Origin of the sequence: Meiothermus sp. Pnk-1, from assembly GCF_003226535.1 — a bacterium.
GTDB lineage: Bacteria > Deinococcota > Deinococci > Deinococcales > Thermaceae > Allomeiothermus.
In genome coordinates this window covers 1-44,179 of sequence record NZ_QKOB01000016.1, presented here as the reverse complement: position 1 = coordinate 44,179, position 44,179 = coordinate 1, and the positions used below count along the sequence as shown (strand labels likewise).

The following is a 44,179-nucleotide window of genomic DNA, read 5'->3' as shown; positions in this document are numbered from 1 at the left end:
TCATCAGCCGCTGGATCTGTTTGCCAAACTCAATCACCAGCAACTCCTGCTCGGCTATATTCTTCCCCTCTCCCAGCCGCTCGTACTCATCCACCAACTGATGCATCCGTTCCCGTATTTCGCTCATTCCAACAGTTTAGGCTGTTTGCCTATTTTCAGGACACACCCGACCGAAGACGAGCGCTGAAGATGCTCGGCGGCCTCGCCCTGGGCCTGGCCGGCGGAGCCCTGGCGCAGCAGGGGAGTGCCCTGAAGGGCCTCGAGGCCACCCTCTACAAGTCGCCCACCTGCGGCTGTTGCGGGGAGTACGTGAAGTTCCTCCAGGCACAGGGCGCCCTGGTGAAGGTGGTGCTGCAGGACGACCTCAGCCCCCTCAAGCGCCGCTACGGGATCCCGCCCGAGGCCCAGAGCTGCCACACCATGCGCCTCGCGGGCTACACGGTGGAGGGGCACGTTCCGCTGGCCGCCCTCCAGAAGCTGCTGCGCGAGCGGCCCAGGATCGACGGGATCGCCCTGCCGGGCATGCCCTCGGGCACGCCGGGGATGCCCGGCCCCAAGACCCAGCCCTACCGGGTGCTGGCCCTCGTCAAAGAGCGGCTCGAGCCCTTCATGACGCTTTAGGGCGCCCCTTCCCACCGGATCAGGCGCAGCGCGAGGAAGAGCGCGACAGGGCTCAGGACCGGGCTGGCGGCAGCGTGAACCAGAAGGTGCTGCCGTGCCCGACCTCGCTCTCGAGGCCCATGTTGCCCCCCATGGCCTCGACCAGGCCCCGTGCAACCGTCAGGCCCACCCCGCTCCCGCCCTCCTGGCGGCTGCGGGCCGGGTCCACGCGGTAGAAGCGCTCGAAGACCCGCGCCTGGTGCTCGGGGGGTATGCCGGGGCCAGTGTCGCGCACGCTGAAGCGCACCCCGCCCCGCGCTGGCTCGGCCTTCAGCCCCACCTCCCCGCCGGGCGGGGTGTGGCGCAGGGCGTTGGAGAGCAGGTTGGATAGCACCTGCTGGAGGCGTTCGGGGTCGGCTCGGACGGCGGGCAGTTGCGCGGGTAGCTCCAGCTCCAGGGCCACCCCCTGCTCGCGGAAGGCCAGGGCGAAGCGCTCGGCGGCCTGCCTGAGGGCCTCGGCGGGATCGAGCGCCTGGGGGCGAATCTCTACCGCGCCGGCTTCGACCCTCGAGACCAGCGACAAATCCTCGACCAAGCGGCGCATGGCCCGCACCTCGTGGCGGATGCGGTCGGCGGCTTGCTCGGGTGGCAGCACCCCGTCGGCCAAGGCTTCGGCATAGCCCTGCAAACCGGCCAGGGGCGTGCGCAGCTCGTGGGCGACGGAGCCGATGAGCTCGATGCGGCTCTGCTCGACCCGCTCCAGCGCCTCGGCCATGCGGTTGAAGTCCTGGGCCAGCGAGGCCAGCTCGTCATGCCCCTGAACCTTCAGGCGGTTGCGGTAATGCCCCTGGGCGATCTCCCGGCTGCCGCGGGCCAGTAGGCGCACGCTGTGGCTGACCCGCCTCGAGACCACCCAGGCCGTGCCCGCCGCCAGCAGCCCGGCCAGCGGCAGCGAGGCCAGCCAGGCGGCGGTGAGGGTCGAGCGCAGGCCGCGCTCGAGGTCGGCGTGCAGGTCGGGGCCTTGCGGTCCCATGGCCGCCGCCATCTGCTCGATGTGCTTTTGGTAGAAGCGCGGGGCCAGCCACTCGGCGAAGCCCAGCAGCGCCACCACCGCCACCAAGGCCGCCAGCAGGTGGGTCAGGAACAGCCGCGTGAACATCATTCCTCCCGGAAGCGGTAGCCCACCCCGCGCACGGTCTCGATGTAGCGGGGCTTTTCGCCGTCCTCCCCCAGCTTTTTGCGCAGCCCGGCGATGTGCACATCCACTACCCGGTCCACCCCGGGAAAGTCGCTCCCCCAAACCCGCTCCAACAGGCGCTCGCGGCTCCACACCAGGCCGGGGTGCTGGGCCAGGGTCAGGAGCAGGTCGAACTCCAGCCGCGACAGCGGTAGGGGAGCCCCGTTCAGCAGGGCTACGCGCTCGGCGGGTCTCAGGACCAGGTCGCCAAACACCAACTCGTCCTTCAGCCCGCTGCGCCGCAGCAACGCCCGCACCCGCGCCACCACCTCGCGCGGGCTGAAGGGCTTGACCACATAGTCGTCGGCCCCTAAGTCGAGCCCTCGGATGCGCTCTTCCTCCTCGCCTTTGGCGGTGAGCATCAAAACGGGCAGCTCGGGGTAGTCGCGCCGGAGTTCGCGGGCCAGCTCCCAGCCCGAGAGCCGGGGCAGCATCAGGTCGAGCACCACCAGGTTGGCCTGGGGGATCTTTCCCAGCGCCTCTAGCCCGTCTACGGCCTCTACCACCTCGTAGCCTTCCTGGCGCAGGTAAGCCCCTAGTACCTCGCGGATCGCCGGGTCGTCGTCCACCAAAAGCACTCGAGCCATACGTACCCCCAGCTTATCCGAGGGAGCTTCAGGATGAGTTCAGCATGAGGGACTCGTTCCCTTCAGGTATCGGCATCAAGCTAGGCCCCGGAGGTGCACATGAACCCCGATCTCCGTATAAAGCTCCTCACCTTTGGGCTGGTGGCTCTCCTGGCCGCCTGCGGTAGCCAGACTGCAGAGCGCCCCGAGACCTCCCAGGATGCACAAACGCTCTCGGAAACGGCCTTGGGCGACCTTAGCCTAACTGGCGCCATGCTGGGCGATGCCAGCGCCGCCAGCCTTAGCCGGCAAAGCGTGGGGGTGGATAGCTTGGAAGCCAACGCCCAAAGCTGGGGCCTGCCCCGCCGGGTGACCCTGATCCTCAAGGCTTTGGGGCACTATATCCCGAATGCCGCCAGCGGCGCTTGCACCATCCGCAAGGATGGCGACCTGACCGACGCCGATGACGACGGGGTGCCGGTGAATGCCACGATCACCTTCAGCTGTAGCGCCACCGGCCCGCAGGGCGCGACCTACGACACCGAGGGCTCCCTCACCCTCAAAGACACCAACGATGCCCAGGCGGAGAGCGGCTACAGCGTGGAGTTCCAGGGCTTCAAGGCCCGCGTGAGCAGCGACGCCAACCACTCGGTAACCCGGACCCTGGAGGGCACTTACACCCTGGGCCGCCAGACCAGCACCTACCAGATTCTCAAAAAATACACCTACACCATCGAACGGAAAAACTTCTCCAACACCACTACCAGCAGCTTGGTCTTTGACGTCAGCAAGACCTACACCCCCGATCCATCCGCCCTGGATGCCGGCCAGCCTTTCTCGGCGGGGACCATCGTGGTGGACAAGGCCAGCCCAGGGAGCGCAGTCTGGAACCATGACAACAACTCCCGCACCTTGCAGTGGTACACCGACCCCAACCTGCACTGGAACCGCGCAGCCTGCCAGGTTCCGGAGCGCATCCTCAACTTCGACTCGGGCGCGAAGGTGTACACCTACACCAACCCGGCCGGCCAGCAGTCCACCTTGCGGATCGCCTTTAGCGGCTGCGGCGATTTCCAGGTGACCTTCAACGGTCAGCCGATGGCTGAGTAGATTCGCTCGATATAGAAAGGGCCGGATATTTCGGCCCTTTCTTTGTTTCCCGGAGCTGCTCGAGCACGGCTACCAGTTCGTTGTCCTCCTGAGCGTAGCGATAGCGGAGTACAGGCCCACTCACGATGACGACAAGCCGCACCGAAAGGGTCGGGCAGTTCTCCCCCCTCGAGCGGGATATCCTAACCCAAGTTGCCACCTATCCTCAGTTCAGAAAAAAATGATGGCCGCTATGCTCATGAGCACTATAGCGGCCTTCTGCATTATAGACGACTTCCTGCCCCTCATGGGCCACAAGGACGACCCCCAGACCAAAGTCCCCTCCAGCGTCATCCTCACCCTGGCCATCCTCGCCGCCCTCCATTTCAAAGGCAACCACAGCGAGGCCCTGGCCTTCGCCCGCGATTTCCACCTCTTCTCCCGCCTCCTCTTCGGAGGCTCCACCCCTTGGCCCCCTATCTCCTCGCCCTCTTGCCTCTCCTGGCCAGGGTCTGGAAGGAGCTCCGCCAGGCCCAGGGCTACGCCCTAGACACCTTCCCTATCCCCACCTGTGAGAACATCCGGGCGCCTCGGTCCAGACTGACCCCAGGCCGGGTCTACCGGGGCTTTGTGCTCAGCCGACGGGTCTACTTCCACGGCTTCAAGCTTCACCTCCTGGTGGACGATGGCCTGTTTGTCCACGAGGTGGCCTTGACCCCGGGCAGTTTCCACGACCTGTCCTCTCTCCAGGTGGAGGCGGGGAAGCCGCTTTACCTGGACCGGGGCTACGAGAGCTACGTATGGGAAGACGTTTTACGGGAGGCCACGGGGGTGGAGGTCATGCCCATTCGCAAGCGGAGATGCTCCTTTCGGCGTAAGCCGTGGAGCAAGCGGTATGTGCCCTGGTTGCAGTACCTGGCCATCGTGGGGCGGCGGGAGGTGGAGACGGTGGGAGGCATGCTTAACAACCTTTTCCCTCGGCGGATTCACGCAGTGACCCAGGAGGGTTTTGTCCTGAAGTTCCTCTCCTTTGTTCTGGCACATAACATCCGCCTAATCACAGAAAAAGTCGTCTAGGTAGCAACTTGGGTTATCCTAGCCCCAAAAGGCATTGGTTTCGTCACCGGGCGGAGAGATGCTGCAAAAGGGAGGCGCTTATGTACTCTAGAGTGCACGTCGAACAACACTTCACCGGCTCCGACACCGTGCGGGACATCGTGATCGGGATGTCGGACGGGCTTACCGTACCCTTTGCCCTGGCCGCGGGGCTCTCGGGAGCGGTGGACTCGAGCTTCGTGGTGCTGATCGCGGGGATTGCCGAGGTGGTGGCGGGCTCGATCGCGATGGGGCTAGGTGGTTACCTGGCAGCCCGCAGCGAGGCCGACCACTACCAGGCCGAACTCGAGCGCGAGTGGCGCGAGGTCAAGGAACTGCCCCAGGCTGAGACCGAAGAGGTGCGCCAGGTGTTCCGAGGTTATGGGCTCGAGGGTGAACCACTGGAGCAGGCCACCCAAGCGGTCATCGCCCGGCCTCAGACCTGGGTGGACTTCATGATGAAAGAGGAGCTGGGGCTGGAAGAACCCGACCCCCGAAGGGCCCTGTGCAGCGCCCTGACCATTGGGGGCTCGTACGTGGCCGGTGGGGCGATCCCGCTACTGCCCTACGCGCTGCGCTTGCCGCTGGCCTCGGCCCTGGTCTGGAGTGTAGTGGTAACGCTGGTGGCCCTCTTGATTTTCGGCACGGTGAAGGCTCGCTTCACCGGGATCTCCCTTTTCCGCGGAGCCTGGCAGACCGCACTCGTGGGCGGGTTGGCCGCGGGGGCGGCTTACGGATTGGCCCGACTGATCAGCGGCCTCGAGCACTAGTTCTCGAGCGCCAGTAATACTGCAAGCTATCAATCAGCGTGGCCGAGACCACCAGGGCGGCCCCCACCAGGCCTTGCACCCCCAGGCGTTCGCCTAGCAGCAAGAAGGCGAACACCGAGGCCCATACCGGCTCGAGCACATAGATGACCGCGGCCTCCGGCGCCGAGACCCGGCCCTGCCCCAAAGTCTGTAGCAGCGTGGTAAGGGCGGTGGCGAAGACTCCCAGATAGAAAATGGCCAGCCAGGGAAAGTCACCCCAGTCCACTCGAGGACGCTCCACGAGCACCCAACCTAGAGCGAACAGCGCGGTGCCATAGACCTGGACGGTGGTGAGGCCAAGGGCCGGGAGGCGTTTGGCATAGCCCTCGAGGCGGATGATGTAGGCAGCGTAGGTGAAAGCGCAGCCTAGCGTCCAGAGATCACCCAGGTTGGGCGGGGAGCCGTCGTAGGAGAGCAGCCCCACCCCCGCCACTGCCAGCACTGCCGCCACCCACACCGCAAGGCCGATCCGCCGCCCGAACAACCCCAGGATGATCGGCACCAGGATCACGTTCAGCGCGGTGATGAAAGCGCTTCGGCTAGCCGAGGTGTACTGGAGCCCCACGGCCTGGGTGGCGTACCCGGCCCATAGCCAAAACCCTAGCTCAAAGGCCGCCAGCCAAAGCACCCTCTGGCTATGCTCGTCGTCGCGGAGGGTGCGAGTAAAGGGCAAAAAGCACAGGCTCGCCACCAGGAACCTTCCCAGGATGATCAGGCTGGGGCTAAGCACATCTACCGCGCCCTTGACGATTACGAAGGTGGTGCCCCATAAAATCGTGACCAGGTTTAGGTAGAACAGACCCCACAGATGACCGCGCACTGCGCTAGTCTAACCTAAAGCTTCCCCACGCCGACTCAGCGCCATCGGCGCAGGTACTCCTGATACCACGCTTCCAGCTTGGGGATCGAGACCCCAGTGAGGGCGATGGGTTCGCCGTTTACCTCGAGCACCACCCCGGCGGTAAGGGTTCCTACCCTCTCCAGGACTTTTTGCCGGGCCTCGGGGTGTTCCTGCACGTCCACGAACTCGAAAGGCAGGTTTTTCTGCTTGAGGAATAGCTTGACGACCTCGCAAGGGCCACAGCCGCTTAGGCCATAGACACGGATCATGGTTCCAGGGTAGCAGCCTAACGGGCCGCCAGTCAGAGGGGATACGGGTGGCGTAGGGGTGGGAGCGAATCCCCAATACACCCCGAAGGGTTTAACATGGAGCGGTGCGCCTGAGCCAACGCTCTCCCGAGGTCAACCTGCACACCTTGCTGGCGCAGTTCTCCCCGCCCCCGCGCTTCCGCGCCGCGACCTTTGAAAGCTATCGGCCCGACCCCCGCTACCCCTCGCAGGAGCTGGTTAAGGAACGATTACGCCGCTGGGTACACGACAAACCCCAGGGATTGTTCAAGCGCAAGCGGCCCAACCCTGCAGGCATCTACTTGGACGGGGGCTTCGGGGTAGGGAAGACCCATCTGCTGGTCTCGGCTTTTTGGGAGGCCCCTGAACCCAAGGGTTACCTCTCCTTCGAGGAACTCACCTACGCGGTGGGGCTGATGGGGCTCTCGCGGGCAGTGGAGCGCTTCTCTCGGCTCGAGTACCTCTTTGTGGACGAGTTCGAGCTCGACGACCCCGGCAACGCCCAGATGGTCACCCACCTCTTGGGCCAGTGCATGGAGAGAGGGTTGCGGGTCGCGACCACCTCCAACACCCCGCCGGGGGCCTTGGGGCAGGGGCGCTTCAACGCCGAGCAGTTCAAGATCCAAATCCAAAGCCTGAGCCGGCGCTTTGCCGTAGAGACCCTGGACGGCGAAGATTACCGTCACCGCGACCCCGCGCGCCCTCCCGCGCCCCTGGACCGCCAACAGCTGGGGGTGCTCTACCAGCAAGAGACCCGGCCTGCTACCTACGACGCCTTCGTGGACCTGCTGGGCCACCTGCGCTCCCTTCATCCCATCCGCTACCGTTACCTGTTCGAGGGGCTGGAGGTGGTCTACCTCGAGGGCCTGGCCCCCATCCCCGACCAGAACGATGCGCTGCGCTTCGTGCACTTCGTGGACAAGCTCTATGACCGAGGGGTGGGCTTGCGGGCTTCCGGGGTAGGGCTCGAGCGAATCTTTCCCGAGACCTACCGCTACGGGGCCTTCGCCAAGAAGTACGGGCGCTGCTTATCGCGCCTGGCGGAACTGCTGGCCGAGGGGGTGGGTTAAAGGGCCCCGCGGTGGACCTCGAGCCGCTCCAAGCGAAGATCTCCCCACAGCCACCCTGCCTTCTTGCTGCCAGCGCCCGGCCTGGTCCTGGCGGCGGTATCCACCCCCGGTATAGATCGCACCAAAGCAGGATAATAAACCCATGAAGATCACCACCATCGTCCTTGATTCGGTGGGCTTGGGTTACCTTCCCGATGCGGCGGCCTTCGGCGACGAGGGGGCCGACACCCTTGACCACACCGTGCTCAAAACCGGCCTCGAGCTGCCCAACTTGGCGGCCTTGGGCCTGGGCAACATACCGGGCGTCCATACCCTGCCCCCCTCCGAAAACCCCGGCGGGGCCTTTGGCCGGATGCGCGAGGTCAACCCCGGAAAAGACACCTCCACGGGGCATTGGGAGTTCGTGGGAATTCACCTAAAAGATGCCTTCCGGGTTTTTCCCCAAGGCTTTCCCCAAGAGTTTCTCCGGCGCTACGCCGAGCGCATCGGGGTGGGGGGGTGGCTTTTGAACCGCCCCTACTCCGGCACCGAGGCCATTCGCGACTACGGCGAGGAACACCTGAAGACCGGATGGCCCATCGTCTACACCTCGGCGGACTCGGTGTTCCAGGTGGCGGCTCACATCGGCAGGATCCCGCTTGAGACCCTCTACGCCTGGTGCCGCGTGGCCCGCGAAATGCTCGTGGGGCCGCTGGCCTGCGCCCGGGTGATCGCCCGGCCCTTCGAGGGGGAGCCGGGGGGCTTCTACCGCCGCGAGGACCTGCGCAAGGACTTTGCGCTCGAGCCTCCCCGCAACGTCCTGGACCTGATCAAAGCGGGCGGATGGGAGGTGGTGGGGATTGGCAAGATCCCCGATATCTACGCCCACCGGGGCTTCACCCGCGAGGTCAAATCCAAGGACAACGCCGATGGGATCGAGCAGACCCTGGAGCAGATGCGCCAGCCCTACCGCGGCCTGGTCTTTACCAACCTGGTGGACTTCGACGCCAAGTTCGGCCACCGCCGCAACCCGGCAGGATACGCCCAGGCCCTGGCCGAGTTCGACGCCCGATTGCCCGAGCTGCTCGCCACTCTTGGCCCCGAGGACTATCTTTTTATCGTCTCCGACCACGGCAACGACCCCACCTACCGCGGCACCGACCACACCCGCGAGTACGGGATGCTCCTGGTGGCCGGGCCGGGGATGGCCGGGCGGGATTTGGGGACGCGGGCCACCTTCTCCGACTTGGCCGCGACTTGGGCTAAGCTCTTAGGGCTCACCTGGGACGGGCCAGGAACGGCGATCTAACCTCGAGCCAGCATCACCTTGAGCGCTTTTTCTCGCTCCAAGGCGGTATTGAAAGCCGCATTTACCTCCTGTAAGGAAAAGCGGTGGGTGATGAGCGGCTTCCCCTGCACCTGGCCCGCGGCGAATAAGCGGATGGCCTCCCGATAGTCCTTGTAGGTGTACATCAGGCTGCCCTTGAGCAGGATCTCCCAGTCTTGGATGAGCCCGGCAGAGATGGTAGCGGGCTTGCCATGCACCCCCACCACGAGGATGCTGCCGCCCTTGTGGATGCCCTGGATGGCGGCCTCGAGCGCCTTTTCGTTCCCCACGCACTCGAAGATCACCTCGTACTTGGCCGTGTCGGGGAGCTTGGCGCTCAACCCCAGGGTCTCGGCCACCCTGCGGCGGGGCTCGAGCGGGTCCACGATTTCCACGCTTGCTGCCCCATAGGCCTTGGCCACTTGGGCTACCAAGAGGCCAATGGTTCCCGCGCCCAGCACCGCGACGCTCTTCCCCTGTACCGAGGTCAGCGCCACCGCGTGTACCGCCACCGCCAGCGGCTCGATCATCGCCCCGAGTTCGGCGTCGAAGCTCTCGGGGAGGCGGTGCAGGTTCTGGGTGGGGCTCACGAAGCGCTCGGCCATCGCGCCGGGGGCCTGAAAGCCCATCACCCGGAGGTTCTCGCAGATGTTGTAGTGCCCGCTGCGGCAGGCTTCGCAGCGCCCGCAGGTGAGGGAGGGCTCGAGGGCTACCAAGGCCCCCGCCCAGGCAGGGTCAACGCCGGGACCCAGCTCCACCACCCGCGCGGCGACCTCGTGGCCGGGGAAGACCGGGTAACGCACGAAGGGGTGTAGCCCCTCGAAGACGTGAATATCCGAGCCGCAGACCCCTACCGCCAGCGGCTCGAGCAGCACTTCCCCCGCCTCTGGCCGGGCTTCGGGCGCTTCTGCCCACGCGATGCGGTGGGGTTCGCTAATCACTGCCCGCATGTCTCCTCCTGGAGTTTCGGCGCGCTACCAGACCGTGTACCCTCCGTCTACCACCAGCTCGCTGCCGGTGAGGTAGCTGCTGGCCGGGGAGGCCAAGAAGAGGGCGCAGGTGGCTACCTCGGAGGGCTCGCCCAGGCGGCCCAGCGGGGTGAGCTCGAGCCAGCTGCTGCGCCACTCGGGGTTCTCGAGCCCTCGCCGGGTCATCTCGGTGCCGATGTAGCCAGGGGAGATGGCGTTCACCCGCACCCCGGCGCCGGCCCACTCCGCCGCCAGCGAGCGGGTGAGGTGGGCGACGGCGGCCTTAGAGGCGTTATAGGCCGCCTGGGGCTGGGGTTTGTTGACGATGATCCCCGACATCGAGGCGATGTTGATGATGCTGCCCCGCCCCTGTCGGACCATCACCCGTCCAAAGGCCCGGCTGCACCAGAACACCCCGTGTACGTTGACGTCGAAAATCCGTAGCCACTCTTCGTCGGGGGTCTCGAGGGCGGGCGTGTTGCGGCAGATCCCGGCGTTGTTGACCAGGGTGTCTACCTGGCCGTACTGCTCTACCAGGCTCCCGGCCAGAGCATCGGCCTGGGCCGACTGGGTGACGTCGAGCGGGCGGAACTCGGCCCGTAGGCCCCGCTCCCTCAATTCGTGGGCGCTCTGTTCGCCCTGTGCGGCCTCGAGGTCGGCGATGACTACGGTGGCCCCTGCTTCGGCAAAGGCGGTGGCGATGGCCAGCCCAATCCCCCGCGCTCCACCGGTGACGACGGCGACTTGGTTATCCAACCTGAATTGCTCCAGTACCATATCCCACCTACTCGGGAACGATCAGCACCTTGAGGGCCCCTTCCATCCCAGGGTGTTCCTTGTACTCCAGGGCCAGGCCCAGCTGTTCGAGGGATAGCTGGTGGCTGATGAGGGGCTTGACTTGCACGCGGCCTGTCTCGAGCCAGGCCAGGGCCTGGGGCACGGTGCCGTTGAGCGAGAAGCTGCCCAGCACGCTCAGGTCGCGCTGGAAGAGGTCATAAGGGCTGATCCGCACCGTGGCTTCCTCGGGGGCTACGCCAAAGATCAGGATCTTCCCACCCACCGCCGCGTACTGCGGCATGGCCTCCACCACGCTGGGCACTCCGGTGGCCTCCGCCACCACGTCGAAGCCGTGGGGTTCCAGATCGCGGAGCTCTTCGCTCAGCTTTGGGCCGCTTTGCACGGTGCGCCAAGCCCCCAAGCTTCTCGCCAGGGCCAGCCGCTCGGGCACCGGGTCTACCACCGTCACCGCGGCCACTCCCGCGGCCAGTAAAGCCTGCATCAACAGCAGCCCGATCGGCCCAGCCCCGAACACCAGCGCGTTGCTGCCCGGCTCGGGACGCAGCCGCAAGAGGCCCCAGACCACACAGCCCAAGGGCTCGGCAAAGGCAGCCTCGGCAGCGCTGAGGTTTTTCACCGCATAGGCATTTCCTGCTGGGGCCACCACGTACTGGGCAAAACCCCCGGCCCGCGTGACCCCCAGGGCCTGGAAGTGCAGGCAGTGCTGGCGTTGCCCGCGGCGGCAGGCCCAGCACTGGCCGCAGGCGATCACCGGGTCGAGGGCCACCAACTGGCCTTCCTCTAGGTCGCGCACCCCTGGCCCCACCTGGTCGATCACCCCGGCGATCTCGTGGCCGGGCACCAGCGGCAGTTGGGCGTGAAAATGTCCATCGAAGAGGTGCAGGTCGGTGCCGCACACCCCGGTGGCCCCCACCCGAATGCGCACCTGGCCTGCTCCGGCTTTGGGCGGGGGGAGGTCTTGAAGCTCGAGCGTTCTTGGACGGGTAATCACTGCTGCTTTCATGGTGTATCTCCCGTGGCCTCACTTGATCGCGCCAAAGGTCAGGCCCCGCACCAGCTGCCGCTGGGCCAGCCAGCCCATGACCATCACCGGAAAAATCGCGATCATGGAGGCCGCCGACATCTTGGCCCAGAAAAGCCCCTCAGCGGTCTTGAACGAGGCCACATATACCGAGAGCGGCGAGGCCTGGGCTGAGGTCAGGTTCAGGCTCCAGAAGGCTTCGTTCCAGGCCAGGATGATGCTCAAGAGGGCCGCGGAGGCGACGGCCGGGCCGGAGACCGGCAGCAGCACGCGCATGAGTTCTTGGGAGGTGCCGGCCCCGTCCACCCGGGCTGCTTCCATGATCTCGTGGGGGATTTCGCGGAAGTAGGCGTAGAGCGTCCAGACCACCACCGGCAGGTTCATCACGGCGTACATCAGGGTCAGGGCCCAGATGTTGTCCAGCCACCGCAGGTCGCGAAAGATCAGGTATACCGGGATGATCACCCCCACCGGGGGCATCATCTTGGTGCTGATCATCCACAAGAGGGTGCCGTTGGTGCGCTTGGTGGGGTAAAACGCCATGGAGTAGGCGGCGGGAATCGCCAGCAGCAAGGCCAAAGCCGTAGAACCCAACGCCGAGATGATCGAGTTGAGGAAGTGCCGGGCGTAGTCGCTGCGGGTGAGGGCTTCCCGGATGCTTTCGAGGGTAGGTGTAAACAGCAGCTTGGGCGGGATGGCGATGGCGTCGCCCTCGCTTTTAAAGCCGGTGAGGAACATCCAGAAGATGGGGAAGAACATCACCCCCGCCGCCAGGTAAGCCAGCAGGGTCAGTTCCCAGCGGACGCGCTTGCCCTCGCTCACGCCATGCCTCCTTTGGCGGTTTGCAGGTTGCGCCCGATCAAGCGCAGTACGAAAACGGCCACGATGTTCGCCAGAATTACCGCAAACACCGCTCCGGCTGCGGCCACCCCGATGCGGTACTCGGCAAAGGCTTTGAGGTAGATCAGGTAGGGCAGGGTGGTGGTGGCCAAGCCCGGCCCGCCCGAGGTCGAGGCGTAGATCTCGGCGAAGATGGTGAGCAAAAAGATGGTCTCGAGCATCACCACCACGCTCAGGGTCTGGGCCAAGTGCGGCACGATGATGTAGCGGAACTCCTGCCAGGGGCTTGCCCCGTCCATTTTTGCCGCCTCGAGCTGTTCTTTAGACAGGGATTGTAAGCCGGTCAGAATCAGCAGCAAAGCAAAGGGAGTCCACTGCCACGAGACCATCGCCACGATGGACTGCATGGGGTAAGTCGCCAGCCAGTCCACCGGCTTTTGTCCAAGGCTTTGGGCGATCCAGGCAAAAAGGCCATACACCGGGTGCATCAGCATGTTTTTCCAGATCAGCGCCGAGACCACCGGCATGACGAAAAACGGCGAGATGACCAAGGTTCGGGCCAGCGCCCTGCCGGGAAAGTCCTGATAAAAAAGGAGCGCCAGGAATAGGCCGAGGACAATCGTCACCACCAGCACCGCCCCTACCAACACCAGGGTGTTCCCAATCGAGGTCCAGAAAATTGTGTCGGTGAGGAGCGAGACAAAGTTCCCAATCCCTACGTAGCCCTGGCGCTCGGGGTTGAGGAGGTCGAAACGGCGAAAAGAGTGATAGATCGTCAGGAGAAAGGGGATTTGGGTCCAGACGATGAGCACCAGCATTGCCGGGCCGAGCAGCCAGAGGGTACTGGGCTGGTTCGGCCTGGATCGCGGTTTGGCGAGAGCGCGGGTCATACGGCGGCTTGGGAGGGCCGGGTGGCCGGAGGGCCACCCGGCCCGGCAGTTCATTTGAGGTAACCCGCTTCCTTCATCAGCTTCTCCACGGCGGCTTGGGCTTGGTTCAGCCCATCATCCAAGCTGGCCTTGCCCGCCACGATCCCTGCGATGAACTGCCCCACTTGGGTACCGATGGCCTGGAACTCGGGAATGCCCACGAACTGTATCCCGGTGTAGGGCACCGGCTTGAGGGTGGGTTTGGTGGGGTCGGCGGTGTTGATGGAATCCAACACTACTTTGGCGAAGGGAGCTGCCTTTTGGTAATTGGGGTTGTTGTAGGTGGAGTAGCGGGTGCCAGGAGGTGCGGAGACCCAGCCTTGGGTGTTGCCCACCAGCTCGATGTATTCCTTGGAGGTCGCCCAGGTGATGAAGGTCTTTGCAGCATCCACCTTCTTGCTGGACTTGGGGATGGCCAGCGCCCAGCTCCACAGCCAGTGCGAGCCATTGGGGGTGACGGCTACCGGGGCCTTGGCGAAACCGATTTTGTCGGCGACCTTGGAGGTCTTGGGGTTGGCCAGGTAGCCCGCCGCTACGGTGGCGTCAATCCACATGGCGCACTTGCCCTCCGACATCAGGGTCAGGTTCTCGGTAAAGCCGTTGCCGGTCACCCCGGGAGGGCCATACTTGGTGACCAGCTCGACGTACTGCCCGATGGCCCGCTTCCACTCTGGGCTGTTGATCTGCGGCTTCCAGTTCTCGTCGAACCAGCGCCCGCCGTAGGTGTTGACCAAGGTGGTGATAAAGGCCATGTTCTCGCCCCAGCCGGGCAGGCCGCGCAGGCAGATGCCGTAAACGCCGCCGCTGGGGTTGTGCAGTTGCTTGGCCCAACTAATGGCCTGGGTCCAGGTGGGTTGGGCCGGTACGGTGAGCTTCTTGGCGGCGAAGAGGTCTTTACGGTAGTACAGCATCGAGCTTTCGGCGTAGAAGGGCAGGGCGTAGAGCTTACCCTGATAGGAAAGCCCGGCCCGCACCGGCTTGAGCACGTCTTCCAAGTCATATGAGGCCGGCAACCCACTCAGCTCCACCAGCCAGCCGTTCTTGCCCCAAATCGGCGTCTCATAGGTGCCGATGGTCAGCACGTCGTAGGAACCGGCGTTGGTAGCGATATCGGTGGTGACCTTCTGGCGCAGCTCGTTCTCCGGCAGCACCACCCAGTTGAGCTTGATGTCGGGGTATTTCTTTTCAAATTCGCCGCTGAGTTTTTGCATCGTCACCATGTCGGGGTTGTTGACGGTGGCGATGGTGATGGTGGTCTGGGCCAGGGCTGCCGAGAGCGATAAACCCGTGCCGATGAACAGAGCTTTCCACAGACGCATACCTTTCCTCCTGGGGTGGAACGCCGCACTGCCCAACCAGCTTGGTTGAGAAGGCAATGGACACGTGACCATTTAGCCGAAAGCTAATGGCGGGGCACGCACGACGTCGCAGGGCGCTTAGGACTTGCTCAATGGTCTCGTGTCCATAAGGATAGCCATATCACCCTTTGGTTGTCAAGCCCTGTTCGGTTAATATGGTCACGTGGCCAATATTCTCGATGTCGCCAAACGGGCGGGGGTTGCCCCTACCACGGCCAAACGGGCTATTCACCAGCCCCACCTCCTCAAACCCGAGACCCTGGAGCGGGTGCGCAAGGCCATCCAGGAGTTGGGGTACGAGCCCGATCAGGTCGCCGGAGGGCTCCGGCGCGGACGTACCCAGACCATCGGGTTGATGGTGGGCAACATCGTGGAGCCTTTTTTTGCCAGCCTGACCCGCAGCATCGCTCGAGCGGTACGGGCGCGGGGCTACGCTTTGATGATCGCCGACAGCGAGTACGACTCTGGCCTCGAGCTGCAAAACCTCAAGCTCTTCCGCGGCCAGCGGGTAAGCGGCCTGATCATCCGCTCGGCCTTCGGCTCGCCCAACCTCGACTACCTCAAGCAGATGCACGAGCGGGGTACCTATATCGTGGAGATAGACCATTTCTATCCCAATAGCCCCTTTAGCTACGTCATGCTGGATGGCCGGCAGTGCGTGTTCGAAGGGGTGCGCTACCTCTACGGGTTGGGCCATCGGCGGATCGCCGCCCTGGGCGATTATCACCCGGTCCTCACCCCTGACGAGCGCTCGCGGGTTTTTCCCGAGGCTATGCAGGCGGTGGGACTTTCCCCCGACCCTCGTTACCGGCGCACCATCGAGCGCAGCGAAGAGGCCGCCTACCAGCTCACCTTGGAGCTGATGCGCCTGCCTGAGCCTCCCACCGCGCTTTTCTCCCTCACCGGCAGCGAAGCTGCGGGGGCCTTTAGGGCCTTGAGGGAGCTGGGCTTGGCGATCCCTCAGGACGTCTCCTTGCTCACCTTCGACAACTACTCCTGGACCAGCCTGGTCACGCCTCCCCTGGACGTCATCGAGCAGCCGGTGGAGGAGATGGGCCGCGCTGCGGTAGAGATCGTTTTGGAGGCCGTGGAGAGTCGCAGCCTGGACAAGGTGGTGCGGCGGCGCTTCCCGGGGAAGCTCATCCGCCGGGGTAGCTGCGGACCGCCCAACCGCTAAGCCGGCTTCCCCCGAAGCATCCCGTGCCGGCCAGAGCCCGTCGGTTACGCTCGAGGAGCGCTATACGTTCCACGTCCTCGCAGGGTCGTTGCAAGTTAAGACCGCGCCGGGGTCACCCGGTAGCTGCTTAGCGAAAAGGCCAGGTAGCTCACCATCCAAGCCAGCAGGGCCGCCACCGCGAAACTGGCCCGCACCGTGCCCACCTCGGCTACCGCACCCAAGAGCACCGGCCCCACCAACCCGCCCAGGGTGCTCATGGTGGAGGCGCTGGCCATGCTGTGGGCGGGGGGCAGCCCCGGGGTACGCGCGGAGGCCGCGAACATCAAGGGAAAGACCGTGGCCATGCCCCAGCCCATACAGGCGATACCTACGAAGATGCCCCACACGGTGTGGGTGAGCACCGCGAAGGCCAGCCCGAACCCGCCCAGCAAGGCCCCCAGGCGCACCAAGCGCACCGCGCCGAAGCGGGCTACCAGGTAATCCCCGCTGAAGCGCCCCAAAAACATCATGCTCTGGTAGAGCGCGAAGCCCAGCGCCGCCACCGATTCGGGTGCCCCCAGGCTGCGCAGGTAGACCCCGCTCCAACTTGCGATGGCGCCATCGCTGATGGCTGCGCAAAAGCCCAGCAGGCCCAAGGCCAGCAGGCCTCCGCGGGGCAGTACAAACGCCCGGCGGCTTCGCGACAGCGAAGCCGCCAGCAGGTAATTTCCGGCATAGGCAGCCACCGTGATCCCCCAGGCGCCGACCAGGGCGAAGTGCAGCGAAGGGCTAAGTCCCAGCCCGGCCAGGCTTGCCCCCAAGAGGGCACCGCTCAGGGCCCCGGCGCTCCACAGGGCGTGGAACGAGGAGAAGATGGGACGTTCGTAACGGGCCTCGAGGGCGGCAGCTTGGGTGTTCATGGCGATGTTGAGAGTACCTTGGAGCAAACCGAACAACACCAGCCCTAAAAACAGGCCGACGGCGTGGCCCGAAAGACCCAGCAGGGCTAGGGTCAGAAGGCTGCCCATAGCCGCGAAACGGGTGACGTGTCGGCTGCCGAAGCGGCTCACCGTACCTCCGCTGGTGAGCCCAGCCAAAAGCGCCCCGGCGGTGTTGCCTAGCAGCACCATCCCCAGCACTGCTGCGCCCAGGGCCAAGCACTCCTGTTCGGCGGGGATGCGTGAGATCCAGCTTCCGGTAGCCAATCCGTGCAGCACGAAATAGGCCGAGATGGCGATCCGCGAGTGAACAAGGCTGCGCTCCGCCGGCATGAGGTGAGTATAGCGCTGCTCCTTGGAGATCCCGTTTCGCGGGAGCCGAGACTCACTTGGGGGCCGCTCTAATAACTGCCGGGCCTCACCCTGTAACCTGTAGAAGGATGCTCTCTTGGCGCGACTTGCTGGATATTTTGGCGGTAGCTACTTTGTTTTATTACGTCTATCGCCTGATCGCTGAAACCCGGGCGATCAACCTGGCGCGGGGGGTATTGGTGTATCTGCTGGTGTGGTTCGCGGCGAGCCAGCTGGGATTGAACAGCCTGGCGTGGATCTTGGGCAATGCCGCCACCTTAGGGGCCTTCGGGTTGATCGTAGTGTTTCAGCCCGAGTTGCGGGGGGCGCTGGAGCGTATTGGGCGCGGGCGATTTCAACGGGTGGCCTTGGGTGAGTCTACTCTGGGCGAGCTGGTGCGGGCCCTCGAGCGTATGAGCGCCCGCCGCCACGGAGCCCTCATCGCGCTCGAGCGACGCACCCCCTTGGGCGATTATGCCAGCAGCGGCGAGATCGTCAACGCCCGGCTCTCGGCTCGTTTTCTGGAGAGCATCTTTGCCCCGACTAGCCCCCTGCACGATGGGGGGGTGATCGTACGGGGGGATCAGGTGGTGGCAGCGGGGTGCATCTTCCCCTTGAGCGACCGGGTGGAAAAGTACATCGGAACCCGTCACCGGGCAGCCCTGGGCCTTTCCGAGCAGACCGATGCCCTGGTGATCGTGGTGAGCGAGGAGCGGGGTACGATCCGGGTAGCCGAGCGGGGGCAGCTCTCGCCACCGCTGCAGCCCAGAGATGTGCGCGAACGCATTCTTGAGGAGATTCGGGCATGATTCGCCGCTTATTGGACCACCTTCCAGAAAAACTGCTGGCCTTGCTGGCGGCGGGGCTGGTGTGGTACCAACTGCGGGCCTCTGAGCCCATCGCCGAGCGCACCTTGACCCGCCCGCTCCAGGTATTGGGGGTACGGCAGGGGCAGAGCGTCTCGGGGTTGCCCCAGACGGTGGAGCTACGGCTGCGGGGGCCGGCCCGGCTGATCGAGGGCAACAACCTAAGCACCGTCAATGCCTATGTAGACCTTTCTGGGGTGGGCGAGGGGGCCTTTGTCCGGAACGTGCAAGTTGGCCTGCCGGCGGGGGTGCGTCTGGTCGCGGTGGAGCCGGGGCGGGTGGAAGGTAGGCTGGAGGCCGTGGTGAGCCGGCGCCTCCCGGTAGAGGTCCACAGCCCCGGACACTGGCTCCACTTTGAACCGGCCAGCGTGCAGGCCATCGGTCCGCGGGGGTTGGTGGACCAGGCGGTGCGGGCCGTGGGGGTAGACATAGGTGGGGCTCAGGTGCGGCTTTTCCCGGTAGATGCCACGGGGGAGCCCTTGGAGAGCCTCGCCCTCAACCCAGATCAAGTACGGGTTGTGCAGCGAGAGGTCATGCAGGCCCAGAAGGCCGTGCCCCTGGTGCTGGCCGAGCCGCCAACAAGCCTGCGGGTGCTCGAGGCCCGTGTCCCCAGCAGCGTGACCCTGGTGGGGCCGGTGGCGGTGCTCGCGAGCATCACCCAGGTGCGCGCTGTCCCCGAATGGCGCCCTGGGAGCTATACCTCGCCCCTGCAACTGCAACTTCCCCAGGGGGTGCAGGCGACGGCCCCGGTACAGGGGAACTTCCGGGTAGCGGCGAGATAAGGGCGACACCCCGCGGCCCAGGATCGGCGGGGAAAAGTCGAGCCCGCCTCGGGCTGCAACCCCTCCTTGCTGCTTTCTGCCACCTTTGCAGTCCGGGGCCTGGCTAGAATATTCACGATGATTTACCCGATCCGACTCTACGGCGACCCGGTGCTACGCAAGCGGGCTAGCTCGGTCAAGGATTTTTCGGAGATTCCCCGGCTGGCCGAAAACATGTTCGAGACGATGTTCGAGGCCAGAGGGGTAGGTTTGGCGGCTCCCCAGGTGGGCCGCTTGGAGCGCCTGTTTGTCTTCGCTGAGTATGTAGATGCCGAAGACGAGGAAGAAGGCGAAGAAGCCGACCTCAAGACCCGGGTCAAGAATCAGTGGGTGATGGTCAACCCCGTCATCACTTACCGTGCAGGTCAGCAGATCTCCACCGAGGGTTGCCTATCGATCCCCGGCCTCTACTCCGAAGAGGTGCCCCGCGACCTGCAGGTCCGGGTAGAGTACCAAGACGAGCGGGGCGAGAAGAAAACCCAGGAGTTCGAGGGATATTTGGCGGTGGTGGTCCAGCACGAACTCGACCATCTCGATGGTACCCTTTTCTTCGAGCGCTTGCCTAAAGCGCTGAAAGCGGCTTTCCTGGAAGAACACCGCCAGGAGTTGGCCGAGATGCAGCGCCGCGCCAAGGCGTTCCTAAAAGAGCTGAAGGCCGAGCGCCTGGCATAATCCACCATGTCTTTGTCTACATCCCGTCGTTTAGCCTTTTTCGGTTCCCCGGCTTGGGCGGTGCCGGTGCTGGAGGCCCTACACGACCACCACCAGGTGGTCTTGGTCGTGGCCCAGCCGGACAAACCGGCGGGGCGGGGCCTCTCGCTCACCCCTCCACCCGTGGCCCAGCGGGCCCGGCAATTGGGACTGCCGGTCGCGCAGCCCCATAGGCTACGGAACAACGCCGAGTTTGCGCAGCAGATAAGGGCCCTAGACCTGGACGTGGCGGTGACTGCGGCCTACGGCAAGATTCTGCCCGCCGAGCTACTCGAGCTTCCCCGCCATGGCTTCCTTAACTTGCACCCCTCTGACCTGCCCAAGTACCGCGGCCCGGCTCCGGTGCAGTGGACGCTGATCAATGGGGACCCGGAGACCGCGGTGTGCATTGTGCAGACCGACCCTGGCATGGACACCGGCCCGGTAGTGGCCCGCTGGCGCACCACGGTGGAGCCGGATGAAGACGCGGTGCGGCTCGCCAACCGCCTGCGCGACCGGGGGATCCAGCTCCTGCTGGAAGCCTTGCGCGATCTCGAGCACCTCACCCCAGAGCCCCAGCCGCTCGAGGGAACCCATGCCCCGATGCTCAAAAAGGAGGATGGCCGGGTGCGCTGGACAGAGGCCGCCCGGGCCATCTATGACCGCCACCGGGGGGTACAGCCTTGGCCGGGCTCGTGGTTCGAGCACGAGGGGAAGCGGGTCAAGGCGATTTCCCTGCGGCCGCGGGAGGGCCGGGCTTCGGGGGTGGCGGGAACCGTGCTCGAGGTTACCCCGAATTCGCTCATCGTGACGGCGGGTGAGGGCGCCGTCGAGTTGCTCGAGGTCCAGCCCGAGGGCAAGCGACCGATGCGAGCCGCCGACTGGGCGCGGGGGTATGGGGTCAAAATGGGAACGCATTTAGCCTGAGCGGTAATAAGGCCTGCCCCCGCCCAACGCTCGGGGGCAGGTTCGATCAGATCACACCGGTTGGCACCAAGTACCAGTACGCTTTGTTGAAGGCCATTTTCTCATAGTGATAGAGCCAACTCGGCGCGGGCGGCTTGGGTGGGTGATCGTAGTCGAAGGCCAGGATGCTGGCCTTACCGTAGCCCGTTTCCAGGAAGCAAGTCACCTTGCCGTTGTAGCTGGCGTGTTGGAGGTCAACGGCCCGCCCTTGGATCTCGGCGGCGATATGTTCGGCGATCACCGGGGCCTCAAAGTGGGCAGTGGAGCCCGCCTTAGAGATGGGTAGGTTGGTGGTGTCACCTAGGGCGTAAATGTTAGGGTAATCTTTGACCTGGAGCGTGGTGCGGTCGGTATAGACCCAGCCCTGCGCGTCGGCGATGGGCGAGCCCTCGAGGAACTGGGCTCCCCGGTGGGGTGGGATCATCACCAGCAAGTCGTAGGGGAGCGAACTGCCTTCCAGGCTGATGGCGAGCTTTTTTTCGGGGTCCACCGACTCGAGGTTGAAGAAGGTCTCGATCTTGACCCCGCGCTCCTTGAGTAGCGGCTCGGCAACTTCAGCCACGCTCTCGATGGAGAAAACGCGGTTGATAGGGTAGGTGTAGGTGATCTCAGTTTTATCGCGCAGTCCGCGCCGGGTCAGGTACTCGTCGAGGAGGAACGTGAACTCGAGGGGGGCTACCGGGCACTTGTGCGGCAGCCCGCCTACTCCCACCACGATCCTGCCCCCCTGCCACTCTTCCAGTACTGCGTGGAGCTTCCAGGCGGCTTCCTCGGTGTAGAAATGGTGGGCGCCCTCAGCCAGCCCTGGCACGTCCTCGGGGGTTACCCGCGATCCGGTGGCGACTACCAGATAGTCGTAGTACAGGGTGTTGCCCTCCTCGAGCACCACCGCTTGGGCCGGCAGATCGAGGCGATCCACCTTGCCGATCTCAAGCTGGACGCGCTTATTCAGCAGTGACTTGAGGCTCCTAGAGAGGGCCCGCGGGTCTTGCCAGCCGAAGGGTACGTACAGCCAACCGGGTTGGTACAGGTGGCGGCTCGAGGCGCTTACCAGCGTGATTTGGGCCTCGTTTTTGAGCTTCTTCGCCAGCAGGTTGGCGATGAGCGTGCCGCCCGTGCCACCTCCCAACACCAAGATTCGTTTCATGCTACCTCTCTTTGCAGCGGTCCCGTGCGTGTCGATGTACCCCTACTTGGCCTAGGCTAGCGGGCTTTGCGGACGATGAAGCGCTTGACTTCTCCCCCGGCGTCTTCCATCCCCAAAAACTTGTGGCCCGCCTTAGTGACCCAGGCTGGGATGTCTTTGACCGAGCCGGGGTCGCCGGAGAGCACCGCGATCACCTCACCTACATTTGCGGCCTTGACCGCGCGGATAAGCTCCATCAAGGGGCCGGGGCAGAAGCTGCCGCGGGCGTCGATTTCTTTGCTGATCTGGACGGGGTTACTCATAGATTCCTCCTGGATTTCTCCTCACGAACTAGATGAAGAGGGTTTGCGCACCTTCGGTTTCCTTCATGAAGTAGGCCACGCCCACCACGTCTTCGACGATGGGCTCGAGGTCGTCTTTCTTGAGGTCGAACAGGTCCATGGTCGCGCTACAGGCGTAGAAGTGGACGTTACCGATTTCCTTGGCGTCTTGGAAGTTTTTCATCCAGTGGGGGATTTTCTTGGCCTGCATGGTTTGGGAAAGTATCTCTTCCATGCCCTTGAACTCGTTGGGCAGTACCATCGGAGCCTGCTCGTAGCCCTTTTTGAAGGCCATGAGCCCTCCAAAGGTGAGGAACACTGTCACGTTCTTGCCCATTGCTGCTGCACCCGCAGTGAGGATGGAGGCTGCCATCAGCTTGTCGGTAGTGCCGCTCTCGACGATCATTGCCAGTTTTTCGGACATGATCTTGCTCCTTTCGTTACCCTTTTTGTACTTCTATACCCCCGGTACGTATGTCCTAGATTGCCTGGGCTAAGACTAGTTGGGCTCGAGAACAGCCGGGGCGACGACCTAAAAAATAGGAGAGTATAGGGGGTGATCGAGAACGCGGACTAGGGTAGAAAGCCAAGGCTTCAAGGGGTAGGACAAACGCACCTTCAATGTAGGGAAGTATTAGCCCTAACCTAAAACCCACAGGGGTTGAGGGGGTGGGGTATGACCGATAAACCAATTCTGATCGCCTATGCGACCCGCACCGGCACCACCCGGGAGATCGCCGAAGCCCTGGGCGCGGGGATGGCTCGTCGGGGAGCTCAGGTCGAGGTCAAACGCATGGAGGACGTGGATGACCTTGGCCGGTATGTGGCAGCGATTCTAGGGAGCGCGGTGCGTGAGGAGATGTGGCTGCCCGAGGCCATAGAATTCGTGCGGCGCCACCAGGAGGAGTTGCGAAAGATCCCAGTGTTTTACTACCTGGTGTCCATGACCCTGGCCAACGACACCCCCCAGCGTGCCCAAGAAGGGTTGGGATATCTGCGCCCGGTGCGGGCTCTGGTCGAGCCGGTAGATATCGGCTTGTTCGCCGGGGCCTTGGACAAGGGCAAGCTCTCCCCGGTGATTCGGCTGATGCTGACCAAGAAGGGTTTCCCCGAGGGTGACTGGCGCGACTGGGACGCGGTGCGGGCCTGGGGCGAGCGGGTATGGCAACTGCTGCGGCAAGAAGAGATGAGCGGGTTCTGAACGCAGGGCTCGAGCCCTGGCCAAAGAGGGCATAATAGCTTATGAAACGCATCGCGGTACTCACCAGCGGGGGCGATGCCCCCGGCATGAACGCGGCCATCCGGGCGGTGGTGCGAGGCGGGCTGGATCAGGGCTGGGAAGTCTTCGGGGTACGCCAGGGGTACGCCGGTTTGATCGCAGGCGAGATGAACTCGCTCTCGGCCCGCGACGTGGGCGGCATCATCCAGCAGGGTGGGACCATGCTAGGCAGCGCCCGCAGCCTGGAATTCAAGACCGAGGAAGGGCGCAAGGTGGCCTTGGCTAACCTCGAGGCCAAAGGGATCGAGGCGCTGGTGGTGATCGGTGGGAACGGCTCCCAAACCGGGGCTTACGCCCTCTCGCAGCTGGGCTTCCCGGTGGTGGGGGTGGCTTCCACCATCGACAACGACCTCTACGGATCAGAGATCACCATCGGGGTGGACACCGCCCTCAACATCGCCCTGGAAGCCATTGACCGCTTGAAAACTACAGCCTCGAGCCACCGCCGGGCCTTCTTGGTGGAGGTGATGGGGCGCGACTGCGGTTATCTGGCCCTGATGTCGGGGCTCGCCGGGGGGGCCGAGGTGGTGGTGGTTCCCGAGGTGGATACCCCCCCTGAGGAGGTCGCCGCGCGGCTCCGCGGGGCTTACGAGCGGGGCAAGGCCCACGCCATCGCGGTGGTTGCGGAGGGGGCCCGCTACGGGGCCGAGGAACTGATGGCTTACTTCCGCGAACACCAGGCCCGGCTGGGCTTCGACCTGCGCAGTACCATCCTGGGCCACGTCCAGCGGGGCGGGATCCCGGGGGCGTTCGACCGGCTGTTGGCCACCCGGCTGGGCTTCGGAGCGGTCACCCGGTTGGCGAAGGGACAGCATGGCATCTTAATGGGTTTGCTCAAAGGAGAGATCAGCAGCACCCCCTTAGGCGAGGTGGTGGCGAGCAAGAAGCCTTTGGATGCTAGCTTGCTCGAGATGGCCTGGGTATTGGCCCAGTAGCTTTAGGTGGGGAGCCGATCCCTGGGTCAACCCGGCAGGCCAGCCCTACCAGCATCTCGGCGATGCATCGGCGCAAAGATTTGGCCTCGAGCTGACGTGTCGCTTCCGCTTCAGACCGGTAAGCTTCGAGTTTACGGGCGGCTTCTTCTTCAAATAAAATCCAGGGTTTCACCTTCAAACCCCCTTATAGAGTTCGTCTTCGATGTGCCGCACCTGGGAGATTCGCTCCTCGATCTCGAGTTTTTTCTTCTCGAGACGCTCCCGCACGGCTCGGTATTCCTCGCGCAACTCGTGCATGATCTCGCGGAGGCGAGCCGCTTCCTCGGCGATCTGGGGGTTCGGGTCAGGCAGCTGATTGCCGCTCCAGATGTCGGTGTGCATGTGAAGCTCGTGGTTTTTGACTTCCTGTCGTACCAAAGCGATGCCTAAAGCGCCCGTCTGCCCCGTATCGTGAGGTACTTTCTGGATCAAATCTTTGAGTATCAGCGTGGGATCGGTTTGACGCTGTTTTTGCTTGCGCCGAACGATCTCTTCTAGGCTCATTCCCAACTCACGCCACATCCGCACCGTCTGAGCTTGACGCACGTTCACAGGTTGGAAGCGGTAACGCCCTTCTACCTCCCAGGGTTCGATCAGGCCCAGCCGAATATAGTGGCGTACCGTCGAGACCGGCAGGTTAACCATTTTGGCGAAGGCTCCAATTCCGACCCCTGGGAGCTGAAAAAACGCCTGGGCATTCTCATCGGAACCCGCCAAGGCCAACATCGCGTTTCTAAAGTTTAGGTTTTGGCTGAACACTTTGGCTTGTTCTCGGAGGATGGACTCGAACCTAGCCTTGGAAAACTTTGGTGGAGGAAACGTATCCGCTGCCATGGCGTGCCTCGAGCCCTATTAGGCCACGTAAAGTCAACTTCACGTCAAGCCTTAGGGGGTGATATTGGCACTGTGCTGGTGACTATTGGTGTGATGAAGTTGCCGGGCGTGACCGTGGTGCGATTTACCGGGTTGCCCGGGGCTCGGTTGCCGCCAAGAAGTTGCTATGCTAGAATCCTATGCGCCAGCAGTGTCGCTGGATAAACTAAGGGCCGTTAGCTCAGCCCGGTAGAGCACTCGTCTCCAAAACGAGGTGTCGGAGGTTCGAATCCTTCACGGCCCGCCAGTCCAGGACGCAAAAACCCGAGGGTGCCTTGCCCTCGGGCTGGTCGTTTTACGGTGATTCTACGGTTTATGGGCTCAAGCCTTGGCTCGAGGGGCCAGCAAATCCTCGGGGTCAAGGACCCAACCCCGGCGCTCGTGCTCGAGCAAATGTCTGTAAGTTTCCAGGGTGATATTGGGGTTGGCGTGGCCCATGCGTTCGGCCACCAGCTCGAGGGGGGCACCCTGGGCCAGCATGTGGCTACCGTAGGAGTGCCTGAGGTCGTGGACTCGAAGCGGTGGAATACCCAGCCGCTCGGTGATCCGTTTCAAGGCCCAGTTGGGCGCGTGGGGGTTGAGCGGCTTGCTGGGGTCGTTGCCGGGAAAAAGCCAGCTATCCGGCCTCGGGTCTCCCAGCCGCTCGGTGTACCACAGCCGGTAGGCTTTCAGGCGCGCGAGGGTGGCGTGAGGGATAGGCACGGTACGCTCGGATGTGGCGGTCTTGGGCAGGCTTACCCCCCTGTGGTTGCCGTTCTCCGTCCAGGCCCGGCGCACGGTGAGCGTCCCGGCCTCGAGGTCGAGGTCAGCCCATTGCAGCCCCAGCGCCTCACCCCGGCGCAAGCCACAGGCCAGCATCAACCGCAGGGCTAGCGCGGTGCGGGGGTCTTGGTGCTGGTCGAGGGCGGCGAGCAGGGCGCTCAGCTCGTGGGGCTCGAGGGCTCTACCGGCCTTGGGCTTGGCCTGTCCCCTGGGGGCCTTGATCCGCACCGGCGCGACGGGGCTTCTGTAGATAAGCTCGAGGTGCAGCGCTTCCTCAAAGAGGGTGTGGAGCTTCTGCCGCACCATCTTCACGGTGCGCAGGCTGTAACGCTCCATGAGCCCGTCCAGCACCGCGCGGAGGTGGGCGGGCTTCACGTCTTGCAGGGGCTTCGCGCCTAACGGGTCGCGGGCCTCGGGGTCTTTGAGCGAGGGCAGGGCGTAGGACAGCTCGAGCCGGTACAGCTCGGCGGTGCGTGGGCGCACCTCCTTGGCCTTGCGCTCGAGCCACCTTTCCGCCCACTCCCTCAGGGTGAGCTTGCTGGGGTCGGCCAGCAGCCCCTTGTGGTATAGGGCGGCCTGTTCGGCCAGCCACGCCTCGGCCTCCCGGCGGGTCTTGTGGTAGGCCCGCACCCGTAGCGGCTTGCCCTGGGCGTCAAAGCCCAGGTTCAGTTCAGCGCACCAGCGCCTCGAGCCCTTGTGGTAGTAGGTCGTCCCGCCACCTTTACCCCGCCTCGCCATCTCCGGCCTCCCGCAAAAATCCCAGCACCTTGAGTCCGGCCACCAGCACCTCACCGCGTTGAGCGGGGGTTAGCCCCTCGAGCAGGGCGGCCACCTCCCTGTCCAGCCGCATTCTGACTCGAGCGCTGACCTCGTTAGGGGCTAAGGGCTCGAGCCCCAGCGCGGCCAGGCGGCGCTCTTTGGATGGGCGTACCCTAGCCACATGGTGTTCTCTGTTGGGCATAGATTCATCATAGCATTGTGGGACTCAATGAAAACATTTCCGCTAATTTGCATTAGGGGAAATATCCACTTAGCCCCCCGTCGTGTCTGGGACAAGCGGTGTAGCACCGTCCAGCGGCCACTCGCGGACGATATCCACGTACCTGGGCCACAGGCGAATCTCGAGCGCGTCAGGGTGCCGGGCAGCCCAGTCGCGCACCAGCGCGGGTAGGTACCGGGCCTCGTTGCCGGTGCTGGTGGTACCGGGTCCGTATGGCCTCATCTGTTTGAAGGCCAGGGTGAACGGGCCTCGAGGGCCCAGGGCCTCGAGGATTCGTGGCAGGGCGGCCTCGAGCTCGGGCCAGCTCGTGAAGCTCCAGAAATCGGGGGGTGTCCCGGTATGTCCCGGAACCCCGGTGACGGGTTGTGATTCTGTTCCGTTATGTTCCACTTCGCCGGTGCGGGGTTGTTGCGCTATCTTGCGAAACGCGGCGCTATGCGCCGATACCGGATTGGGCACTAACCCGTTAGACACACGTGCTAGACGCACAAACCGGTGTTCTCCATTGTGGCCTAGCGTCACCCCCAGCCCGTGCCGGTGAGCGTGATGCCTCAACCACAAGGACAGGGCTACCGGGTTAGCGGGCCAGGGCTCTTGCCGGTAGCCCTCGAGGGCCTTCCACAGGTCGCGGGGTGTGCCCGTCCAGGGGCCAGCCTCGAGCAAGCGGTGCAGGGCCTCTGAGAGTTTGGGGTACTTACTCATCCAACACCTCGAGCAACCGCGACAGGGGCAGCACCACCAGGGGCGGCCTGCGGTCGGGCTTGAGCACCAGCAGGTCGCTACCTTCAAGCCAGCCCTCGAGGGTCTTGAAGTGTTTGCGGCTCTTAACTTCAACCCGCGCTGTCCCTATCCGGGGCAGCGTGACTACCACGTCACCGCTCCAGCCGGGGGCAGCACCGGAAAGTGGTACACGGCGGGCCTCGAGGCCGTGGGCTTTCAGTAGCGTGACCACCTCGCGCTCCACGCGGTCACCCTTGCGTTTGGGGGCTCTACCGGGCATAGGTCGCCTCCCGCTTGCGTTGCACCAGCGCAACCCGGGTGCGGCCCGCATACAAGGCCACACTCACCTGTGGGGTTGGGCACCGGTGCGCCAGTTTGCCCAGCGCCTTGAGCAGCCACCCCTCGGCGGTGAGCCGGGGCATCCCCGGCCACCGGGCGTGGGCCTCGAGGTCAGCCCGGCTTGGACGCACCAGCCGGGCCACCACCTCGCCGTCAACCTCCACGGTGAGTAGGGGGTGGGGGTGGGCCTCGAGCCGGGCCACCAGTTGGGGCACCTGGGCGGTGAGGATGGCCCAGGGGTTCATAGCTCCACCACCTCCCACTCACCGTCCTCATCCTCGGGGGGTTGCGCGAACCCTAGGGGTCTCCTATCCGCAAAACCGGGAACACCGGGAACAGGCGAGTTTTTGTCGTCCTGGACAGAGTTTAGGCTGTTCCCGGTTTCTGGGTTGTTCCCGGTCGCTTCCGGGAACACCACAGGCGGCGTGTCGGGGTCGGGGTTTTGTTCCCGGTCGCTACCGGGAACAGATGAAAAACCGGGAACAGGTTTTGTGTCGTCCTGGACGGTGTTTGTCGTGTTGTTCCCGGTGTTCCCGGTTTTCCCGATATAAGGCCCTAGGACATGCACAACCCGGTGGAGTTCCCCGCCTATCCTCACCCGGGCCTGATACCGGACAGACTCCCCGTCAGCCTGTGTGCGGATAGCCCCGGCCTCGCCCAGCCGCTTCCACAGGGTGCGCTCGGTGGGCAGGGGTTCGCCGGTCTCCCCGGCCAGCCGGGCGAGCACGGCGTAGGCGGCTTTGGGGTCGAGGTAGATACCGTGGGTCTCGGGGTCACTGGGTATCCAGCCGATGGCCGGGCCTTGTGGCCGCCACACCCCGGCGGCAAAGTCGCTGCTGCTGGTGGGTTCGTGGTACTGCCAACCCCAGCTTGCGGGGTGGGTCAGGTAATCCTCTACGGATTGCCCGGCTCGCCAATCTGTGGGCACCAGGTGAGCGCGGCCCATGCGCAGGGCGGCGAACAGCAGCGCGCCAAACCGCTCGGCGGGGTCGGCGTCCTTGTGGTGCTGAGCCTGGGCGGTGCGCACCTGCTCCAGCGCTTCCAGCACCCCGGCCTCGAGGGCCTGGAGCTCCACCCCCACCGTGGCGGCATAGACGCGGTAAGTCTCCCAGGTGGCGTGTAGCCGGGCCAGGGCGTCAGTGGTACGGCCATGCTCGGCGCTCCAGCGCGGGCGAAGCTCGGCCACACGCCGGGTGAGCCGGGCCTGGTGGTCCTCGAGGGCCCGGGCCAGGTACCGCACCCATGCGCCCAGGGCCTGGGCGTACACCCCGTCACGGGCCAGGGCCTGGGCGCGAGACAGCCGCTCGAGGTCTACGTCTCCCCGCTCGAGCTCGAGAAACAGGCACCGTGCTCTCACACTGTGGCCGGGGGGTAGGTCCTCGCCGGTGATAAGCAGACTGCCGCGCGGGGGCTTGTCGGGGGCCAGACTGCCGTCAGCCCGCATACGTAGCCGCCCAACCCCGTTGCCCTGGTTGCGCAGCAACCGGGCGGCCTTGGCCTGGAGCTCTTTTTGCCTGCCCTCGGCGTTTTGGGGGGCGTAGTCGTCTATCAACAGCAAGCTGTCCTTGGCGGTGAAGGCGCTCCCCTCGAGGGCGTTGGCGGTGGCCTCCCAGCCGGTGGGCGGCGCGTCGTGCCCCCCCCACAGGCTTTGGAGCACCAGGGCCAGGCTGGTTTTTCGGGCACCGGTTGGCCCGCTCAAGTAGAGCGAGAAGGGGGTGTGGCCCAGCGGTGCGGCCAGACTATAGAGGATAAGGGGCACCGTCACCCGCGCAGGGGCCAGGTGCCGGAGCTCCCACAGTTGAAGGATGGCCTCCCGCTCGGCCTCGCCGGTGGGGGGCTCGGGCAGGATAAAGCCGCTCAGCGCACGGCCTGGGTCCACCTCGAGCCCGGGCACCGCACCGTCAGGTCCGATGCCCCCCCCAGCGTGCAGGTACACGTGGTGGCCGCCCACCTTGGCCCACCCCAGGTGTTTATGCACCGTAGCGCGGGTGGTCAGCCCGAGCGACAAATACTGAATCGCGGCGCGCAGGTGGTCTTTGGCCCCCTGCCCGGGTTGCACCACGGCCTCTGAGCCCCAGTGCTTGGTTACCCAGTTCATGGATGCAAACTCAGCGGCCCGCACCTGGGCCACAGGCAGGGCGCGACCTGTGGCGGTGTAGCCCTCGAGCTCGAACAGCACCTCGCTCTCGAGCCCGTCGGTAGCCACCACCTCCCGGCGAATCGCGGCGGCGAAGTTGCTCAACGGGTAGTAGGTCACGGCCTGGGCCTCGCCTCGGCCCTCCACTTTGGCCGCCAGAATCTGCCCGTGCTCCACCTTGTAGCGCGGCTCCCCCAGCACCTGCCCGCCTCCCGTGCGCTCATCGAGCGGGGTACGGGGGCCAGCACCGGCCACGTGTGGGTGCTGTGGGTTGTAGGGACTACTTGAGCGGGCCTTCTCGAGGGTGGCCTGCCCGTAGGTTCGCCCGTCAGCGTGGTGTTTTTCGTCCCACTTGGGCCGGTACAACTTTGACTGCCGAAACAGCCGGTCAGCCCGGGCGGTGTCGTTGCCGCACCAGAACATCAGGTGGCCCGCGAGGGCCAAATCGGCCTCGGACTGCGAGCGGTAGCCGCTGGTATCCCCCTCCCACAAACGGCGTACGTCGGCCCCGTTTTTGGCGGCGAACGCCTTTTCTAACAGGGCCTTGTCGTCCAGCGCCACAGGGTGGGGTGCCGGTGCTGGAGCTGGTGCCAGTGCTGTGGACACCAACAGCTCCAGGTCGGCTAGCAAAGCCTCTAGCTCGGTCTGGCACTCCTGGAGATCGTCGGGGTACCCTTCCCACCGATGGCCGGTGAAGGTAAAGAACCGGCCACGGTCGTACACCTCCAGCTCCACGCCGGGGGCCAGCTGCTTGCGGTTGCGGCACCCTTCGGGCAGCTTGCCGTGCAACAGGATGTGGCAGCCCTTGCCGGAGGGTGACCACTCCACGTAAGAGTCGAGCCGGTCCACGATGGTCCGGGCTTCGGTCGGGACACCCTCACCGGGATATTCCTTCCAATCGAGGTCGATTCCGGTGATACCGTCCCCCAGCACAAACCCCAACCCGGCAAAACGCCCGGTCTTGAGGGCCTTCAAGGCGTCATCGAGCGAGCACCACGTGGCCGGGTCGTTGGACTTGGCCAGCGTGCCGTCAGGCCGGTAGGGAACCTTGGTTTTCCTGCCGTCGCGCTCCTCGTAGCGCCACAGTGTCCAGCGCTCGAGGGCGCGCAAGCTCGAGGGGATGCGCTCAGGACGCACGGTTTACCCCCTTGAGTAGCGCGTCAATCAGGCGGCTTGCCTCGAGCCGGCTGATTGGCACCGGGCCACGGTGCCCCAGCCGGTGCAGGTAGGCCAGTTGTTTTTCGGTCGGCGGCAACTCCTGCATGTGGCGCTCGAGGGCCTCGGTTGCGCGCTCGGCTTTGAGCCGTTGCCGCTCAGCCCAGGGCAGCGCTTCCCACCACAATGCCCAGCGCGCACCGGCCAGCAGGGCCTCGGGGTCGAGCTCGGCCAGCAGCCGCAGCGTGTGGGCGGCCTCGCTCCAATGGCGCCGGTTGGCCCGCTCGAGGGCAAACCCCACAACCTGGTGAGGCTCGGAGCACCCGGCGCGCACCGCCTCGAGCAGCAGGTTTGCGCCTGTGGAGCGCTGTTCTGCCGGAAAGTAGGCGAGAAAGGCTAGCCTATCGTGTAGAATGCGTTCAGGGACCACAGCGCACCCCTTTCTCAAGCCCCGCCCTGACCGGCGGGGTCTTCCTCTTCCGGCAAGCGCCCATCCATCAGCGCTTCCACCACGCGGGCGGGCAGCACCCAGCGCTTGCCCAACCGAAAACCGTGTGTGCGCGCGAGTTTATAGGCCACGTCCCGGCCTAGCACGTCTATACCCACCAATCGCCGCACCTGTTCAACCGTGTATAGCGGTTTCTTTTCCATGCTTTGAGCATGGGGCACCCAAGCCGAAAAAGCGCGGACACGGAAAGTTCAACCCCGTGTCCGCTTTACTTGCTGAGCTCCCGGCTCAGGCGTTCTACCGCTTTCCGTACCGCGTCATCGGTCAGGGGCTCCTCGCCCTGGTCAGCGATTGTGGTATACGAGAGGCCCTTGACCACGCGCAGCACCCACCATCTGGCGTGTTTTTGGAGCTCCTGGTTCGGCAGCGCCCAGGCGTGCCACAGCGCCCTGTACTCGCCTAGCCACGCCTCGACCGCCTCACGCAGGCGGGCCTCCACGGTGCGCCAGTCGCCGGTTTTCTCTCCACCGTGGATAGGTAAGGCAAACTCCGGCGTGGTAAAGCGCGGTGTTGGGGGCACAACCACAACCGGCCCCCAGTACAGCGGTATCGGCTTGCCGGTGTGCTCCGGCATCCTCGCCCACATGTCCAGGTGTTGCAGCGCCCAGTCCAGCACCCGGGGGTGGTTCAGGTTCCATCCGGTGGCCCAGCGCACCAAAGCGTGCTGTAGCTCGTCCAGCGCTTTCAGCCCGTCCCTCCACCGCCCAGGGGGTAAGTCCTCGAGCCTGGCGTAGGCCAGCACAGCCTGGCTCTCACACAGCCCCTCCCAATCACTCAAGTAGATGCCCGGGTCGTCTCGATACCGGGTGGCGCCCTGGTAGGTGGGCAACAGCCCGGCGAGGTCTTTCAGCACTTCCGGCGCTAGGTCGTTCACGGCGCGCAGGACATACCGCCAGGCGTGCCACCTGCGCCAAGCCTGCGCGTGCTCTTGGTGGTTTGTGAAGGTATCGGCCACGGGTTGCCCTCCCTCCCCGTGGCCGGTGTAGAATGAGTGAGCCCCACGAAGGCTCCTCCTGGTTTCGGCCAGGGGGATTTTGCTTATTCTATCACCCCTCACAAAGGGGGCTCTTATCGCAAAAAACGGCCCTGGAAGTTTACGGTTTATCTACGGTTTATGGCTCCGAAAACAGCCGAAAGTAGCCGTAAACACACTCGCCGTTTTGCCGATAAGCAAGGGCATATCCGTAGGTAGCCGTAAGCTGCCGGAGAGCAGGTAGCCTCCTCCAAAACGAGGTGTCGGAGGTTCGAATCCTTCACGGCCCGCCAGTCCAGGACGAGAAAAACCGGAGTCACCCAGGCTCCGGTTGTCGTTTTTGCACTAGGAGAAGGCGATCCGCCGCGTTTTGCGTACGACGTCACAACCGCACAATGCTTAATCAACTAGCCAGAGCACTAGAAAGGATGTCAGACCCAGCTCACCGCGCCGAAAGTGTCCTCGCGGCGTGGGCTGGTAGAGAACATCACCACCGGGGTCTGGGTATATTCCTCGATCAGCTCGATCAGCCGCAGCACGCTCTTCGGCAGGGCCTCGCGGCTTTGGATCCCGGCCAGTTCGCCCCAGCCCTCGAGCTCTTCATAACCCACTGTGCCATCGGGGCGGTGCTCGATCCCTACTTTGATTTTAGGGAAACCCGAGAGGATGTCGAGCTTGGTCAACACCAGCCCGTCAAAGCCGTTCACTTCACAGGCGTACTTGAGGAGCACCAGGTCCAGCCAGCCGGTACGCCGGGGGCGACCGGTGGTCACCCCGAACTCGCCCCCCTTCTGCCGCAAAAATTCTGCCTCGGCTTCGGGAAGCTCGGTGGGGAAGGGGCCGTTACCCACGCGGGTGGCGTAGGCCTTGGCCACCCCGTAGACCTTGTTGATGGCCTTGTGGTTGACCCCGGCCCCCACCAAGATCCCGCCCACGGTGGGATGGGAGCTGGTCACGTAGGGATAATCCCCGTAGTTGAGGTCGAGCAGGGTAGCTTGGGCTCCCTCGAAGAGCACTTTCTTGCCCTGCTTGATGGCTTCGCGGAGCAGGTGCCCGGTATCTGCGATGAAAGGCGCCAGGATATCGCGCATTCGGTGGAGGTCGGCCAGGGCCTTTTCACGGGTGTCCCAGCCCGCTTCCCTGGTCGAGTTGGGCTTCTCGGCAAGCAGGGTCTCGACCCGCTCGGCCAGCACCGCATCGCTTAGCAGATCCCCAACCCGTATGCCCACCCGCCGGGCCCGATCCGAGTAGGCCGGGCCGATGCCGCGCTTGGTGGTGCCCACGAAGTTGTTGCGGCTTTCCACCGCTTTATGGTGGGGCAGCACCAGGTGGGCCTTGTCGGAGACTAGGATTTTGGGCTCGAGGCCCTTGGCGCGAATATCGGCCAGCTCTTCGGCGAAGCGAAAGGCGTCGATCACCATTCCGTCCCCCAGGACGTTGGTGGCCTGCGGATGAATGACCCCGGTGGGCAGCAGGTTCAGCTTAAAGGTCTGGCCTTGGGCTACCACGGTGTGGCCTGCGTTGGCCCCCCCCTGGTAGCGCACCACGAAGTCGGCGTCCTCCGCGAGGGCATCGGTGACCTTGCCTTTGCCCTCGTCCCCCCATTGGGCTCCAATGATCGCGATCCCTGGCATACGGGCCTAGTGTAAGTCATTCGCTCCTGAGCGTGGGTGCTTAGGCTTCTTCGGGCACTTCTGGGACGGGGGTTCCGGCGTAGATCTGCTCGAGGTTGAGGGGTTCCCCCAAACAAGCGACCTCGAGCTCGCCGTCGTTGATCAACTCGCTCCACACCAGGTTCCAGCGGGTGCGCTGGTAGACCTCCACCCGCTTCTCCTCCTGCGAGACCAGCACGTAGGTCTTGAGGGTGGGGATCTTGAAGTAGGCCTCGAGCTTCTCCCTCCGGTCTTTGTCGGCGGTGGTCTCCGACAGCACTTCCACGATGAAGCAGGGCTCGTGGAGCTCACTTTCGTGGGCTTCGCTGCCGCAACTGATCACCACGTCGGGGTAGTAGTAGCGGTTGAGCGCCCTGACCCAGGTCCTCATGTTTTCGACCTGGAACTGACAGCCCTTGGCCCTGGCTTTCTGGGCCAGCGCGAGGGTAATGTTCACGACGATGTTGTTGTGGGTGCGGCTTTCTCCGGCCATCGCGTACACGAAGCCGTCGAGGTACTCGTAGCGCAGGCCAGTCTGCTTCTCCAGCTCGAGCCACTCCTCCTTACTCAGCCGGGCGGGACGAGGGGCGCTTGCGGGCATGGTCAGTGTGATTATAGTGCGCTCCTGCCGGGTGCCGTGAGTCGTACGTCGTACGTGATACGCCAAACGCTAAACGCCAAACGCCAAACGCTGGGGTACGTCTGATCGATTGCCGGGTGTAGGGGCGAGCCCCCGTGCTCGCCCTTTCTCCCTATAGCTTCCTGCCCTATACAAACCCCTTCGCGGCAAGTACACTATGAAGGTTGTGCTGTTGCCGTTCCTCGAGCCGGGGAGAGGCAACCCAATCCCTCAAGAGGACGGTATGGAACTCAGAAACATCGCGATCATCGCGCACGTGGACCACGGCAAGACCACGCTCGTCGATGCCATGCTCAAGCAGGCCAAAGCCCTCTCCCGCCACGACGCGGAAGGCGAGCGCATCATGGATTCGAACGACCTCGAGCGCGAGCGGGGCATCACCATTTTGGCCAAGAACACCGCCGTCGTGTGGAACGACGTCAAGATCAACATCGTCGATACCCCCGGCCACGCCGACTTCGGCGGTGAGGTCGAGCGGGCGCTCTCCATGGTGGACGGGGTGCTGTTGCTGGTCGATGCTGCCGAGGGTCCCATGCCCCAGACCCGCTTCGTGCTCAAGAAGGCCCTCGAGGCGGGGCTCAAGCCCATCGTGGTCGTCAACAAGGTGGACAAGCGTGACGCCCGCCCCGACGAGGTCCTGAACGAAACCTTCGACCTCATGGCCGAGCTGGGCGCCTCCGAGGAGCAGCTCGACTTCCCTTACCTCTACGCCATCGGGCGCGAGGGGGCGGCCTGGCTGAACGAGCGCAAGGACAACCTCGAGGAGCTCTTCCAGGTCATCCTCAGCCACATCCCCGCCCCCCGCGTCGAGGAGGGCCCCTTCCAGCTTCGCGTGGCCAACCTCGACCACTCCAGCTTTCTGGGCAAAATTGCCATCGGCAAGGTGCACCGCGGCACCGTGCGCAAGGGCCAGGTCATCACCGTCGTGGGCGAGCACGAGAGCCGTGACGTCAAGGTGGTGGCGGCCTTCACCCACCAGGGGCTCGAGCGCCTGGAGGTCGAGGAAGTCACCCCTGGCGACATCGTGGCCATCGCCGGGATGGAGGGGGTGGAGATCGGCGACACCCTCGCCGCCAAGGAAGCCCCCGAGGCCCTGCCTCGCCTGGCGGTGGACGAGCCCACCGTGAGCCTCACCCTCACCCCCAACACCTCACCCTTCGCAGGCAGAGAGGGTAAGTTCGTCACCAGCCGCCAGATCCGCGAGCGGCTCTTGAAGGAGCTCGAGACCAACGTGGCGCTGCGGGTCATCGAGGTCACCCCCGATACCTTCGAGCTGCATGGGCGCGGCGAGCTACACCTCGCGGTGCTCCTCGAGACTATGCGCCGCGAGGGCTTCGAGTTCAGCGTGGGCCAGCCCAGCGTGCTGCTGAAGGAAGTGGAGGGCCAGGTGCACGAGCCCTACGAGTACCTGGTGGTGGACGTGCCCGAGGCCAAGTTTGGCCCTGTGATGGAGGCCCTGGGTACCCGCAAGGCCCAGATGGTCCACATGGATCAGGGCGAGGGGCGGGTCCGCGCGGATTTCATCCTCCCGGCCCGGGCGCTTTTTGGTTTCCGCACCCTCTTCCTAACGCTCACGGCGGGCGAGGGCGTGATGAGCCACACCTTCCACGGCTATGGGCCACACGTGGGCACGCTCGAGACCCGCACCACCGGTAGCGCGGTGGCCATGGAGGCGGGCGTGGCCTTCGCCTACAGCCTCCACCGCCTACAGGAGCGCATCCGCTTCTTCATCGACCCCGGTACCGAGGTCTACGTGGGCATGATCGTGGGCGAGAACTCCCGCGATAACGACCTCAACGTCAACGTCTGCCTCAACAAGAAGCTCACCAACATCCGCGCCGCCGGCTCCGACGAGAACATCCGCCTGATCCCGCCCCGCAAGTTCACGCTCGAGGAGGCCCTGGAGTTCTTGGCCCCCGACGAGCTGCTCGAGGTCACCCCCAAGAGCCTGCGCCTGCGCAAGCGGGTGCTCGACCCCAGCCAGCGCAAGCGGGCGGAAATGGCCTAAGACGTCGTACGAAGGGGATCGTCCCTCGGGTGTACGGGCGTAGCCCGTCCCGACAGGGAATCTACCCCGGGTGTACGGGCATCGCCCGTCCCGAGACGCTTCCTTCGCCGCCGGTAGACGGGGTAGGGGATCGTCCCCCGCGTTTAGCGTTTTTTTCGCGTTTAGCGTCTGGCGTTTTGCGTATTACGTACGACGTAGGGTGTTTGTAAAAGATCACCGTGTCACAGAAACCGCGGGGCTGCTTGGCAAACCGGGGGATGATGCCCACCTCCACCCAACCGAGTTTGCGGTAAAGGGTCTCGGCGGCGCACCCCTTACAGGTGTCGAGGTACAGCAGGGTACGCCCGGCTTCGAGGGCGGCTTTTTCGACCGCGCGCATCAGGGCTTCGGCGATTCCCTGGCGGCGGGCTTTGCGGTGGACGAGAAGCTTTTGCACCTCAGCCCGGTGCAGGCTGTTGGGGGCAGAGGAGAGCTCGAGCATCACCGTTCCCACCACCTGCCCGCCCTGCTGGGCGGTGAGCAGGATGCGCTGGCCCTCGGCCAGACCGGAGAGCATCCGCTCCCAGAACCGCCAGGCTTCCGCCCAGGCGAGCGGGGGCAGGAAGCTCACCGAGGCCCCGCCGTCCACGCAGTCTCGCAACACTTCGGCCAGCTCGGGGAGGACGGCGCGGGCCTCCTCGGCCCCCAGGCGGCTAATGGTCCACATGCTCTAAATTCTGGCATAATCGGGGGGTTGTGCAACGGATGATCTTTCTTGACTACCATAGCGCCCGCACGGCGGGGCGGGCGAGGGATGAGGCGATGAACGGCCACCGGCAGCGCTTGGCAAGCAAGTCTCTGCTGCCGATTCCAAGCGGAGGCGAGGGCCGGGCCGAGGCCAACTGGGCGGTGACCGAACCGGGTTTCGGCAGGGGCATTTGCCCATGACCATCTGGCATAATCGGGGAGCTATGGCCGTAGTGCCGGCTACGCCAAGAGAGATCGAGCAGGCCGCGCGGGTCATCCGGGAGGGGGGGCTGGTAGCCTTCCCTACCGAGACCGTCTACGGGCTTGGGGCAAGTGCCCTGGATGCCTCTGCTGCGGCCCGCATCTTCGAGGTCAAGCGGCGGCCCAGCTTTGATCCCCTGATCGTTCACGTGGCGGACCGGGAGATGCTCCTGCGGGTGGCGCGAGAGGTGCCGACCCAGGCTGAGCCCCTGATGGAGAAGTTCTGGCCGGGGCCGCTCACCCTGGTGCTGCCCAAAGCCGAGGCCCTACCGGGGATCGTCACCTCGGGGCTGCCCACCGTGGCGGTGCGGATGCCCGCCCACCCGGTGGCGCTCGAGCTGATCCGCCGGGCCGGCCTGCCCATCGCCGCGCCGAGCGCTAACCCCTTTGGCTACCTGAGCCCGACCCGGGCCGAGCATGTCGAGCGGATGCTGGGGGAGGCGGTGGACCTGATCCTGGACGGGGGGCCGACCCTCTACGGGGTGGAGTCTACCATTTTGCTATTGGCCGAAAAGCCGGTGGTGCTGCGTCACGGGGCGATCTCCCTAGAGGAACTCGAGCCTATTCTGGGGCGGGTAGAACTCCGGATAGGGGAGAGCGCCAGGCCCCTGGTTCCCGGCCAGCTCCCGCAGCACTACGCCCCGCGCACCCCTATCCAGATTGCCCAACCTGACGAGGTGCCCAGGGAACTCCGCCGGCAGTCTGGGTATCTGGCTTTCCGGGACGTACCCAAGGGGTTCAAGGTAGTCAAGGTGCTCTCTCCCACCGGGGATCTCCGGGAGGCCGCCGCGCATCTCTTTGAGGCCCTGCACCAGCTCGACCGGCTGGGCCTGCCCGCCATCTACGCCGAACCGGTTCCCGAAGAAGGTTTGGGGCGGGCCATCATGGACCGGTTGCGCCGGGCGGCGGTTAAAGATTAGCGTCGCTGCGCGGGCAAGGTTCACTGCGCGTACGTCCTACGTCGTACGTCGTACGCAATACGCAAAACGCAAGACGTGACTTAGGTCATACGTCGTACGCTATACGCTAAACGCTACTTACGTCGTACGTCGTACGCCGTACGTCTTACGCTACACGCAGGGGACGATCCCCTACCCCGCCTACCGGCGGCGAAGGAGACGCTTCTTTCGCCGAGCGAAGCGAGACGCTTGTTTCGGCGCAAGCCGTGGGGTGACGCTTCTTTCGCCGAGCGGAGTGAGACGCTTGTTTCGGCGTAAGCCGTGGGGTGGCGTCTCGGGACGGGCTACGCCCGTACACCTGGAGGTAGATTCCCTTCGGGACGGCGTACCGCCGTACACCCGGGGGACCGATCCCCTTTGTATGACGTGTGACGTACGACGTAGGACGTCTGAGTCCGCATAGATCAAGCTACCAGACCACTTCGCCAAGGGCCGGCTCAGGACTCGAGCCGCTCGAGCAGGGCGTTTAGCGGCACCTCGGCCAGGCTGGGGATCACCAGATCGGCCCCGGAGAGGTCGGAGTACCGGGTCAGGGGGTTGGGAACCGCCACCACCCGCATCCCCGCGGCCTTGGCGGCCCTGATGCCGTTGAGCGAGTCCTCGATCACCAGAGCTTCGGCGGGCTCCACCCCCAAGCCCTCAGCGGCCCGCAGGAAGAGGGCGGGGTCGGGCTTGGTGCGCTCCACGTCGTCGCGGGTGCGCAGCACCGAGAAAAACTCCCGCAGCCCCAGCCGCCGCAGGTGGCCCTCGACCCAGCTCCGCCCCGAACTGCTCGCCACGGCCAGCCCGAGCCCGGCGGCCTGGGCCTGGGCGATCCACTCGCGCACCCCGGGTAGCACATCGGTGGCCTCCACGTACTCGCGCTCGAGGGTCCGGGCCCGCTCGAGCACCGCGCCGCGGTCGATCGGGTGACCCACCAGGTCCTCGATGTGGGCCAGCGGGTCGAACCTGACCTCGTTGGTGCCGAGGAGGGGTAACCAGGTCTCGAGGGCGAGCGCGGCCCCCTGCTCGGCGTAGACCCTCTGCCACGCGCGGAAGATGGCCGTCTCGCTGTCAAAGATGGTGCCGTCGAGGTCGAAGATCAGGGCGCGCATGTTGGGTCAACTATAACGCCCTGCAGGGGATGAAAAGGCTGAGAGAAAACCGTTCGGATAAGGGGCCTCTGAACTCGTTTATGTAAATGCGCTCTCAGCACCCCCTGTTGCGTTGCCGCGGCCTAGGGTAGACTAGCCTGCGGTATGAAACGATACCTGTTGCTGTTGTTGGCGGCGCTTGGCCTTTCGCTCGCGTTCGCCCAGACCCCGGTCAAGGTGCGCATCGGCTTCAACCCCACCCAGAACTCCGACCAGCTTCGCCCAGCGGCTCAAGCTATCGCCGACTACATCGAGAAAGAGTTCAAGGGCACGGTCGAGGTCGAGATCTTCATTCCCACCGAGTACCGTGGCCTGATCGAGGCCATGCGCGGCGGCAACCTGGACTTCGCCTTCTTCCCCCCCGACGGCTATGTGATCGCCCACCAAGATGTGGGTGCTGAGGTGCTGCTGAAGAGCGTGCGGGGCAACGGCCCTTACTACTGGTCGGCCATCGTTGTACGCAAGGATTCCGGCATCAAAAACGTGCGCCAGCTCGAGGGCAAGACCATCGCCTGGGTGGATAAGAACTCCGCCGCCGGGTACGTCTTCCCCCGCGCTGCCCTGATCGCCGCGGGGTTGGATCCCGACAAGCTCTTCTCCAAGCAGGTCTTTGCCGGCAAACACGACTCGGCGGTGCTGGCCGTGCTCAACAAGTCGGTAGATGCCGCGGCCACCTTTGCCAACGACGACAAGAACAAGTCGGGGGCCTGGACTCAGTTTTTGAAGCCCGAAGAGGCCGCCCAGCTCACCGCTATCTTCTACTCCAAGCCCATCCCCGGCGATACCTTCAGCGTCTCCAAGCAATTCCTGGCCAAATACCCTAACCTGGCCCGGGGCATCGCTGCCGCCATCCAGCGCATCAAAACTCCCAACAGCAAGCTGCTCATGGACCTCTACCGCATCGACTACATGATCCCCGCCAAGGACTCCGACTACGACGTAGTGCGGGAGGCCCGCAAGGTGGCCGGTCAGTAAAAAGTTGCCGATGGAGACGAAACGCCCCTGGGCCACCCAGGGGCTAACTTCCTTGGGCCTGTCTCACCGCGTTTAGCGTATGACGTACAACACAAGGCATGCAGCCGCACAATGCCCCTTACCAGACCGATCAGGTCTGGGTATAGGCTATGAGCGATCAGGTTTCCTATGATCGAGGTCAAGAACGTCTCGCAGACCTTTCACACCGCGCGGGGCCCCTTTCAGGCTCTTGTGGACGTGAGCCTCTCCATCCCCAAGGGAGATTTCGTGGCGATCATCGGGCGTTCGGGCGCGGGGAAGAGCACCTTCTTGCGCACCCTCAACGGCCTTTTGATCCCCAGTCAGGGCCAAGTGGTGGTGGACGGTACGGACATTACCAAGCTCCCCAAGCGTGAGCTGCAAAAGTATCGCCGCACGGTGGGGTTCATCTTCCAGCAGTTCAATCTGGTCACCCGGCTGTCGGTGCTGGACAACGTGTTGCACGGACGGCTCGGCTACCTCCCGACCTGGCGGGGCTTGCTGGGCCTGTATTCTGATCGCGACTACGAAATCGCCCGCCAGCAGATCGCCCGGGTAGATTTGAGCGCCAAGGAAACCGCGCGGGTGGACTCGCTCTCGGGCGGGCAGCAGCAGCGGGTGGCCATCGCCCGGGCCATGGCCCAAGAGCCTACCCTGATCCTGGCTGACGAGCCCGCCGCCAACCTCGACCCGGTGCTCTCCGAGGAGGTGATGCGCACCCTGCGGCATTTCAACGCTACCGATGGGGTGACGGTGGTGATCAACATCCACACCCTCGAGCTGGCCCGCCAATACGCCCGCCGCATCATCGCCTTCCGGCGTGGGCGGTTGGTCTTCGACGGCGCCCCGCAGGAGCTTACCGAGGAGTTGGTGGACGGGATCTATGAGCGGAAGGAGATGCTGGCGTGAGGCCGCGCTTGGTCATACGTCTAAGCTTTCACGGGGCACGGATCGCGTACGACGTATGACGAGAGCTTGCGAACCCTGCCCGTTCCTCGAGGTCACGGTATGACGACCATCCTGTTTTATCTCCTTATCGGTGTGGGGCTGGCGGCGCTCTCGGGGGTAGCCAAGGGCTCGATGCGCCGCTTGGTGATTGGCGGGGCGTTGGGGATTCTGGTGGCTTTCGTGGCTTTCCCCTTCAGCCGCTCCTCGGGTTTCCTGAGCCGCGAGACCGTGGATCCCACCCTGCTCGCGTTGGCGCCGACCTTCCCCCTTTTGCTCTTGATCCCGTTGCTGATCGTCGCCGCCCTCTATTTGGCCCTGCGGGGCGGCGGCTGGGCGGCCTGGGGTGGAATCATCGGGGGTGGGGGCAGCGCCTTGGTGGGCCTAGCCTGGTATTCCCAACCGGCCCAGCTGGTTCGGCTGGTTCCGCTCAACGGGCTGATGGAAGGCTTGAGCGCGCTGGCCTTGACCCTGATCCTGGCTTTGCTGGGCCAAAACCACCTTCGGCTTCGCCTGCTTATCTATGGAGGGGCGGTGTTGTTGGGGGGGCTGGCTTTTTGGTGGTTGAACTCGAGCGGGGGTGGGCATACCTACTTGCCCCGTATGACGGGCTACTATAAACTCCTTGTGCCCACCCCTTCCGAGACCGAGCGCAAGCTGGTGGAGGACTACAACGCCGCGATCCCCCAGAAGAACGCCATCCTCAAGGAGATCGGCCAGCCCACCCTCGAGCCCATCACCTCGCTCGCGGACCTCAAGGGAAGCATCCCCCAAGAGGCCAGCGAGGCCGGGTATCGCTTGCTGCAACCGGCCCGTACCCAGTACGGGGCGCTGGCCCTCTTCGTGCTGGCGGGGCTGATGTTGGGGGCGGGCCTGGTGGGGCTGCGCCACCCCAACCTGCAGGAAGCGGGCGACCTGCGTTCTGGGATGATTTTCGCCGGGGTGGTTTCGATTTTGCTCCCGGCCTTTGAAGCCACCGAGTTCCAGTTGCAGAAGCTGGTCAAGGGCTGGCCCTTCCTGGTGGGATTCTTCCACAAAGCCTGGCCGCCCAACCTGGCCAACCCCGACGCCAACATCTTCCCCCTGCAAAGCGTGCTTTCGGAAATGGCCCTGACCGTCGAGATTGCCTTGGTCGGGACCTTCTTGGCGGCAATATTCGCGGTTCCCTCGAGCTTTCTAGCGGCCCGTAACCTCACCCAAGGGAGCGCTTTTATGCGCGGGATGTTCGCTTTTATGCGCGCTTTCTACAACGTAGATCGCGGGGTGGATACCCTCATCTTGGCCCTGGTCTTCGTGGCCGCGGTGGGGTTGGGGCCTTTTGCCGGAGTGTTGGCGATGGCCATTCACTCCATAGCGGATTTAGGCAAGCTCTACTCGGAGGCCATCGAAAACGTAGACAAAGGACCCATCGAGGCGCTCGAGTCCACCGGGGCCGCGGGGGTCAACGTGCTGCGCTGGGCGATCTTGCCCCAGGTGCTACCGCTGTTCGTCTCCTACACCCTCTACCGCTTCGAGATCAACTTCCGGGTCTCGGTGGTGTTGGGGCTGGTGGGGGCAGGGGGGATCGGCTACTTCATCAAGGGGGCTATGGACGCGGGCCACTACGACCAGATGATCATCGGGGTGATCGCCATCGTGATCGTGGTCAACCTCATCGACTTTGCCTCGAGCTGGCTGCGCAGCCGGTTGGTCTAGGCAGCCGCTTCATTCTGGAATCATCTACGTTTAGTTAGAATCGCCATGTGCTGCGTGCCACCCTCCTATTATTTGGAGTGATTTTATTTGTAGGGGGCTGTAAGAACTCCTACTCCGCCGCTGCCGCCTCTGGTTCGCCGGCGGTTAGCCCAGCGGCCCAGGGGGCCTCGAGCCCACCCCCCACGACCGCAGGCCTCGAGCTAAAGGTGGGCCTCCCGGGGATGCCACCCTATGACCCCAAGGATGTCTATGCCTTCACCCGGGCGGGGAGGCTCTCGCCTGCGGTGAAGGGATTTCCCGAACGGGTGTATGTGCCCGACGGCAAGACCAACCGGCTCTATGTCATCGACCCCGCCACCTTCAGGGTCATCGCCGAGC

At 64.5% G+C, this 44,179-nt stretch carries 48 protein-coding genes, 1 tRNA gene and 1 pseudogene; 22 read left to right on the top strand and 28 right to left on the bottom strand.

Annotated elements, in window-relative coordinates:
- The first annotated feature begins 189 nt into the window (after window positions 1-189).
- On the top strand, window positions 190-621 hold the full coding sequence (locus tag DNA98_RS15275) for a DUF411 domain-containing protein (RefSeq protein ID WP_110532267.1): 432 nt from the start codon (window positions 190-192) through the stop codon (window positions 619-621).
- Window positions 622-673: 52 nt separating this feature from the next.
- Here the strand turns inward: DNA98_RS15275 and DNA98_RS15270 are convergent, their stop codons facing one another.
- On the bottom strand, window positions 674-1,759 hold the full coding sequence (locus DNA98_RS15270) for a cell wall metabolism sensor histidine kinase WalK (RefSeq protein ID WP_110532270.1): 1,086 nt from the start codon (window positions 1,757-1,759) through the stop codon (window positions 674-676).
- Window positions 1,759-2,424 carry a response regulator transcription factor gene (locus tag DNA98_RS15265; RefSeq protein ID WP_110532265.1) on the bottom strand — a complete coding sequence of 222 codons (666 nt, stop codon included), beginning with the start codon at window positions 2,422-2,424 and terminating at the stop codon, window positions 1,759-1,761. Before DNA98_RS15265 ends, DNA98_RS15270 begins: the two co-directional genes overlap by 1 nt.
- 99 nt (window positions 2,425-2,523) lie before the next feature.
- Here DNA98_RS15265 and DNA98_RS15260 point away from each other — a divergent pair, with 99 nt between their 5' ends.
- The 4 genes from DNA98_RS15260 (at window position 2,524) to DNA98_RS15250 (ending at window position 5,357) form a co-directional block, all read left to right on the top strand.
- The gene (locus tag DNA98_RS15260; protein WP_110532263.1) at window positions 2,524-3,513 is read left to right on the top strand and encodes a hypothetical protein; all 990 of its coding nucleotides are present in this window, start codon (window positions 2,524-2,526) and stop codon (window positions 3,511-3,513) included.
- A 232-nt stretch (window positions 3,514-3,745) separates the two neighbouring features.
- Entirely contained in the window at window positions 3,746-4,042 is a 297-nt protein-coding gene (locus DNA98_RS18185; RefSeq protein WP_233493244.1) for a hypothetical protein, read from the top strand.
- Window positions 3,961-4,569: a transposase gene (locus DNA98_RS15255; RefSeq protein WP_233493243.1), complete on the top strand. Its 609-nt coding sequence runs from the start codon at window positions 3,961-3,963 to the stop codon at window positions 4,567-4,569. Before DNA98_RS18185 ends, DNA98_RS15255 begins: the two co-directional genes overlap by 82 nt.
- A gap of 80 nt (window positions 4,570-4,649) precedes the next feature.
- On the top strand, window positions 4,650-5,357 hold the full coding sequence (locus DNA98_RS15250; RefSeq protein WP_110532261.1) for a VIT1/CCC1 transporter family protein: 708 nt from the start codon (window positions 4,650-4,652) through the stop codon (window positions 5,355-5,357).
- Here the strand turns inward: DNA98_RS15250 and DNA98_RS15245 are convergent.
- Entirely contained in the window at window positions 5,338-6,216 is an 879-nt protein-coding gene (locus tag DNA98_RS15245) for a DMT family transporter (protein WP_110532259.1), read from the bottom strand. The two genes, DNA98_RS15250 and DNA98_RS15245, sit on opposite strands and share 20 nt — an antisense overlap.
- Window positions 6,217-6,251: 35 nt before the next feature.
- A complete protein-coding gene (locus tag DNA98_RS15240) occupies window positions 6,252-6,506 on the bottom strand; it encodes a glutaredoxin domain-containing protein (RefSeq protein WP_110532257.1) in 255 nt (84 codons plus the stop codon).
- A gap of 104 nt (window positions 6,507-6,610) precedes the next feature.
- Here DNA98_RS15240 and zapE point away from each other — a divergent pair, with 104 nt between their 5' ends.
- Window positions 6,611-7,594: an AFG1/ZapE family ATPase gene (gene zapE, locus DNA98_RS15235; RefSeq protein WP_110532255.1), complete on the top strand. Its 984-nt coding sequence runs from the start codon at window positions 6,611-6,613 to the stop codon at window positions 7,592-7,594.
- A gap of 142 nt (window positions 7,595-7,736) precedes the next feature.
- Complete coding sequence (locus DNA98_RS15230; protein WP_110532253.1) at window positions 7,737-8,882, top strand: phosphopentomutase; 1,146 nt, start codon at window positions 7,737-7,739, stop codon at window positions 8,880-8,882.
- On the opposite strand, the gene DNA98_RS15225 is transcribed toward DNA98_RS15230, so the two are convergent.
- The 6 genes from DNA98_RS15225 to DNA98_RS15200 are packed head-to-tail and all read right to left on the bottom strand — an operon-like array spanning window position 8,879 to window position 14,775.
- Complete coding sequence (locus DNA98_RS15225) at window positions 8,879-9,850, bottom strand: zinc-binding dehydrogenase (protein ID WP_110532250.1); 972 nt, start codon at window positions 9,848-9,850, stop codon at window positions 8,879-8,881. The genes DNA98_RS15230 and DNA98_RS15225 overlap by 4 nt on opposite strands.
- 24 nt (window positions 9,851-9,874) lie before the next feature.
- The gene (locus DNA98_RS15220; RefSeq protein ID WP_110532248.1) at window positions 9,875-10,645 is read right to left on the bottom strand and encodes an SDR family NAD(P)-dependent oxidoreductase; all 771 of its coding nucleotides are present in this window, start codon (window positions 10,643-10,645) and stop codon (window positions 9,875-9,877) included.
- 7 nt (window positions 10,646-10,652) lie between these two features.
- A complete protein-coding gene (locus DNA98_RS15215) occupies window positions 10,653-11,669 on the bottom strand; it encodes a zinc-dependent alcohol dehydrogenase family protein (protein WP_110532245.1) in 1,017 nt (338 codons plus the stop codon).
- An 18-nt stretch (window positions 11,670-11,687) separates the two neighbouring features.
- The gene (locus tag DNA98_RS15210; RefSeq protein ID WP_110532243.1) at window positions 11,688-12,509 is read right to left on the bottom strand and encodes a carbohydrate ABC transporter permease; all 822 of its coding nucleotides are present in this window, start codon (window positions 12,507-12,509) and stop codon (window positions 11,688-11,690) included.
- A complete protein-coding gene (locus DNA98_RS15205; protein ID WP_110532241.1) occupies window positions 12,506-13,417 on the bottom strand; it encodes a carbohydrate ABC transporter permease in 912 nt (303 codons plus the stop codon). Before DNA98_RS15205 ends, DNA98_RS15210 begins: the two co-directional genes overlap by 4 nt.
- 50 nt (window positions 13,418-13,467) lie before the next feature.
- A complete protein-coding gene (locus tag DNA98_RS15200; RefSeq protein ID WP_110532238.1) occupies window positions 13,468-14,775 on the bottom strand; it encodes a sugar ABC transporter substrate-binding protein in 1,308 nt (435 codons plus the stop codon).
- Window positions 14,776-14,977: 202 nt separating this feature from the next.
- Here DNA98_RS15200 and DNA98_RS15195 point away from each other — a divergent pair, with 202 nt between their 5' ends.
- Window positions 14,978-15,991 (top strand): LacI family DNA-binding transcriptional regulator, encoded by a 1,014-nt coding sequence (locus tag DNA98_RS15195; RefSeq protein ID WP_110532236.1) that lies wholly within the window; start codon window positions 14,978-14,980, stop codon window positions 15,989-15,991.
- A gap of 95 nt (window positions 15,992-16,086) precedes the next feature.
- Here DNA98_RS15195 and DNA98_RS15190 read toward each other — a convergent pair whose 3' ends face one another.
- Complete coding sequence (locus DNA98_RS15190; RefSeq protein ID WP_110532234.1) at window positions 16,087-17,241, bottom strand: MFS transporter; 1,155 nt, start codon at window positions 17,239-17,241, stop codon at window positions 16,087-16,089.
- Window positions 17,242-17,348: 107 nt separating this feature from the next.
- Between DNA98_RS15190 and cdaA the strand changes: the two genes are divergently transcribed.
- The 4 genes from cdaA (at window position 17,349) to fmt (ending at window position 20,563) form a co-directional block, all read left to right on the top strand.
- Window positions 17,349-18,068: a diadenylate cyclase CdaA gene (gene cdaA, locus DNA98_RS15185; protein WP_110532231.1), complete on the top strand. Its 720-nt coding sequence runs from the start codon at window positions 17,349-17,351 to the stop codon at window positions 18,066-18,068.
- Window positions 18,065-18,907, top strand: a complete 843-nt coding sequence (locus DNA98_RS15180; protein ID WP_110532229.1) for a YbbR-like domain-containing protein — start codon at window positions 18,065-18,067, stop codon at window positions 18,905-18,907. The genes cdaA and DNA98_RS15180 overlap by 4 nt, the downstream gene beginning before the upstream one ends.
- A gap of 117 nt (window positions 18,908-19,024) precedes the next feature.
- A complete protein-coding gene (def, locus tag DNA98_RS15175; RefSeq protein ID WP_110532227.1) occupies window positions 19,025-19,618 on the top strand; it encodes a peptide deformylase in 594 nt (197 codons plus the stop codon).
- A 6-nt stretch (window positions 19,619-19,624) separates the two neighbouring features.
- Complete coding sequence (gene fmt, locus DNA98_RS15170) at window positions 19,625-20,563, top strand: methionyl-tRNA formyltransferase (RefSeq protein WP_110532225.1); 939 nt, start codon at window positions 19,625-19,627, stop codon at window positions 20,561-20,563.
- 46 nt (window positions 20,564-20,609) lie between these two features.
- Here the strand turns inward: fmt and DNA98_RS15165 are convergent, their stop codons facing one another.
- From DNA98_RS15165 to DNA98_RS15155, 3 genes are read right to left on the bottom strand one after another with little or no spacing between them, the layout of a single operon-like run.
- Complete coding sequence (locus DNA98_RS15165) at window positions 20,610-21,749, bottom strand: NAD(P)/FAD-dependent oxidoreductase (protein WP_110532222.1); 1,140 nt, start codon at window positions 21,747-21,749, stop codon at window positions 20,610-20,612.
- Window positions 21,750-21,805: 56 nt separating this feature from the next.
- Window positions 21,806-22,051, bottom strand: a complete 246-nt coding sequence (locus DNA98_RS15160) for a sulfurtransferase TusA family protein (protein WP_110532220.1) — start codon at window positions 22,049-22,051, stop codon at window positions 21,806-21,808.
- A gap of 28 nt (window positions 22,052-22,079) precedes the next feature.
- A complete protein-coding gene (locus DNA98_RS15155) occupies window positions 22,080-22,493 on the bottom strand; it encodes a DsrE/DsrF/DrsH-like family protein (RefSeq protein ID WP_013156719.1) in 414 nt (137 codons plus the stop codon).
- Between the two features lie 252 nt (window positions 22,494-22,745).
- On the opposite strand from DNA98_RS15155, the gene DNA98_RS15150 reads away from it, so the two are divergent.
- A complete protein-coding gene (locus DNA98_RS15150; RefSeq protein ID WP_110532218.1) occupies window positions 22,746-23,270 on the top strand; it encodes a flavodoxin domain-containing protein in 525 nt (174 codons plus the stop codon).
- A 41-nt stretch (window positions 23,271-23,311) separates the two neighbouring features.
- Window positions 23,312-24,283 (top strand): 6-phosphofructokinase, encoded by a 972-nt coding sequence (gene pfkA / locus DNA98_RS15145; RefSeq protein ID WP_013156721.1) that lies wholly within the window; start codon window positions 23,312-23,314, stop codon window positions 24,281-24,283.
- A gap of 174 nt (window positions 24,284-24,457) precedes the next feature.
- On the opposite strand, the gene DNA98_RS15140 is transcribed toward pfkA, so the two are convergent.
- Window positions 24,458-25,048 (bottom strand): MerR family transcriptional regulator, encoded by a 591-nt coding sequence (locus DNA98_RS15140; protein WP_158531658.1) that lies wholly within the window; start codon window positions 25,046-25,048, stop codon window positions 24,458-24,460.
- Between the two features lie 317 nt (window positions 25,049-25,365).
- Between DNA98_RS15140 and DNA98_RS15135 the strand changes: the two genes are divergently transcribed.
- Window positions 25,366-25,442: transfer RNA gene (locus tag DNA98_RS15135), tRNA-Trp, on the top strand.
- A gap of 74 nt (window positions 25,443-25,516) precedes the next feature.
- Here DNA98_RS15135 and DNA98_RS15130 read toward each other — a convergent pair.
- The 11 genes from DNA98_RS15130 to DNA98_RS15075 form a co-directional block, all read right to left on the bottom strand.
- Window positions 25,517-26,695, bottom strand: coding sequence for a site-specific integrase (locus DNA98_RS15130; RefSeq protein WP_110532214.1), 1,179 nt, complete (start codon window positions 26,693-26,695; stop codon window positions 25,517-25,519).
- Entirely contained in the window at window positions 26,679-26,918 is a 240-nt protein-coding gene (locus tag DNA98_RS15125) for a hypothetical protein (RefSeq protein WP_110532212.1), read from the bottom strand. Before DNA98_RS15125 ends, DNA98_RS15130 begins: the two co-directional genes overlap by 17 nt.
- Window positions 26,919-26,987: 69 nt before the next feature.
- Window positions 26,988-27,659, bottom strand: coding sequence for a hypothetical protein (locus DNA98_RS17705; RefSeq protein ID WP_129865678.1), 672 nt, complete (start codon window positions 27,657-27,659; stop codon window positions 26,988-26,990).
- Window positions 27,652-27,957, bottom strand: a complete 306-nt coding sequence (locus DNA98_RS15115; RefSeq protein ID WP_110532208.1) for a hypothetical protein — start codon at window positions 27,955-27,957, stop codon at window positions 27,652-27,654. The genes DNA98_RS17705 and DNA98_RS15115 overlap by 8 nt, the downstream gene beginning before the upstream one ends.
- The gene (locus DNA98_RS15110) at window positions 27,947-28,261 is read right to left on the bottom strand and encodes a hypothetical protein (RefSeq protein WP_110532206.1); all 315 of its coding nucleotides are present in this window, start codon (window positions 28,259-28,261) and stop codon (window positions 27,947-27,949) included. Before DNA98_RS15110 ends, DNA98_RS15115 begins: the two co-directional genes overlap by 11 nt.
- A complete protein-coding gene (locus DNA98_RS15105) occupies window positions 28,258-31,290 on the bottom strand; it encodes a DUF927 domain-containing protein (RefSeq protein ID WP_233493241.1) in 3,033 nt (1,010 codons plus the stop codon). The genes DNA98_RS15110 and DNA98_RS15105 overlap by 4 nt, the downstream gene beginning before the upstream one ends.
- Entirely contained in the window at window positions 31,280-31,738 is a 459-nt protein-coding gene (locus DNA98_RS15100) for a hypothetical protein (RefSeq protein ID WP_110532204.1), read from the bottom strand. Before DNA98_RS15100 ends, DNA98_RS15105 begins: the two co-directional genes overlap by 11 nt.
- A gap of 14 nt (window positions 31,739-31,752) precedes the next feature.
- On the bottom strand, window positions 31,753-31,959 hold the full coding sequence (locus DNA98_RS15095) for a hypothetical protein (RefSeq protein ID WP_110532202.1): 207 nt from the start codon (window positions 31,957-31,959) through the stop codon (window positions 31,753-31,755).
- 65 nt (window positions 31,960-32,024) lie between these two features.
- Window positions 32,025-32,771, bottom strand: coding sequence for a hypothetical protein (locus DNA98_RS15090; protein ID WP_110532200.1), 747 nt, complete (start codon window positions 32,769-32,771; stop codon window positions 32,025-32,027).
- 449 nt (window positions 32,772-33,220) lie between these two features.
- Window positions 33,221-34,423: an adenylosuccinate synthase gene (locus DNA98_RS15080; protein ID WP_110532198.1), complete on the bottom strand. Its 1,203-nt coding sequence runs from the start codon at window positions 34,421-34,423 to the stop codon at window positions 33,221-33,223.
- Window positions 34,424-34,463: 40 nt separating this feature from the next.
- Window positions 34,464-35,042 carry a Uma2 family endonuclease gene (locus tag DNA98_RS15075; protein ID WP_110532196.1) on the bottom strand — a complete coding sequence of 193 codons (579 nt, stop codon included), beginning with the start codon at window positions 35,040-35,042 and terminating at the stop codon, window positions 34,464-34,466.
- A 262-nt stretch (window positions 35,043-35,304) separates the two neighbouring features.
- Between DNA98_RS15075 and typA the strand changes: the two genes are divergently transcribed.
- The gene (typA, locus tag DNA98_RS15070) at window positions 35,305-37,089 is read left to right on the top strand and encodes a translational GTPase TypA (protein WP_110532268.1); all 1,785 of its coding nucleotides are present in this window, start codon (window positions 35,305-35,307) and stop codon (window positions 37,087-37,089) included.
- Window positions 37,090-37,150: 61 nt separating this feature from the next.
- On the opposite strand, the gene DNA98_RS15065 is transcribed toward typA, so the two are convergent.
- A complete protein-coding gene (locus DNA98_RS15065) occupies window positions 37,151-37,795 on the bottom strand; it encodes a GNAT family N-acetyltransferase (RefSeq protein ID WP_110532194.1) in 645 nt (214 codons plus the stop codon).
- Between the two features lie 29 nt (window positions 37,796-37,824).
- Between DNA98_RS15065 and DNA98_RS15060 the strand changes: the two genes are divergently transcribed.
- On the top strand, window positions 37,825-38,016 hold the full coding sequence (locus DNA98_RS15060) for a hypothetical protein (protein ID WP_129865677.1): 192 nt from the start codon (window positions 37,825-37,827) through the stop codon (window positions 38,014-38,016).
- A gap of 23 nt (window positions 38,017-38,039) precedes the next feature.
- On the top strand, window positions 38,040-38,996 hold the full coding sequence (locus DNA98_RS15055) for an L-threonylcarbamoyladenylate synthase (RefSeq protein WP_165364010.1): 957 nt from the start codon (window positions 38,040-38,042) through the stop codon (window positions 38,994-38,996).
- A 476-nt stretch (window positions 38,997-39,472) separates the two neighbouring features.
- Here DNA98_RS15055 and DNA98_RS15050 read toward each other — a convergent pair whose 3' ends face one another.
- The gene (locus DNA98_RS15050; protein WP_110532188.1) at window positions 39,473-40,129 is read right to left on the bottom strand and encodes an HAD family phosphatase; all 657 of its coding nucleotides are present in this window, start codon (window positions 40,127-40,129) and stop codon (window positions 39,473-39,475) included.
- A 144-nt stretch (window positions 40,130-40,273) separates the two neighbouring features.
- Between DNA98_RS15050 and DNA98_RS15045 the strand changes: the two genes are divergently transcribed.
- From DNA98_RS15045 to DNA98_RS15030, 4 genes and pseudogenes are all read left to right on the top strand, one after another.
- Entirely contained in the window at window positions 40,274-41,143 is an 870-nt protein-coding gene (locus DNA98_RS15045; RefSeq protein WP_110532186.1) for a phosphate/phosphite/phosphonate ABC transporter substrate-binding protein, read from the top strand.
- Between the two features lie 168 nt (window positions 41,144-41,311).
- Window positions 41,312-42,070: a phosphonate ABC transporter ATP-binding protein gene (phnC, locus tag DNA98_RS15040; protein WP_110532184.1), complete on the top strand. Its 759-nt coding sequence runs from the start codon at window positions 41,312-41,314 to the stop codon at window positions 42,068-42,070.
- Window positions 42,071-42,169: 99 nt separating this feature from the next.
- Window positions 42,170-43,801, top strand: coding sequence for a phosphonate ABC transporter, permease protein PhnE (gene phnE, locus DNA98_RS15035; protein WP_110532182.1), 1,632 nt, complete (start codon window positions 42,170-42,172; stop codon window positions 43,799-43,801).
- A gap of 47 nt (window positions 43,802-43,848) precedes the next feature.
- Window positions 43,849-44,179, top strand: a pseudogene (locus DNA98_RS15030) (hypothetical protein); the annotation flags it as partial.

Coding starts and splice junctions, on each gene's coding strand:
- DNA98_RS15240 (WP_110532257.1), bottom strand. CDS start 6,506: ATGATCCGTGTCTATGGCCTAAGCGGCTGTGGCCCTTGCGAGGTCGTC.
- DNA98_RS15260 (WP_110532263.1), top strand. CDS start 2,524: ATGAACCCCGATCTCCGTATAAAGCTCCTCACCTTTGGGCTGGTGGCT.
- DNA98_RS15200 (WP_110532238.1), bottom strand. CDS start 14,775: ATGCGTCTGTGGAAAGCTCTGTTCATCGGCACGGGTTTATCGCTCTCG.
- DNA98_RS15045 (WP_110532186.1), top strand. CDS start 40,274: ATGAAACGATACCTGTTGCTGTTGTTGGCGGCGCTTGGCCTTTCGCTC.
- cdaA (WP_110532231.1), top strand. CDS start 17,349: ATGCTCTCTTGGCGCGACTTGCTGGATATTTTGGCGGTAGCTACTTTG.
- DNA98_RS15080 (WP_110532198.1), bottom strand. CDS start 34,423: ATGCCAGGGATCGCGATCATTGGAGCCCAATGGGGGGACGAGGGCAAA.
- DNA98_RS15265 (WP_110532265.1), bottom strand. CDS start 2,424: ATGGCTCGAGTGCTTTTGGTGGACGACGACCCGGCGATCCGCGAGGTA.
- DNA98_RS15125 (WP_110532212.1), bottom strand. CDS start 26,918: ATGCCCAACAGAGAACACCATGTGGCTAGGGTACGCCCATCCAAAGAG.
- DNA98_RS15220 (WP_110532248.1), bottom strand. CDS start 10,645: ATGGTACTGGAGCAATTCAGGTTGGATAACCAAGTCGCCGTCGTCACC.
- DNA98_RS15205 (WP_110532241.1), bottom strand. CDS start 13,417: ATGACCCGCGCTCTCGCCAAACCGCGATCCAGGCCGAACCAGCCCAGT.
- DNA98_RS15065 (WP_110532194.1), bottom strand. CDS start 37,795: ATGTGGACCATTAGCCGCCTGGGGGCCGAGGAGGCCCGCGCCGTCCTC.
- DNA98_RS15110 (WP_110532206.1), bottom strand. CDS start 28,261: ATGAACCCCTGGGCCATCCTCACCGCCCAGGTGCCCCAACTGGTGGCC.
- DNA98_RS15225 (WP_110532250.1), bottom strand. CDS start 9,850: ATGCGGGCAGTGATTAGCGAACCCCACCGCATCGCGTGGGCAGAAGCG.
- DNA98_RS15130 (WP_110532214.1), bottom strand. CDS start 26,695: ATGGCGAGGCGGGGTAAAGGTGGCGGGACGACCTACTACCACAAGGGC.
- DNA98_RS15140 (WP_158531658.1), bottom strand. CDS start 25,048: ATGTTGGCCTTGGCGGGTTCCGATGAGAATGCCCAGGCGTTTTTTCAG.
- DNA98_RS15275 (WP_110532267.1), top strand. CDS start 190: ATGCTCGGCGGCCTCGCCCTGGGCCTGGCCGGCGGAGCCCTGGCGCAG.
- phnC (WP_110532184.1), top strand. CDS start 41,312: ATGATCGAGGTCAAGAACGTCTCGCAGACCTTTCACACCGCGCGGGGC.
- pfkA (WP_013156721.1), top strand. CDS start 23,312: ATGAAACGCATCGCGGTACTCACCAGCGGGGGCGATGCCCCCGGCATG.
- DNA98_RS15150 (WP_110532218.1), top strand. CDS start 22,746: ATGACCGATAAACCAATTCTGATCGCCTATGCGACCCGCACCGGCACC.
- DNA98_RS15055 (WP_165364010.1), top strand. CDS start 38,040: ATGGCCGTAGTGCCGGCTACGCCAAGAGAGATCGAGCAGGCCGCGCGG.
- def (WP_110532227.1), top strand. CDS start 19,025: ATGATTTACCCGATCCGACTCTACGGCGACCCGGTGCTACGCAAGCGG.
- DNA98_RS15250 (WP_110532261.1), top strand. CDS start 4,650: ATGTACTCTAGAGTGCACGTCGAACAACACTTCACCGGCTCCGACACC.
- DNA98_RS15155 (WP_013156719.1), bottom strand. CDS start 22,493: ATGTCCGAAAAACTGGCAATGATCGTCGAGAGCGGCACTACCGACAAG.
- DNA98_RS15190 (WP_110532234.1), bottom strand. CDS start 17,241: ATGCCGGCGGAGCGCAGCCTTGTTCACTCGCGGATCGCCATCTCGGCC.
- phnE (WP_110532182.1), top strand. CDS start 42,170: ATGACGACCATCCTGTTTTATCTCCTTATCGGTGTGGGGCTGGCGGCG.
- DNA98_RS15075 (WP_110532196.1), bottom strand. CDS start 35,042: ATGCCCGCAAGCGCCCCTCGTCCCGCCCGGCTGAGTAAGGAGGAGTGG.
- DNA98_RS15095 (WP_110532202.1), bottom strand. CDS start 31,959: ATGGAAAAGAAACCGCTATACACGGTTGAACAGGTGCGGCGATTGGTG.
- DNA98_RS18185 (WP_233493244.1), top strand. CDS start 3,746: ATGCTCATGAGCACTATAGCGGCCTTCTGCATTATAGACGACTTCCTG.
- DNA98_RS15160 (WP_110532220.1), bottom strand. CDS start 22,051: ATGAGTAACCCCGTCCAGATCAGCAAAGAAATCGACGCCCGCGGCAGC.
- DNA98_RS15215 (WP_110532245.1), bottom strand. CDS start 11,669: ATGAAAGCAGCAGTGATTACCCGTCCAAGAACGCTCGAGCTTCAAGAC.
- DNA98_RS15165 (WP_110532222.1), bottom strand. CDS start 21,749: ATGAAACGAATCTTGGTGTTGGGAGGTGGCACGGGCGGCACGCTCATC.
- DNA98_RS15180 (WP_110532229.1), top strand. CDS start 18,065: ATGATTCGCCGCTTATTGGACCACCTTCCAGAAAAACTGCTGGCCTTG.
- DNA98_RS15270 (WP_110532270.1), bottom strand. CDS start 1,759: ATGTTCACGCGGCTGTTCCTGACCCACCTGCTGGCGGCCTTGGTGGCG.
- DNA98_RS15230 (WP_110532253.1), top strand. CDS start 7,737: ATGAAGATCACCACCATCGTCCTTGATTCGGTGGGCTTGGGTTACCTT.
- DNA98_RS17705 (WP_129865678.1), bottom strand. CDS start 27,659: ATGAGTAAGTACCCCAAACTCTCAGAGGCCCTGCACCGCTTGCTCGAG.
- fmt (WP_110532225.1), top strand. CDS start 19,625: ATGTCTTTGTCTACATCCCGTCGTTTAGCCTTTTTCGGTTCCCCGGCT.
- DNA98_RS15050 (WP_110532188.1), bottom strand. CDS start 40,129: ATGCGCGCCCTGATCTTCGACCTCGACGGCACCATCTTTGACAGCGAG.
- DNA98_RS15115 (WP_110532208.1), bottom strand. CDS start 27,957: ATGCCCGGTAGAGCCCCCAAACGCAAGGGTGACCGCGTGGAGCGCGAG.
- typA (WP_110532268.1), top strand. CDS start 35,305: ATGGAACTCAGAAACATCGCGATCATCGCGCACGTGGACCACGGCAAG.